Source organism: Shewanella sp. SM20 (genome assembly GCF_025654545.1).
Taxonomy (GTDB): Bacteria; Pseudomonadota; Gammaproteobacteria; order Enterobacterales; family Shewanellaceae; genus Shewanella; species Shewanella oncorhynchi.
Genome location: NZ_JAKKRK010000002.1, coordinates 115,343 through 173,013 on the forward strand (window position 1 = coordinate 115,343; position 57,671 = coordinate 173,013).

42 protein-coding genes and 8 tRNA genes (2 of these 50 running past the window's edge) are annotated in these 57,671 nt (G+C 46.3%); 15 read left to right on the forward strand and 35 right to left on the reverse strand.

Annotated features, from left to right (window positions below):
- Positions 1-1,871, reverse strand: partial view of a TonB-dependent receptor gene (locus tag L5M18_RS01515; protein ID WP_028760039.1) — the 5' portion only. The gene continues 952 nt to the left of window position 1, outside the view; 1,871 of the gene's 2,823 nt are visible here — the first part of the coding sequence; its start codon is at positions 1,869-1,871; its stop codon lies beyond the left edge, outside the window.
- 495 nt (positions 1,872-2,366) lie between these two features.
- Between L5M18_RS01515 and L5M18_RS01520 the strand changes: the two genes are divergently transcribed.
- The 4 genes from L5M18_RS01520 to L5M18_RS01535 all read left to right on the forward strand — a co-directional run bounded on the left by L5M18_RS01520 (position 2,367) and on the right by L5M18_RS01535 (position 9,159).
- Positions 2,367-3,989 (forward strand): alpha-glucosidase family protein, encoded by a 1,623-nt coding sequence (locus L5M18_RS01520; protein ID WP_263195791.1) that lies wholly within the window; start codon positions 2,367-2,369, stop codon positions 3,987-3,989.
- 141 nt (positions 3,990-4,130) lie between these two features.
- On the forward strand, positions 4,131-5,402 hold the full coding sequence (locus tag L5M18_RS01525) for a sugar MFS transporter (RefSeq protein ID WP_173496672.1): 1,272 nt from the start codon (positions 4,131-4,133) through the stop codon (positions 5,400-5,402).
- A 144-nt stretch (positions 5,403-5,546) separates the two neighbouring features.
- Positions 5,547-6,761, forward strand: coding sequence for an RsmB/NOP family class I SAM-dependent RNA methyltransferase (locus tag L5M18_RS01530; protein WP_263195792.1), 1,215 nt, complete (start codon positions 5,547-5,549; stop codon positions 6,759-6,761).
- Between the two features lie 148 nt (positions 6,762-6,909).
- On the forward strand, positions 6,910-9,159 hold the full coding sequence (locus L5M18_RS01535) for an EAL domain-containing protein (protein WP_263195793.1): 2,250 nt from the start codon (positions 6,910-6,912) through the stop codon (positions 9,157-9,159).
- A gap of 204 nt (positions 9,160-9,363) precedes the next feature.
- Here L5M18_RS01535 and L5M18_RS01540 read toward each other — a convergent pair whose 3' ends face one another.
- Positions 9,364-10,377, reverse strand: coding sequence for a D-alanine--D-alanine ligase (locus L5M18_RS01540; protein WP_168825124.1), 1,014 nt, complete (start codon positions 10,375-10,377; stop codon positions 9,364-9,366).
- 321 nt (positions 10,378-10,698) lie between these two features.
- Between L5M18_RS01540 and L5M18_RS01545 the strand changes: the two genes are divergently transcribed.
- The gene (locus L5M18_RS01545) at positions 10,699-11,169 is read left to right on the forward strand and encodes a GNAT family N-acetyltransferase (protein WP_263195794.1); all 471 of its coding nucleotides are present in this window, start codon (positions 10,699-10,701) and stop codon (positions 11,167-11,169) included.
- 168 nt (positions 11,170-11,337) lie between these two features.
- On the opposite strand, the gene L5M18_RS01550 is transcribed toward L5M18_RS01545, so the two are convergent.
- From L5M18_RS01550 to rmuC, 10 genes are all read right to left on the reverse strand, one after another.
- Positions 11,338-11,733: a hypothetical protein gene (locus L5M18_RS01550; protein ID WP_263195795.1), complete on the reverse strand. Its 396-nt coding sequence runs from the start codon at positions 11,731-11,733 to the stop codon at positions 11,338-11,340.
- A gap of 95 nt (positions 11,734-11,828) precedes the next feature.
- Positions 11,829-14,027 (reverse strand): exodeoxyribonuclease V subunit alpha, encoded by a 2,199-nt coding sequence (gene recD / locus L5M18_RS01555; protein ID WP_263195796.1) that lies wholly within the window; start codon positions 14,025-14,027, stop codon positions 11,829-11,831.
- Positions 14,024-17,830, reverse strand: coding sequence for an exodeoxyribonuclease V subunit beta (gene recB, locus L5M18_RS01560; protein ID WP_263195797.1), 3,807 nt, complete (start codon positions 17,828-17,830; stop codon positions 14,024-14,026). Before recB ends, recD begins: the two co-directional genes overlap by 4 nt.
- On the reverse strand, positions 17,827-21,636 hold the full coding sequence (gene recC / locus L5M18_RS01565) for an exodeoxyribonuclease V subunit gamma (RefSeq protein WP_263195798.1): 3,810 nt from the start codon (positions 21,634-21,636) through the stop codon (positions 17,827-17,829). Before recC ends, recB begins: the two co-directional genes overlap by 4 nt.
- Before the next feature lie 155 nt (positions 21,637-21,791).
- Positions 21,792-23,951: a DUF3488 and DUF4129 domain-containing transglutaminase family protein gene (locus tag L5M18_RS01570; RefSeq protein ID WP_263195799.1), complete on the reverse strand. Its 2,160-nt coding sequence runs from the start codon at positions 23,949-23,951 to the stop codon at positions 21,792-21,794.
- Entirely contained in the window at positions 23,948-25,054 is a 1,107-nt protein-coding gene (locus tag L5M18_RS01575; RefSeq protein WP_263195800.1) for a DUF58 domain-containing protein, read from the reverse strand. The genes L5M18_RS01570 and L5M18_RS01575 overlap by 4 nt, the downstream gene beginning before the upstream one ends.
- A 71-nt stretch (positions 25,055-25,125) precedes the next feature.
- Positions 25,126-26,037, reverse strand: coding sequence for an AAA family ATPase (locus L5M18_RS01580; RefSeq protein WP_263166271.1), 912 nt, complete (start codon positions 26,035-26,037; stop codon positions 25,126-25,128).
- 185 nt (positions 26,038-26,222) lie between these two features.
- Positions 26,223-26,927, reverse strand: coding sequence for an EAL domain-containing protein (locus tag L5M18_RS01585; protein ID WP_113939636.1), 705 nt, complete (start codon positions 26,925-26,927; stop codon positions 26,223-26,225).
- A gap of 239 nt (positions 26,928-27,166) precedes the next feature.
- A complete protein-coding gene (locus L5M18_RS01590; protein ID WP_263195801.1) occupies positions 27,167-29,092 on the reverse strand; it encodes a transglycosylase SLT domain-containing protein in 1,926 nt (641 codons plus the stop codon).
- A gap of 81 nt (positions 29,093-29,173) precedes the next feature.
- Positions 29,174-30,748 (reverse strand): DNA recombination protein RmuC, encoded by a 1,575-nt coding sequence (gene rmuC / locus L5M18_RS01595; protein WP_173245045.1) that lies wholly within the window; start codon positions 30,746-30,748, stop codon positions 29,174-29,176.
- 253 nt (positions 30,749-31,001) lie between these two features.
- On the opposite strand from rmuC, the gene msrP reads away from it, so the two are divergent.
- Together msrP and msrQ are read left to right on the forward strand one after the other, a co-directional pair.
- The gene (gene msrP, locus L5M18_RS01600; RefSeq protein ID WP_263195802.1) at positions 31,002-32,036 is read left to right on the forward strand and encodes a protein-methionine-sulfoxide reductase catalytic subunit MsrP; all 1,035 of its coding nucleotides are present in this window, start codon (positions 31,002-31,004) and stop codon (positions 32,034-32,036) included.
- Between the two features lie 46 nt (positions 32,037-32,082).
- Positions 32,083-32,745: a protein-methionine-sulfoxide reductase heme-binding subunit MsrQ gene (gene msrQ, locus L5M18_RS01605; protein WP_263195803.1), complete on the forward strand. Its 663-nt coding sequence runs from the start codon at positions 32,083-32,085 to the stop codon at positions 32,743-32,745.
- A gap of 158 nt (positions 32,746-32,903) precedes the next feature.
- Here the strand turns inward: msrQ and gloA are convergent, their stop codons facing one another.
- Positions 32,904-33,314, reverse strand: coding sequence for a lactoylglutathione lyase (gloA, locus tag L5M18_RS01610; RefSeq protein ID WP_006087315.1), 411 nt, complete (start codon positions 33,312-33,314; stop codon positions 32,904-32,906).
- A gap of 460 nt (positions 33,315-33,774) precedes the next feature.
- Here gloA and L5M18_RS01615 point away from each other — a divergent pair, with 460 nt between their 5' ends.
- The gene (locus L5M18_RS01615) at positions 33,775-34,032 is read left to right on the forward strand and encodes a hypothetical protein (RefSeq protein ID WP_226058513.1); all 258 of its coding nucleotides are present in this window, start codon (positions 33,775-33,777) and stop codon (positions 34,030-34,032) included.
- An 11-nt stretch (positions 34,033-34,043) separates the two neighbouring features.
- On the opposite strand, the gene nth is transcribed toward L5M18_RS01615, so the two are convergent.
- The 13 genes from nth to L5M18_RS01680 form a co-directional block, all read right to left on the reverse strand.
- On the reverse strand, positions 34,044-34,685 hold the full coding sequence (gene nth, locus L5M18_RS01620) for an endonuclease III (protein ID WP_168825144.1): 642 nt from the start codon (positions 34,683-34,685) through the stop codon (positions 34,044-34,046).
- A 204-nt stretch (positions 34,686-34,889) separates the two neighbouring features.
- The gene (locus L5M18_RS01625; protein WP_028760019.1) at positions 34,890-35,588 is read right to left on the reverse strand and encodes an electron transport complex subunit E; all 699 of its coding nucleotides are present in this window, start codon (positions 35,586-35,588) and stop codon (positions 34,890-34,892) included.
- Complete coding sequence (gene rsxG, locus L5M18_RS01630) at positions 35,581-36,219, reverse strand: electron transport complex subunit RsxG (protein ID WP_105252444.1); 639 nt, start codon at positions 36,217-36,219, stop codon at positions 35,581-35,583. The genes L5M18_RS01625 and rsxG overlap by 8 nt, the downstream gene beginning before the upstream one ends.
- Positions 36,220-36,291: 72 nt before the next feature.
- Positions 36,292-37,341: an electron transport complex subunit RsxD gene (gene rsxD, locus L5M18_RS01635; RefSeq protein ID WP_263195804.1), complete on the reverse strand. Its 1,050-nt coding sequence runs from the start codon at positions 37,339-37,341 to the stop codon at positions 36,292-36,294.
- 26 nt (positions 37,342-37,367) lie between these two features.
- Positions 37,368-39,956: an electron transport complex subunit RsxC gene (gene rsxC, locus L5M18_RS01640; protein ID WP_263195805.1), complete on the reverse strand. Its 2,589-nt coding sequence runs from the start codon at positions 39,954-39,956 to the stop codon at positions 37,368-37,370.
- The gene (gene rsxB, locus L5M18_RS01645) at positions 39,950-40,549 is read right to left on the reverse strand and encodes an electron transport complex subunit RsxB (RefSeq protein WP_263195806.1); all 600 of its coding nucleotides are present in this window, start codon (positions 40,547-40,549) and stop codon (positions 39,950-39,952) included. Before rsxB ends, rsxC begins: the two co-directional genes overlap by 7 nt.
- Before the next feature lies 1 nt (position 40,550).
- On the reverse strand, positions 40,551-41,129 hold the full coding sequence (gene rsxA / locus L5M18_RS01650; RefSeq protein WP_006081543.1) for an electron transport complex subunit RsxA: 579 nt from the start codon (positions 41,127-41,129) through the stop codon (positions 40,551-40,553).
- A 125-nt stretch (positions 41,130-41,254) separates the two neighbouring features.
- Positions 41,255-43,159 (reverse strand): GGDEF domain-containing protein, encoded by a 1,905-nt coding sequence (locus tag L5M18_RS01655; protein WP_219233606.1) that lies wholly within the window; start codon positions 43,157-43,159, stop codon positions 41,255-41,257.
- 210 nt (positions 43,160-43,369) lie between these two features.
- A tRNA-Asn gene (locus tag L5M18_RS01660) sits at positions 43,370-43,445 on the reverse strand.
- Between the two features lie 50 nt (positions 43,446-43,495).
- A tRNA-Asn gene (locus tag L5M18_RS01665) sits at positions 43,496-43,571 on the reverse strand.
- A gap of 43 nt (positions 43,572-43,614) precedes the next feature.
- Positions 43,615-43,690: transfer RNA gene (locus tag L5M18_RS01670), tRNA-Asn, on the reverse strand.
- 32 nt (positions 43,691-43,722) lie between these two features.
- Positions 43,723-43,798 (reverse strand) — tRNA-Asn (locus L5M18_RS01675).
- 57 nt (positions 43,799-43,855) lie between these two features.
- Positions 43,856-43,931: transfer RNA gene (locus tag L5M18_RS01680), tRNA-Asn, on the reverse strand.
- A gap of 610 nt (positions 43,932-44,541) precedes the next feature.
- Here L5M18_RS01680 and L5M18_RS01685 point away from each other — a divergent pair.
- A complete protein-coding gene (locus tag L5M18_RS01685) occupies positions 44,542-44,694 on the forward strand; it encodes a hypothetical protein (protein ID WP_158497640.1) in 153 nt (50 codons plus the stop codon).
- Between the two features lie 305 nt (positions 44,695-44,999).
- Positions 45,000-47,006 (forward strand): excinuclease ABC subunit UvrB, encoded by a 2,007-nt coding sequence (gene uvrB, locus L5M18_RS01690; RefSeq protein ID WP_028760013.1) that lies wholly within the window; start codon positions 45,000-45,002, stop codon positions 47,004-47,006.
- A 76-nt stretch (positions 47,007-47,082) separates the two neighbouring features.
- Here uvrB and rrtA read toward each other — a convergent pair whose 3' ends face one another.
- Together rrtA and queC are read right to left on the reverse strand one after the other, a co-directional pair.
- Positions 47,083-47,679, reverse strand: coding sequence for a rhombosortase (gene rrtA / locus L5M18_RS01695; RefSeq protein WP_105252448.1), 597 nt, complete (start codon positions 47,677-47,679; stop codon positions 47,083-47,085).
- Positions 47,676-48,398 (reverse strand): 7-cyano-7-deazaguanine synthase QueC, encoded by a 723-nt coding sequence (queC, locus tag L5M18_RS01700; RefSeq protein ID WP_263195807.1) that lies wholly within the window; start codon positions 48,396-48,398, stop codon positions 47,676-47,678. Before queC ends, rrtA begins: the two co-directional genes overlap by 4 nt.
- A 171-nt stretch (positions 48,399-48,569) precedes the next feature.
- On the opposite strand from queC, the gene queE reads away from it, so the two are divergent.
- Entirely contained in the window at positions 48,570-49,238 is a 669-nt protein-coding gene (gene queE / locus L5M18_RS01705; RefSeq protein WP_113939680.1) for a 7-carboxy-7-deazaguanine synthase QueE, read from the forward strand.
- Positions 49,239-49,336: 98 nt separating this feature from the next.
- On the opposite strand, the gene L5M18_RS01710 is transcribed toward queE, so the two are convergent.
- The 4 genes from L5M18_RS01710 to L5M18_RS01725 all read right to left on the reverse strand — a co-directional run bounded on the left by L5M18_RS01710 (position 49,337) and on the right by L5M18_RS01725 (position 51,181).
- Complete coding sequence (locus L5M18_RS01710; protein WP_263195808.1) at positions 49,337-50,482, reverse strand: PLP-dependent cysteine synthase family protein; 1,146 nt, start codon at positions 50,480-50,482, stop codon at positions 49,337-49,339.
- A 231-nt stretch (positions 50,483-50,713) separates the two neighbouring features.
- Positions 50,714-50,798: transfer RNA gene (locus L5M18_RS01715), tRNA-Tyr, on the reverse strand.
- 142 nt (positions 50,799-50,940) lie between these two features.
- Positions 50,941-51,025, reverse strand: a tRNA-Tyr gene (locus tag L5M18_RS01720).
- 71 nt (positions 51,026-51,096) lie between these two features.
- Positions 51,097-51,181: transfer RNA gene (locus L5M18_RS01725), tRNA-Tyr, on the reverse strand.
- Positions 51,182-51,306: 125 nt separating this feature from the next.
- Here L5M18_RS01725 and L5M18_RS01730 point away from each other — a divergent pair.
- The 3 genes from L5M18_RS01730 to L5M18_RS01740 all read left to right on the forward strand — a co-directional run bounded on the left by L5M18_RS01730 (position 51,307) and on the right by L5M18_RS01740 (position 54,720).
- The gene (locus L5M18_RS01730) at positions 51,307-51,795 is read left to right on the forward strand and encodes a VC2046/SO_2500 family protein (protein ID WP_263141936.1); all 489 of its coding nucleotides are present in this window, start codon (positions 51,307-51,309) and stop codon (positions 51,793-51,795) included.
- Between the two features lie 208 nt (positions 51,796-52,003).
- Positions 52,004-52,291, forward strand: coding sequence for a DUF406 family protein (locus L5M18_RS01735; RefSeq protein ID WP_113939682.1), 288 nt, complete (start codon positions 52,004-52,006; stop codon positions 52,289-52,291).
- Between the two features lie 245 nt (positions 52,292-52,536).
- Positions 52,537-54,720: a putative bifunctional diguanylate cyclase/phosphodiesterase gene (locus tag L5M18_RS01740; RefSeq protein WP_263195809.1), complete on the forward strand. Its 2,184-nt coding sequence runs from the start codon at positions 52,537-52,539 to the stop codon at positions 54,718-54,720.
- A gap of 154 nt (positions 54,721-54,874) precedes the next feature.
- Here L5M18_RS01740 and L5M18_RS01745 read toward each other — a convergent pair whose 3' ends face one another.
- Together L5M18_RS01745 and L5M18_RS01750 are read right to left on the reverse strand one after the other, a co-directional pair.
- On the reverse strand, positions 54,875-55,390 hold the full coding sequence (locus L5M18_RS01745) for a YchJ family protein (RefSeq protein ID WP_212600548.1): 516 nt from the start codon (positions 55,388-55,390) through the stop codon (positions 54,875-54,877).
- 104 nt (positions 55,391-55,494) lie between these two features.
- Positions 55,495-56,070, reverse strand: a complete 576-nt coding sequence (locus L5M18_RS01750) for a DUF4440 domain-containing protein (protein WP_028760004.1) — start codon at positions 56,068-56,070, stop codon at positions 55,495-55,497.
- Between the two features lie 118 nt (positions 56,071-56,188).
- Here L5M18_RS01750 and smrA point away from each other — a divergent pair, with 118 nt between their 5' ends.
- Positions 56,189-56,779, forward strand: coding sequence for a DNA endonuclease SmrA (smrA, locus tag L5M18_RS01755; RefSeq protein ID WP_198573474.1), 591 nt, complete (start codon positions 56,189-56,191; stop codon positions 56,777-56,779).
- A gap of 84 nt (positions 56,780-56,863) precedes the next feature.
- Here the strand turns inward: smrA and L5M18_RS01760 are convergent, their stop codons facing one another.
- Positions 56,864-57,671 carry the 3' end of a M2 family metallopeptidase gene (locus tag L5M18_RS01760; protein ID WP_263195810.1) on the reverse strand. It continues 1,058 nt past the right edge of the window, so 808 of the gene's 1,866 nt are visible here — the last part of the coding sequence; the start codon falls outside the window, past its right edge; its stop codon occupies positions 56,864-56,866.

Below are 57,671 nucleotides of genomic sequence, written 5' to 3' on the forward strand. Positions count from 1 at the left end.
ATCACGCCAAGTTCATCAGTAATCGCTTCACCTAGACCATAGCCAACTTGTTGTAGACCTTTACTGCTTTGATCTGTTTGAACAACACGCACGCCCACGTTACCCGTGACTTTCATATCGCCTAAGTCAAACTCGAGATTACCTTGGACATAGCCAGCTAATACATCTTCATTGACCGAACCGCTTTGGATCATGGTCCAGTTATTAGACCAATTGGCAGTCGGGGTGAAAGGGGATTGTCCTGTTGCCGCTAACTGCGCGTTAACCAGCTCAATGGCTTTGTTAAAATCAACGGAAAGGAAGTTAGGGTAGCCTGATAATTCACCGCCAAAGTTGACGACATTTGTCATGTCAGTGTTCATTTGAAGCACCGGCTGGTTAGTTGGGTTTTTACCAAATTCAAAACCATAACCGGCTTGTGAACGTTGCGCATTAAACTCACGTTCTGAGTAGCGCAGACCAAAATCAACTGAAGTTAAGAAACCAGAATCTAATGCATAGTTAAAGTCTAACTTGTAGGCGACAAGATCATTTTGTTGATCGTATGGCCACATACCCACTTCTTTTAAACCCAAGGTCGCGGTATTGGTATAGTCGTTTGAAAAACTGACATCGGCTGGGCTTAAACCATGTAGTTGATAATTAATTGATTCGGCTGAGCGTACTTCATTACCTATATCATCATATAAAACGGCACGAGTGCCGCCGTTGACGAACTCACCATCGGCTTTTGAATAGCTCACATCACCTGCGACAGTTAATGCGCCGCCATTGTTCCACTCAATATTGACTGAGCCTGATGTCAGTTCTGAATATTTTGAGTCGTTATCATTGATAACAAAAACGGCAAAGTTATCAGTACCATCAGTTGATACCGTTCCGCCTGTCATAGAACCATTTTCGACAACCGCATCACTAATAGTACCGTTTTTTAATGACTTAACGCGAAAGCCTCGGGCAAAGTTTTCGGAAGTGAATTTTGAATGGAATAAATCACTTTTTACACTGAGATTGTCTGTTGGTTGCCAATGGATAGCCGCCATATAACCATCACGTGTATCATCACCGCCTTTTTGCTGTAACTCAAAACCTTCACTGATTGATTCGGCAGCACCGTCGCCATTGACATCTTTTTTATCGTCGTTGAAACGTAAACCAATGAATTGACTGGCAACATAAGGTTGGTACAAATGGGCATAGCCTAGCGCCACACCGAGTGTATCTTCAAGGAATTTGCCTTGATAGGCAAAGCTAAGACGGTTGCCATATTGATCGGCATCGGAAATCTCATCCGCTCTGTCATTAAAACTGCCGCGAGCATTGATATTAAATGATTGGTCTTTGTCGCTTTTTAAGGGATCTGCGGTTTTTAATTCTACCGTACCGGCGACGCCACCTTCAATCAGCGAGGCTTTTGGTGTTTTATAGACGGCGGCTTGACTAATTAATTCGGATGGATATTGGTCAAACTCAATCGCGCGTTTACCGCCCGTTGTCACTTGTTCGTGTCCATTAAGTGTTGCAAAGACGAAATCACCATCAAGACCTCGAATATTGAGGCCGCTTGCTTGTCCACCAGTGCGCACTGCGGTCACGCCTGGTAAGCGAGTCAGTGCATCAGCGATTGACTGATCGGGAAGGGCGCCAAGATCATCTGCTGAAATCGATTCAGAGACGGTATCTCCAAAGCGTTTATCATTTAGTGATTTGATGACACTGGTTCTAAAGCCTTTAACTTCAATAACCTCAATAGCAGCTTCTTTTGCTTTTGCTTCCTTATCTGTGGTCACTTCATCTGCCGCATAGGAGTGCATACTGGCACCTGCGGCGATGAGCGCTAAAGTTAGCAAACTGGGTTTAAATCGCATCATATCTCTCTTCCCCTTGGAGTCGCTTTATCGCTTTGTAGAGCGTTTTATCGTTATCACCGCGTTATTTTGGCGGCCTTTTTTTGGTATATGGGCGCTTAATTGACTGCATAAGTGCTGCGTTTATGACCAAATTGTTATGCAACGGTGAAGATACTACTCCCGAGTTTCTTAGCTGAACAACAGAGTGCATACGTATTCAATACCTAGCAGAGTTAAGAATAGACTGTGATAGAGGGTGAACTCAGGGAATAAAATGATTTTATTTTGTAATCAAGTGACTGTTACTAAAAAGTAAATTTCATTGTGATGCCATGTGACTATTGGCAGCATCTTCTGCATACGTATGCAGGTGTATTGAACCTTATTTCCCTCTTCACGTATGCTCGTTAACACAAAAGAAGCCGCGATGACTTTACTCTGCAGTAACAAAACGATAACTGTTTGCTTGAGTGTGTTAGGGAAAGTTCGCTGTAGAATAATGATAAAGGGGCAACAATGAGTGAGTTAACGTGGTGGCGTGGTGCTGTGATTTACCAAATTTATCCGCGTAGCCTTTTAGATACCAATGGCGACGGCGTCGGGGATTTACGCGGCATTATCATAAAGCTGGATTACATTGCGAGTCTCAATGTCGATGCCATCTGGATTTCACCTTTCTTTAAATCTCCTATGGCAGATTTTGGCTATGACATTAGTGATTACCGCGAAGTTGACCCTCTTTTTGGCACTATGCATGATTTCGATGAATTGATTGAAAAAGCCCACGGCTTAGGTATTAAGGTCATTATTGATCAAGTATTAAGTCATACTTCGGACCAACATGCGTGGTTTATCGAGAGCCGCGAAAACCGTACGAATCCCAAGGCGGATTGGTATGTGTGGGCCGATCCTAAGGAAGACGGTACAGCGCCTAACAACTGGCTCGCGATTTTTGGCGGTTGTGCTTGGGAGTGGGAACCGCGCAGACAGCAATACTATTTACATAACTTCCTGCGTAGTCAGCCCGATATTAATTTCCATCATCCCGAAGTGCGCCAAGCTGTGCTGGATAACGTTGAATTTTGGCTTAAAAAGGGGGTAGATGGCTTCCGCTTAGATGCCATTACCTTTTGTTATCACGATGAACTGCTCAGGGACAATCCGGCAAAACCTAAGGATAAACGTCAGGGCCGTGGTTTCAGTGAAGATAACCCTTACGCCTATCAATACCATTACTACAATAATGACCGTCCGCAAACCATCGCTTTTATTGAAGATTTACGAAAACTCATCAATCGCTATCCAGGAGCGGTGACCTTAGGCGAAGTCTCTGCCGAAGATTCTTTGGCTGTAATGGCTGCCTACACTAAGGGCGAAGATCGCCTGCATATGGCCTACAGTTTTGAGCTGCTGACTGATGATTACAGCGCAAGTTATATTCGCCAAACCGTAGAGGCTTTGGAAGCGAGCATAGGTGATGGCTGGCCATGTTGGGCTATCGGCAATCATGATGTGCAGCGCGTAGCGAGTCGTTGGGGGCAAGGTAAGCAGAATTCAGACATGGTCAAAATGCTTAATGCCATGCTAAGTTCGCTGCGCGGCAGTATATGTAGTTATCAAGGTGAAGAACTCGGTCTAACTGAGGCGCCAATTGAATATCATGAGCTGCAAGATCCCTTTGGCAAAACATTTTGGCCTATGTTTAAGGGGCGTGATGGTTGCCGTACGCCAATGCCGTGGCAGCAAGGCGCTGACTTTAGTGGTTTTAGTGATGTTTCTCCTTGGCTGCCAATTGCACCTGCGCACCAAGCGTTAGCTGTGGATCTACAAGAATCTGATGCTGATTCTATGCTCAATGGTTATCGACGTTTTCTGGCTTGGCGTAAGTTACACCCAGTGTTAGTTGAAGGTGATATTAAATTTGTTGATACAAAGGAGCCCATTTTGGCCTTTGTTCGCACCTTAGGCGATATAAAAGTGCTCGTGGGATTCAATTTAGGTGATACCGAGGTCGAGTTTGATTTCTCTGCATTTGAAATCAGTGAGTCGCTGACGGGACACGGCCTTAAAACCGCACAAATAGAACACAATCAGCTGAAGTTTTCGGCATTTACCAGCTTTTATGCAGTGTTAAAGTGAAAATGATTCATTTTTATTCGGTTGAAGTGTTATAGATACGGGATCCCAAGCCCACAGTTTGATATAAACCCGCCCACGGGCACCATGGGGAATGTAACCTTAATTAGTTCCTGATAATAAAAACATACAGAGAGAATAACTATGGCGTCATCAATTAATACCGGTAGCTACACGAGCAGCACTGGCGAAAATGGGTCGGGCAGTTATCGTTTTGCCTTGATCTCATTGACTTCACTGTTTTTTATGTGGGGTTTTATCACCTGCTTGAACGATATTCTGATCCCGCATCTTAAAGCGGTGTTTTCACTGAATTATACTCAAGCCATGTTGATCCAGTTTTGTTTCTTCGGTGCTTATTTTCTAGTCTCAATCCCAGCGGGTAACTTAGTGAAAAAGCTGGGTTATCAAAAGGGAATTGTTACAGGTCTCGTGATTGCAAGTATTGGTTGTGCGCTGTTTTATCCTGCGGCGGCCCTCGCTACTTACAACTTGTTCCTCGGTGCATTATTTGTTTTGGCATCAGGCATCACAATCCTGCAAGTGGCAGCCAATCCTTATGTCAATGCCTTAGGCAGTCGCGAAACTGCGTCGAGTCGTTTGAATTTAACGCAAGCGTTCAACGCCTTAGGCACAACGGTCGCGCCGTTTTTTGGTGCTATGTTAATTCTTTCTGTCGCCAGTTCAGTATCAGGCGATTTAGCCCAAGCGAGCGCTGAAGCAGAAGTGGTTAAACTGCCATACCTGTTACTTTCTGGCGCCTTGGCAATTTTAGCGCTGATTTTTGCGAAGTTAGATTTACCTGTGATCCGTGAGCATGATGAAAGTGTTCAAGGTGAAGTTCAGACCCATCTAGGCAAAACCAGTGCCTTACAAAGTAAGCACTTAGTGCTCGGCGCTGTGGGTATTTTCGTGTATGTCGGCGCAGAAGTGTCTATCGGTAGCTTTTTAGTTAGCTTCTTAGGTGAAAGCCATATAGCGGGTATGCCAGAAGCTGAAGCCGCCCATTACATCGCCTATTATTGGGGCGGCGCTATGGTGGGACGTTTCATTGGCTCTGTGGTGATGCAAAAAGTACCAGCAGGCTCAGTGCTTGCATTTAATGCTTTTATGGCGGCGCTACTTGTGGTTGCAGCGATGACAACCAGTGGCAGCATTGCCATGTGGGCAATCCTTGGGGTGGGATTATTTAACTCGATTATGTTCCCAACGATCTTCAGCTTAGCGCTTCGTGATTTAGGTCCACACACTTCACAGGGCAGTGGCATTCTGTGTTTGGCGATTGTGGGCGGCGCGATTTTGCCTTTATTCCAAGGCATGTTAGCGGATAATCTTGGCGTTCAGCTCGCCTTTATTCTGCCCGTGATTTGTTATGGTTTTATCCTGTTCTACGGGGCTAAAGGCTCAAAAATGTAATGGGTTAAACTGACTGTGGCAAAAAAGCGATCTTAGGATCGCTTTTTTTTATGGCTTTAACCTTAACTCGGCGCCAGTGCGCTTGCGTATTAGGGCCTGACCTCCTATGATCCTCCGGTTTTATCATTCATGGTGACCTTTTAAATGTTGAATTCTCCGCTTTCTGCCAGCTCGAACGAATTAGTGATCAGTATCTTAACTATGGTGCTGAGCCAAGGAAAACCCTTAGATCGGGCCTATTCTCAGCATTTTTCTGGGTTGCAATTAGTACCCGCCGAACAGGCGCGTATCGCATTAACGACGGGTGATATCCTACGTCGCTTAAATTTATATTGTTATCTGGCGGAAATTAGTCCAGATGAGATGGAGCGTTTTGGCTCTAAATTGCTGAATGCGTGGCATTTATTCCACGGGCTTGAACTGCCTAAAATGCAATATTCGCTGCAGGTCGATGAGGCGCGTTTAGCCGAGCGCACTGAGCAAGCGAAAACTAAGCCAGTACTGTGGGACGGTTGTCCTGAGTGGCTCGATGCTATGGGTCGTGAGCAATTAGGTGAGTCTTGGGAAAAAGAGCGCGCCGCGTTAAGTACCGCGCCGAAGCGTTTTTTACGCGCTAACGGCCTTAAGGTGACTCGTGATGAACTGGCCGCTAAGCTTGCCGCTGAGTTTGTGAGCACGCTCTGTGTTGATGGGGTTGATTCCGCCCTTGAAGTGACCTCCGATTCTGCCTTGTTCCGTACACAAAGCTTTAAAGATGGCTTATTCGAGCAGCAAGATGCGGGCTCTCAGCGCGTAGCTGCGGCGCTTGATGCCAAGCCAGGCATGAAAGTGATTGATGCTTGCGCGGGTGCGGGCGGTAAAACCTTACACATAGCTGCGCAAATGCAGGGTAAAGGACGCTTGTTGGCCATGGATGTGGAGCAATGGAAACTCGACAAACTCAAAGAGCGTGCCCGTCGTAATGGGGCACACAATGTCGAAACCCGTGTTATCGCCAGCAGTAAAACCATTAAACGCTTAAAGCTCAGTGCCGATAGGGTATTGCTTGATGTGCCTTGCTCTGGTTTGGGTGTATTAAAGCGTAATCCCGATGCAAAATGGCGTGATACCGTAGAGCGTTTACCCGTGTTAATGGAACTGCAAAAACACATTTTGAACAGTTACAGCCGCATGGTCAAAGTCGGTGGCATAGTCGTTTATGCGACTTGTTCTATCTTCCCTTGCGAGAACCGCGGTCAAGTGGATGCGTTTTTAGCCGAGAACCCCAACTTTCGCCTGATTGAGGATGAAAGTATCAGCCCAGCCGATAGCGGCTTTGATGGCTTTTACCTTGCCAAACTTGAACGTATTCAAGAATAAAGCATTGCTTTTTAGACTAAAGTAAACCTTTTACCTCGCAGGTAAAGGGTTTACTTAATTAACATTAGTGCCTAGAATTTCTTATAAGTTATAAATATTTAACATTGTTAATCAGTATTTATATTGCAACTTTGCTCTTAAGGAAATTATGGCGTACGGCGTTAACCTTCCAGATCTGCTCGATCATGCAGACGTTAAACTCGCCCACAATGTCAGCATAGCTTGTTATAGCAGTATTCTTTCTATGCTGCTCAATGGCGCACCGCTACATGAAATCTTGCACGCCTTAGTCTTAAAAATCGAAGCTCAAAAAGTAGGAACCAGAGGGTCTGTGTTACTGCTCAGTGCTGACGGTAAACGTCTGTTATTAGGTGCCGCCCCCAATTTACCCGACAGTTACAATCAAGCCATTAATGGTGTTGAAATTGGTCCCAATGTGGGTTCTTGTGGCACGGCTGCCTATTATGCGCAGCGTGTTATCGTTGAAGATATCGCTCAACATCCTTACTGGGTTAATTATAAAGAACTGCCATTACGTGCAGGTCTTAAATCTTGCTGGTCAGAACCTATCAAAGATACTCATGGTAAAGTGCTAGGCACATTTGCCATGTATTATGATACGATAAAGTCCCCAACAGAGCAGGATTTAGAACTCATTTCAGAGGCGGCAAGACTGGCGAGTTTAGCCATTGAACGCAGTCGTGCAATGGAATTTCAGCATTTAGCTGTGAAAATTTTTGACCGGTTACCCCTTGCTCTGGTTATTTCCAATTCTGACGATGCAGTTCTCTATGCTAATCCCGCTTTCAGACATATAGTTATTCCTCAAGATACTGATATCGCTAACTTTCACCCTAAGATTTTTTTAGCATCATCCCAATCTAATGAATTAGTGGGGTTATTTGAGCATTTAGCTCAGGACAGAATGTGGCAGGGTGAATTGGTGGGTCTTAGGGGAAATGGCGAGGAGTTTTATCTTGATCTTATCGTCACGACCTTCCGAGAGTCCAATGGTCAGCAACCCTGTTTTGCATGGCTATTTTCAGATATTAGTGAACGTAAGAAAGCGGCGCAGCTGATTAAGTATCAGGCCAATAATGACTCTCTTACCGGACTTGCTAACCGCAATGCGTTATTCAAGCAGATCCAAGCGTTAATTACTTCCGACAGTTTGACCCCCGGCTTTAGTTTTATGTTGATGGATTTAGATAACTTTAAGCAAGTCAACGACACCCATGGCCATGACAAAGGTGATGCACTGTTAGTGCAAGTGGTTAAACAGATTAGCGAGTGTGTCGATGACACTATGGTGTTTGCACGCTTAGGAGGGGATGAGTTTGCCTTGCTATTACCTGGGGTTGTTAACCAGAAAGAATTGGCACAAATTGCAGATACAATTAACAAAAATGTGGCAAAACATTATGTGCTAGCCGATGGAAAAGGCGTTTATAGCTCGGTAAGTATAGGGATTGCACGTTTTCCTGAAGATGCCCTCGATCTTGAACAGTTGTTAAATTGTGCCGATCAGGCCATGTATATTTCTAAGGCAAATGGTCGCAATCGATATCATTTTTTTACTGAACAAATGCAGCTAAATGCCGAGCGTGTTGCTAGCCTTCATAATCAGCTTAAGCAGGCATTAGATCAGCATACCTTCGAGCTTTATTACCAACCCATAGTCAATGCGACCACAGGCCTGATTGTCCGTGCTGAAGTGCTGCTGCGCTGGCAGCATGAGGGAACGTTTATTCCACCCGATGAATTTATTCCCATCGCTGAGAACAGTGGTTTAATCGTTGATATTGGTCGAGATGTTCGCCTTGGTGCTATGCAGACTATTTTAGAAATGCAGGAACGAAATTGGCCCATTAATTTATCGGTGAATGTCTCGACTTTTGAGTTTTGGTCCCATGAACTACAAGATGCCTTTGTGGAATCCTTTGCTGCGATTATCGAGCAACTTGAGGTAACAGATTTCCCTTATGATAGATTAACCCTTGAGATCACTGAATCTTTGCTGATGAAGCAGCATACGTATCTTATTGATGTGCTTAATGGTTTGCGGGTTAAGGGGATTAAAATTTCTTTGGATGACTTTGGCACTGGCTATTCGTCCTTATCCTATTTGGCTAATTTCCCGATCGATCAAATTAAAATCGATAAGAGCTTTATCGACAGATTAGATGAAGGCAAACGTCACGAAGCGTTGGTGGAGGCCATAGTGCGTTTAAGCCATGCGTTAGATTTAACTGTGACGGCAGAAGGGGTAGAAACTGAGTCCCAGCTTAAATTTGTAATGGCGAATCATATTCAAGAAATTCAAGGCTATTTATTTTATAAGCCTATGCCCAAAGCTGCATTCTTTGCGCTGTTGGCAAAGCAAGCTGAGCTGCATTAGGTTCTTGGTATTGGAGCTTTGATGTTTGACCTAAATATGAGGGCGGCTTAACCTGCGACAGCCTGATTGATATATTGGGTTTAGATGTAAGTTAATAATCCAATATTTAGGAATATAGTGTTGAAAGATAACAAATAAAAAGAGCGCCTCGGCGCTCTTTTTATGACTGAAAACGGATGCAGTACTGAGTCAGCTTGATGAATGTTAAGATTTAGCGGTTATCTGGCTGTTAATCACTAGACTCAAGTATTCAGTAAAATCGTGACCGTGATTTTGCAGCATTTTGGGGAACATAGAAATCGGCGTAGAACCTGGGAAGGTATTGATTTCATTTAGTAAAATTTCATTATCCGCGGTTAAGAAAAAGTCGATGCGCGACAGGTGACGCAATTTCATACCTTTAAATGCTTTGATTGCATAGGCGCGGATTTGTTCACTGATCTCAGCTGACACATGCTGTGCCACCACATCGGTGCGTGCTTTACTGTTTTTGGCGTATTTCTCATCGAAGGTGTAGAAGGTGTTGGTATCACAGATGATTTCACCTGGTACTGTCGCCACCACTTCACCGTTGTATTCGTATACTGCGACTTCTAACTCACGGGCTTTAATGGTTTTTTCAACGATAACATAGGGCGCATAGCCGAAAGCATCTTTAAGCACGCCAGCGACTTTATCGCTGTCATCGACTTTATAACAACCAACAGAGGAACCCTGGGAGGCCGCTTTGACGAAGATGGATCCCCATAATGCTAATGCGGCTTGGGTTTGCTCTATTGCTGCATCATCGAATTGGTTTAGAAAAATATACGGGGTATTCGGAATACCTAAGGCAGAGAACCACATTTTAGCGGTGATCTTATTAAAGCAGTTACTGCTAGCCTCGGATTCACAGCCAAAATAGGGCAGTTGGATCAAATTAAAATAGGATTGAATGTCACCTGTTTCGCCGGGATAGCCATGGATGCAGGGAATGACGTAATCGACCGGCCATGGGGCTTTGCTCTCATCGCGGAAGCGAATTTCGCGGCTATTGGTCAGTTCACAATCATCACCCGCAGCGGTGCGGTATTGACCAAATTTATCCAGTTCGACACGCAATACACAAAACTGTTCGGATTTTGCCAGTGAGGTTTCAAAATAATTGGCCGACATGAGTGAAATATCGTGTTCGGCACTTCCGCCGCCGCACAGCAAAAGCAGGTTGATCTTAGACATTGTGAGTGATTCCTCAAAGTGAGCAAAATCGGATGACATCGGCCTGTGGCAATACGAATATCATCCTATAGTACAGCCGCTGTCATCTTAGTTTTCTTGACCCTATGAGTGCAAGGTTTTGCTGACTGACGGCTATTAAGTGGTGAATTTTAACGCATTACATCGCATTGCAAATATGGGCTTGTTCCTTTGTCGGGTTTATTTTGATTTTTGTGGCGTGAGATGGCAATGTCGTTGGACTATTACTTCGTCACCGTCATCTAAACTGTGCAACCCAGTACGAGTGACATTGACTTTAGGCAGATTACAGCATGGTATCTCATGGTGAATAAAAACATTCGGTTAGCCCGCTTAAAGGATACAGATAGTGTGCAGGTATTACTTGAGCAACTCGGTTATTCTTTGCCCCATGCCGCTTTAGCCCAGACGTTAAGCCAATATCAGCATGACTCTTTGCGCCGCAGTGATGAATTACTGGTGTATGAGCAACATAATGCGCAGGGTGACCTGCAAGTTGTCGCTGTGATGGCCTTAATGTTCTTTGATTATTTCCCCGCCTTGAGTCGTATCTGTCGTATAACCGCAATTGTGGTGGATGCCGACATGCGGGGTCAGGGCGTTGGCTCTCAGTTGATTGCCTTTGCGAAAGAAAGGGGAAAGCAAGAGAATTGCCAGTTACTCGAACTCACTACATCGATGCAGCGCATTGCCACACAGCAATACTATGAAAGTATAGGGTTTACCAAAACATCCTTTCGCTACAGCTTAGTTTTGAGTGAACCAAACGGCTAATTCTTGGCTCGAGCGAGCATAATCAGATCCGTTGTCCTTGTGCCTTCGGGTACCGGAAAAACGTTGCGGGTGACATTGATAATTTCAAATTGATTGATTTTAGCAATTGATATTGCTTGGCCCACCACCGATATTCAGTCATCCGAATTTGTACATTAATACAAAAGATCAGAGTAAATAGTTCAGATCAAAACAGATGTTTAGCCCTAAGTTATAGGCATGATTTTTATGTAAATTCACCATTAACTCGACATCCATCAGTTGCGCTAAGGTCACTGGTCTCGCTTCCCAGCGCGGTGCGTGGCCAGCATCATTACAGTGTGCTAGGTATAAACGTCGCGTACTTTGATGTATGCCAAAATACGTCATATTACAACGCTGGCTAATCGTTAAATAGGGCTCAAAGTCGAGTGCATATACCTGCATGTCTTGAAATACTGACCACTGGATATAGCGGGTTTTTTCATAATAACGTTTAGGTAAAGCGGCATCTGGTGCTATGGCGTCAAACAAGGAAATAACGGCTTGTAGATCCTTAAGTGTAATAATGTCCTTTTTAATCAATGTTTAAATCCTTAGTTTCATGGTTAGAGTAAATCTAAAAGTCATATCTTAAAATGTAGTTCCTAAAGTGTTCCCCATTGACCACAAAGCTTCATTCACCCCCAAAGGCGGTCGGCAAGACCCGATGCGCGTTGGGTTGCTTGGCTACTGGCCCGCTCGAATACGTGCTGGGTGCCTAAGCAGGTAAAGTGGACTTTAGCGCGGGTGATGGCGGTGTAGACCAACTCTTTGGTCAGCAGTTGCCACTGGGCTAGGCTGGGGCTCGGCGGCAATACTAAGGCCACACGGCTAAATTCGCTGCCTTGGCTCTTGTGTACTGTCATGGCGTAACAGGTTTCATGGCTTGGCAAACGGGCTGGCAAGACTTTTAACAGGCTGCCATCGGCCTTGATAAAGTGCGCCATTAAACGTTCGGGTTTATCTTCATCCTGCAAAATCAATCCGATATCACCGTTAAACAGGCCTAAGTTATAGTCATTGCTTTGGATGATAATGGGCCGACCCAGATAAAACTCCTGTAGCGGTTTAATCAGCTTGGCATTGGCCAGTGCTTGAGTCACAAATTGATTAATACCTTCAACCCCATAATCGCCCGAGCGCATAGCACATAGAATACGGTACTGGTTAAAGCGTTCAATGATGTCAGCTGTGCTTGGACGCTTGCTTAAATCACTATTACTCGTATCGCTATTCAAGGCGCTGAGATAAGTGCCATATTGCTGGCAGGCTTGCTCTAGAAGTGAATTGAGTCCCATATTATTAGCAGGCTCGCTCACTTTGGCTTGGGTTTGGCTTACGACCATACTGTGTTCTAACCAGCTCAATTCTGCAGGTCCCTGTTGCCATACCTGCAAAAGACCTTGAAGATCTGCGCGATTGACGGCACTGGCGAGCAGTCCAATCCCTGCATCGCCTTTAAATCTGTGGCTGTGCATTAGCATACATAAGCTATCGCCAAGTTTAGGGGCGTCGCTGATATAGGGCGTTAACTCAAAACCCGTTAAAGCACTCAGACGCTCGGCTTGTTCCTTGGAATAGCGCATTTGCCACAGAGCAGGGCTGCTTGAAGCTATGTTGTTCTGAGCAAGGTTATTGGGATCTACTGGTATTTTAAGGCCCGCACAAATATCGGCGAGCACAGCGCCAGCCTCAACTGAGGCGAGTTGGTCTTGATCGCCGAGTAAAATCAAACTGGCGTGCTCGGGCAGTGCGCTGAGCAATTTATACATCATGGGCAAATCGACCATAGAGGCTTCGTCGACGATTAATAAGTCGAGCCTAAGCGGATTACCTTGATGGTGGCGAAAGTGCGGCGAATTGGGGATCACCCCAAGCAGCCTGTGTAAGGTTGATGCCTCCTCTGGAATACGTCCCAGAGCCGTTAAAAAGTCTTGGCTATTTCTATTGCGAGCTTCATCAATAACATTAGCATGGGCGCTGAGTTCCTTCGCCAGACGCGCTTTTGAGGCTTTGATTGATTCGCTTAAGCGAGCCGCCGCTTTTCCCGTTGGCGCGACTAAACGGATTTCCTGCTGTGATTCCATTTGTAGCAATAACAAAAGCTTAGTCACAGTAGTGGTTTTGCCCGTACCTGGGCCGCCAGTGATCACCGACAGTTTTTTACCCAGCGCTGTGGCCGTGGCGACCTTTTGCCAATCAATGGGTGCTGTGTCTTCACTGTTAGTGAGTACATTGGTAGTGAGTGAATGGGGATCGCTCACAGTGGTAGGGAACAGTTGATCTAGCAGTGACCTCAACTTAGCGATTTGCGGTTGCTTTTGGTGGTTTGCTTCTTCAGATAATTGCCTAGATACGCTTCCGGACAAGCGGATTAATGAGGCGGCGACTGAGGTTTCAAATTGATGATAACGTTGTAAATAGAGTATGCCATTATCAAAAATAAGCGGTTTGTTACTGCCCGCTTGGCCGACGGCATCAAAGGTTTGTAAGGTCTCAGTGAGCGCTTCGAGGCTTAAGGTGATTTTACAATGGCTATTTTGTTCGGCCATGGGATTAAGTGGCACAATATGGGCGAGCACTAGACAACTGTGCTGTGAAGATAATTGCTGGCTTAATAGCGCACACAGCAAAATAAATAAGGGATGTTGGCTGTCGCCTGGATGTAAGAGACTCATTTCGAGTGCGAAATGCCGATCGAGTGGCGTGAGCAGTCGTTCTTGCTCCCACTGTTTCAACAGCTCTGGTAGCGGCGCGGTAAGCTGGATTGCGCCATGATCTATCCATTTCGCGGCTGTGAGTGAATGTGCATTTAGCCCTTGGGTTGAGCGCATCATGCCGTGACTCCTGTATCGATTGCACCAGCTAATCTGCTGTGAAATAAATTGTCATTAAAAAGTGAATCCAGCGCGAGAATAAGTGCCTTCGGCGGCTTGTCGTAGTAAATACCGTAGCCGGGATACTGAGCCGACATACCCCGTAAGAACAAGTAATAACAACCGCCGATATGGCTTTCGTAGTCATAACTTGGCAGGCGTAAACTCAAATATCTGTGCAGCGCCAATGAGTAGAGGATGTACTGCAAATCGTACCTGTGATCAGTTATGGCATTTTGCAGCGCGCTTTGATGATAGGCATTGATGTTGTCGCCTAAATGATTCGACTTATAGTCGGCGATATAATATTGACCTTGGTATTCAAAGGTTAAATCGATAAAGCCTTTGAGCATGCCCTTGAGATCATCAAACTTAAGTGTCGACTCATAGCCAAATTGCTGCAGTAGCGCATTGAGTTCAGTATCTTTAAGTTCGCTTAAGGGTAAATAAAACTCCATTTCGACTAAGGTATTCTGTGGCGATAACTTGGCTAAGCACAGATCTGGATGAGCAGGTTTGACGGCGCTTACGGCGCTTACGGCTCTTACATGGCTAGTGACCTGCGACGCTAAGGCATGCGGTATCGCGCAAAGCGGTGCATGCAGCACATCCAAATACCAAGTATGTAATATTGTTTGCCATTCGGGCGCGATACCGTATTGCAGCATGGCTTTAGGCAATTGCAGCGGTAAGTCGATTTCTGCCTGCGTAAAATCAATCTCTTCTAGCACTAAATGCATAAAGCTACCGGCATTGGCGCCGCGTTCAAAGTTAAAGCGATTGAGCATGTCATCCTGCAGATCATGACTTGCCTCATCAGGAATAGAGAGTGTTTGCGCAGCCGTATATTCAAGCGTACCTAATATTTCATCGTCGGCACCCGGAGCGGCTTTACCATGGCTGGTATTTTTAACTAGGCCTGAATAACTGCCGACTCGCCACGGCGTGCTGTATTGGCGGGTTAAGGTTTTCGCGCTAAGTATTTGCGCTATGTCTTGGCTTGAGGGCAATGGGCGCTCGTCTATGTCATCGGGCACCTTATCAATACTTATGGCTTCCACATCTTGAGCGAGCTGCTGCGCAGCATTGCAGATACGGGCAAAGTCACATTCTGAGTCGCCTATGCCGAGCAGATAGCCGATAGCGGTTTCATGCAGCTGACTTTTAAGGCCATTTTTAAGCTGACGACTGTGGTTGGCGATATACAAGTAACACAAATACACAGGGCGAGTGAGCGCCACATACAAAAGGCGCAAGTCTTCGGCTAAGGTTTCTTGCTTGGCGCGCTCCCAACCTTCATCCGTGCCTTCGATATCCCATACTAGCTCTTGCTCACCTGCATCGTTAGTTCTGTGGTACAGCATAGGCGTCGGGCGGCGGCGATTGTCACGGGCTAGGCTGACAAAGGGCACAAAACACACGGGATACTCAAGGCCCTTACTCTTATGGATAGTCACAATTTGCACCAGATTCTGCTCGCTTTCAAGACGCAGCTGCTGTTCATCTGTGCCTGTGTTATCAATCAGTTGCTGTTCATACCAATTGAGCAGGGCGCTAATACCATCAAGTTCGGTGGCCTTTTGCTGTAATAGCTCGGCAAGGTGGCGAAAATCCGTCAGGCGGCGCTCACCGTTTGTGGCATCTTGCTCTTGAGCATCTACCTCAGCACTGGCGGTGTGCAGTAAACGGTCAATCAGCTTAGTGCTATTGGCAAGGCTTAATAGCGCGGGCATGATGCCGCGTTTTTGCCACACTTGGTGCAAGTTAAAAAACTGCTCTAATAACAGCTGTCTGTGCTCTTCATCTTGGTTAAAGGCATGAATTTGCTCGGCGCTGTAGCCTAATAATGCCGTGGCTAGGGCGCTGCGCAGTGCCCGCTCATCCTTAGGATTCGCCAGAGATCGTAAAATTAACGCCATTTCCCGCGCTTCAAGGGTATCGAATACACTGTCGCGACTTAAAAACACTGCGCCTATGTGGCGTTTACTCAATGCGGTTTTCATCACCGCCGCCTCGTTGCGATCCCGCACTAAGATAGCGATGTCTTTAGCGATTAAAGGCCCTTTCGGGCTGTGGCATTCGCCATTGGCCGCATCTGTCAGTAAACGGGTGATCTCCGCTGCTGCATCTTCGGCGAGCAAGTGTCTTGCGGTGGTTTTGTTGAGGCCGTTTTCTGCGCTTTCGCTTAAGAGTCTTAATCTTAAGGCGGCAGGATTGGCGGTTTTTTCAGTGAGGGTTTTCCCCTTGGCACTGCTGGGCGTTTTCACGCTATCAAAGGGGATCGACTGACTGATAAACGGATCGTGATGCTGGCTAAACAGATGGTTAACCCCAGCGACCATGTTTGCGCTTGAGCGGTAGTTGGTATCCAGATGATAGTGGGCCTGCGTATGATGACGGGCCTCAATATAGGTATGGATATCGGCGCCGCGAAAGGCATAAATGGCCTGTTTAGGATCGCCAATCATCAACAGAATGAGCTTATTTTCAGTAGCGTCTACACCTTGCTTTTCAAACGAGTAGCGGCCTTGGTAGATGCCAGAGAAGATCGCAAATTGCAGCGGATCGGTATCTTGGAATTCATCAATAAGCGCGACGGGGAAACGTGTTGCCACGGCTTTGGGCAAGGTTTCATTATTGGCATGTAGCGCGCTTGCTAATGTCGTGAGTAAATCATCTGGGGTCAGCACGTTTTTTTGCTGCTTTTGCTGGGAAAATCGCTCGCTTATGCCAAGTTTCGCACTATGTAAAAACGCTGGTTTAATGGCGGCAATCAATGTAGCGAGCTGCTCCATATGATCCATCAGCGGCGCTTCGCTCACGCTTGGGATCACGCCGCCCTTGTTGAGTTTTAACTCAGACAGCGATAAGGCTTCTAATTCTTTCAGTGGCGGCAACCCATGCCCGAAGGCGAGCCAGTTATCTAGTGCATCGAACATGGCGGCGAGCTTGGGGTACTTATCCGTTGCTTTGCCAAAGCGGGTACCATTCAGCGGCAAACTGTGTAGCAATGCCAATAAGCCATCGCGTCCCCTTGGCCAAGCTAATTTAAAGCGCTCTAAACTTTGGCGTAGTGACAGGGCTAAGGCATCAAACTTAAGCGCGGGTTTCAAAAGCTTTGCTTGACTGGCGCCAAGGAGCGGTCGCAACTGTTTGACTAAACCATCGGGCTCGCCAAATTCCTTGGCAATGATTTGCGCTAAGTAATCGGGCAGCGGATAACAGGCCTCACGCCAAAAATCCCGCACCGCATGGTGCAAAAATTCGCTGTCGTCCAAGGTAAAGTCCGATTCGAACAGCAAGGAAGACTCAAAGGCGAGATCCGATAAAATTCGCTGACAGAAACCGTGAATGGTAAAAATCGCCGCTTCGTCGAGTGATTTAAGGGCGAGATCGAACCGCCGCAGGGCAATGGCGCGATCACTCTCTGGGGTGTTGTCATACAATGCCTGCACAAAGGGGTCGGCAATCGTTAGTCCTAAGAAGCACTTAAAGGCGACTTGAATACGCCGGCGAATACGATCCCTTAGCTCTTCGGTGGCCGCATTGGTAAAAGTTACTACGAGAATTTGTTCGCAGGTGAGCGGTGCAGGAATGCCATCACCAAGTAATAAGCGTAAGTAAAGACCTGAAATCGTGTAGGTTTTACCTGTGCCTGCGCTGGCCTCAATAAGACGACTACCGCCAAAGGGCAGAGTGAGAGGATCAAGCGCTTGTGGTGCTGAATGTAACGCTGCTGCGTTTAACTGCATCTGTTCACTCATGCTTGCTCTCCATGTGCGCTATTGCGGTTCAAATGTGGTGCGAGAGCTTGTGTGTCAGTCGCGTGTTCATTAGCAGGGCCTTGGCTCATGCCATCGTTTAGCGCAAATTCCTCAAGCTGAGCCAGCGTGTCTTTGAGATATAAACTCACCATAGGGCGATAGATACGCTCGGCTAATGCACTAAAGCTATCCTCAGAGAAATCCCGCGGGAAACTGAATAATCGCTGGTAATGGGGTTCGTTCCCTTCACCCAATTGACTCTGCTCATCTAACCATTCGGGTAATGCTTGCTGCAAACGCTCATCGTGCTCACCCTCGCAGCTGACGTAGGCCAGTGACGTGCGCGGCATAAAACACAGTGGGTGTTGTTGGCCTTGGTAAAACAACACTAACAAATCGGCCAGTAACGCATGGGCGCGCTCAGCAGTGATTGGCGCCAAGGCGTGGAAGTGCCCCATGTCGAGTAGATAGCTTGCATGTGTGTGGCCCATTGCCATTAAACACAGGTGGCGAAGGTACAACCTCAGCACATCGCGACCGTGGGCGCTACCAGGACGGTAATTCACTAATCCCTTAGGGCTGATGTCATCAATACGGCCTTGCAGTACCACTTGCTGGGATTTACCCGCCGTGATGGGCAAGTCAAACAGGAGTTTAATATCCGCATGACTACTGGCTTGTTCTCCCTTGAGGAACAAGGTTCTGCCAATCAAAGGCTTAATATCGTGCTGATATTGGCGTAGCAGCAAATCATCGAAGGGCTGCATGGGCAAAGTGCCACTGGCTTTGAGGCGTTTAATCAGCTCGATATCGGGCTCAGTTAGGCCTTGGCCTATGGCATCGTCGAGTAACTGGGCCTGTAACATATAACGCTCTAGGGCATTCAAGCTAAAGGGCTCGTCATTATCATCGGCCTGAATATTAAGGCTGAGATCGACTTTTAACGTACGGTTGAAGAAGTACTGCGCCGGATTTCGAAAGAAACGGATCAGGGCTGACACATCCACTTGCTTGCTTTGCTTACTTTGCTGCTGTTCGTGCTCAGAAGCTGGCTGTGCCTCTGTATCTGGCACTGAGTCTTGTTCATCCGCTTCGAGCATGATGCGAGTTTGCACGCCGATAAAGCGGCCCGCATGTGTGCCCGCAGCGTCCGCATTGGGCGGACACCATTGCAGGCTGTAACTTTGGCCTATGCCCGAGTTATTTTGGGTTCTGCCTGATCCATCTATGTTTGAGCCATCTTTGTCATCATTTTTTACTGTGGCTTGATACAACTTGGGATCAAAGGGTTGCAGTGGCTGGTGGCTGACAATCGCGTTATAGAGGGCTTTTTCGGCATCCTCTGGGTCTATGGGGCTTGCAGCGTTTTGCGATTGAGCCAATAGCGTTTCAGGCAAATAGCACAGCTGACAATATTCAATCAGCTCAGAGACGAGCATAGAGGCGATACGCTCAGAGTTATCCCGTTCGCTGCGGCCAATATAGCTGATATACAGTTGTTCCCGCGCCGACAATAAGGCTTCTAAAAACAAATATCTGTCATCGAGGCGGCGGGAGCGATCGCCTTTACGGGCGCCGAAATGCGCCATTAAATCAAAGCCGACGGGATGTTGAACCCTAGGATAAACCCCATCGTTCATGCCGAGTAAACACACGACCTTAAAAGGAATCGAGCGCATCGGCATCAAGGTACAAAAGTTCACGCTCCCCGCAAGATAACGCTGGCCGACCCGAGATTCGGTTAAGCGTTGATTAAACCACTGCTGCAGTACTTCGATACTGAGGCTCAGTCCGCTTATGTTCTTTTGGGCTAGCGTCTCGAACATACTTGTATCTAACGAGTTTGAATCCAAGGGCTTGCCCGCCGATAGTAACTCTTGCTCTAGGGCGGCAATGGCATCGCGGATTTCCTGCAATTGTTCGCGCTCGTCTTCATCTGTGTCGTAGAAGGCATCCAGCAACTCAGTTAATTCCGCTAAACGCAGTGCGCCCACTTGTGGCTGGGCGAGTATTTGCGCCGTTTCATCGAGCACTTCAATAAAATTGAGTAGCTTACCTAACGCCTGCGCCGATTGGCCTTCAATGCCAGTGACGACAAGATGGTCTTGGTAGAGCGGCGCATCGTCACTCAAGGCGTAACCTAAAATCAGCCTTTTAATACCAAAGGCCCAGGAGTTTTGCTCAAACGCTGGCACACCTTGTTTAAGGCGGCTTTGTTCATTGCGGCCCCAGCGCACGCCAGCTTCATCTAACCAGCGGCGGATCAGTTGCAACTCATCGTCATCGAGTTGGAAACGGCGCAAAATGGCGGGCACTTCGAGTATGCTCAAAATGTCGGTCAGACCGAAGCGACTCTGATTAATCCCGAGTAAATTTAAAAAGCTATTGATGAGCGGTGATTCCTGCGCTGCACCGCGGTCGGCAATGGCGTAGGGAATGTAATGCAGACCTTGCTTCGCCGAGAAGACAGCATCGATGTAGGGGGCGTAGGCGGCGACATCGGGCATCATCACCACTATGTCTTTGGGTGTCAGGTCGGCATGGTTGCTGAGTAACTCAAGTAAGTGATCGTGCAGGGTTTCGACTTCCCGCAGTGGACTGTGACAACTTTTGACTCGAATGGATTCATCGTCGCGCTTAAGCAGGCGTCTGTTCTCGACATTCTGATACAGCTCGGCATCAGGCCCTAGCACTCTGTCTAAGGTTTGCATCTCTAAAATATCGTATTGCACCCCGTGGAGCATGCTGGCGTGATTGTGCGGCGAGTTGGGATCGTCGCAGGGTTCACAATACACATCGTCGCCAAAGTCGCAGTGTTCGGCGGGAAGTTCAAGCAGCATATCGAGTAATTCACGGCCCATCTTGCCGTTATTGGCAAGCAGCGGATTACCCACTTCGAGTTTATCTTCCCACAGTTCGGCTAATTGGCGTTTACCCGCATATTGCACCGCCATGCGGGCTCGATTACGGGGATCAACAATGTCACCCCAATAGTGCTGACACGGACTTAAGCCCAGCACGATCACATCGATACGGCCTGCCAGATGGTACAGCACCTCTAGGGTTTGCGGCGCCATCGAAGAAATGCCAAACACAAATAGGCGTTGCGGTAATTTGGCGAGTGACGTGTCGGGATGATTCAGCGCGGCAATTAAGTCACTGTGCAGGTTGGCCCTGTGGTAATGGCTTTGATTAAGCTCATCACGGTTAAAGGCAATCAGTGCGCGCCATAAAATGGGTTGCCAGCGTTGGTCTTCATTCAGCGGCTTGGTGAGTGATTCGGGATGCTCGTTTTGCTCCCAGGCTAAAATCCAATCGGGGCGATACACTAAGTATTGGTCGAAGATATCGGCAATCCGACCACAGAGTTGGTACAACTTAATGTCGTCAGCCGTCATATCACTCGTGTTGTGCTGTTCACTCGTGTCGGTGGCATTTGTGCTGGATTGCTGATGACTTAGATAGTGTCTCAACGGCCCAAAGGCGTCATTTTGTAGCATGCGCGGTAAGAGTTGCATCAGCTTCCACGTCATTGCCGCCTTAGTGAAGGCGTTATCCTTAGGCACATTGGGCAATAAGTCATGGCACAACTGCCAGGTAAAGCTCGATGGCAGCGGGAATTCCAGTGCGGCGGCAATTCCATTTTGTTTGGCGATTTCGAGGCGTAGCCAAGTCGACATGCCGGGACTCTGTACCAGAATATGCTCGTTACTCAGTAGACGTGCAAAAGCAAGCGGTTGGGTCAGGTAAGCGGCTAAATGGGCGCAGAGCACTTCCATCTGATTGGACTGGATTAACTTTAGCATGTGCAACTCGGCATGGTGACAATAAAACAATTCTATGTGTTTGATTTATAAGATTCAACACTATTGCTGCTTCTGTGGAATTAACCCGCAATTTTAGGTGTTTATTGGTGCTTGCTCCGATGATGTATCGTCAGTTATAGCTCAGTTGACGAATCCTAGGCTAGATTGAACTTATCTTTCACTTTGGCTCTGAGCAGTAACCAGTTGAGTTGCTTCGCCGCCGCTTTAAATGCGGTTAAATGCGCTTGATAGTCTTTAGCCGGTAAATCTTGGTACTTCAGTGCTACATAACTTTGGGTCAAGGTTTGGAACAGCGTGCAAAGCTTTGGTGCACTGTGTTGGTATTGCTCAATAATCTGCTGCGCAAATTGATTTGGTCCATCACTGTCTTTGCGCTTAATGCCATAGTGTGCGAGACGATTACAGAGCTGTTGATAACGAGTACTAATGGGATCGTCTTGAACTCTAAAATGTAATAAGCCCGCACTGTAGGCGATATAGAGCACGATAAGGCTGATACAGAGCCCCATAAATACCGCGATTTTAGTGTGAGTCACATCGCCTAAAATGCCACTGAGCACTTGATTCTGTTTCTCTTGGTTAAAACCCAGTACCCACACGCTCCAGTAATAATCTATGCTGGCAAAACGTTGTCTTAACTCGTTGAGCCAAGGCATGGATTTAAATCGTAAGCTACTAAAAGGGCTTTCCTGCAGGTAACTTTGCTCGGGATCAAACTGGGCGTCGAATCCTTGCTCGATACGATTGGGCGCCACCATAGCGGTTGGGTCGAAACGCACCCAACCTTCATCTTCAAGCCAGACTTCTGCCCATGCGTGGGCCATATATTGATACACACTGTAGTAACCCGCTTGCGGATTAAATTCACCGCCCTGATAGCCTGTGACCATACGCGCGGGTAAGCCTGTGGCCCGCGCCATAAAAATGAAGGCTGCGGCATAGTGCACGCAAAAACCGGCTTTGTTTTCAAATAAGAAATCATCCACTTGCTGCGGCCCAAGGGGGGGAGGCGTGAGTGTGTAGAAGAAAGGCTCACTATTAAAGTGGCCCATCATGGCCCATAGTCGTGGCTTAGGCGCGGGATACTGAGTCTTAAACTGCTCTGCTAACGTTAAAGTGCGTGGATTACTTTGGCTCGGTAGTTCGAGGTTAATCTGCCTTTGCCGCGCAGATAGCCTGAGATCCATCTTAGCCTTAGGCCAAGACTCTACTTGATAACTCATTCGCTGATCGATATTGCGCAGCGCCAACAGCCGATAGTCGGGCATATTGACCACGTTATCATCTTGGCTATAGGCCACATCGAGACCAAATAACCACGGCTGGTGGCTCGGCTCAGCAATCACTTGATAACGAATACCATGCTTATCTTGCTTACTTAATGCGATCTCTTGATCTTCGCTGCTTATCGAAGCAGGGCTATTGCTCATGGGATCAGGATTATTGACCATCAATGCTGGGCTGGGCCGAGAGGGCGGAAACAGCAGGGCATCTTTTTGCAACTGTTTAATCCCCGCGTCTTGGCGCCAAGTGACACCATCATAGTTCTCCATCACGAGGGCGCGCCAATATAACTCGGCATTAATGGGCGTTGCATTGGTAAAACTCGCCCTAAAGGCAAGTTCAGTCGAACGGGTGAGCTTACCTATATCACCAATCGCCAGACTATCCGACAAGCCCGTTTGGGCTTCTTTCATGTTGGGCACTAACCAGAGCGGTGCAAGACGCGGTAACACTAAAAATAACAGCAGCGCGAGGGGAAGGCTCTGGAGTAAAAATTTGCCACCGATCCAAGCCGTGTGTTTTAAGGATTGCTTATCTTGATACAAAGTCACGAGCACGCAGGTGTTGATCAGTGCCACCACGAGCAAGTGCGCGGTATTAAGCAGGGATTGATGGTCGATAAAGGTCAGCGCGATAATAAAATAGCCCGCGAGGACGACAACGCGTACATCCCTTTGATTACGCATTTCAATGTATTTTAAGGCATAACCTAACAGCAGCAGATTCACTAGCGCATTGAGTAAGCCGATTTCCTTTGAGACGAGTGCCAGTGTGGTTGCGGCGCCGATCGCAAGACTGGTCACCAAAAAACGCGGTGGTTTTGCCACTTTGCCGACATAAATCCCCACACGCCACAGCAAACAGATAGCGCAAATGCCCAAAGTCCAAGGCGTGGTTTTATCAAATAGTGGGCTTAATACCGCAATATTGGTGATCAATAACCAAAAAAGTGTCTGGCGGCTAATATTGTCGCCGATTTGCGGTGTCGTGCTATTGGCCGCTAACTTCATACTTGCTCCCTCGAAGTAGGGATATGATGCTGCTTGCGGGGAGCTTGATTCGTTTTTTGTGGGTGATTAGCGACTGATGACTGATATGGGGGCTTCGCCACTGAAGGCGCTAATTGTGGATATAAGGCAATGGCTTTTTGACAGGCGATCCTGTGGTGATTGCCTATAGCGGGCGCGATCAAGACATCGTCTCCCATGGGGTTTTGCAGATGTAAGCCAAAATACTGCTCAAGTTGCGTGAGTTTATTGACTTGCCAGCTTAGCTGACTCAATTGGGTTTCGAGGCGTTTGGCATCGGGTCTGAGCCTTAACCAGACGGGATCACCTTGGGGCTGCTGGAATTCTTTAGTCAGCATGCCTCGACCTTGTGCCCATTGTTTCCATGCCACTTGCTTGAGGGATTCGCCGAGCACATGGGGTTTAAGGCCTTTAAACTCATCAATCCCCGATACATGTTTACCCGCGAGTAACAGGGGATCTTGCTCCGACTGGGTATGATCAGCCTCAAGCTGTAGCGGCGCTTCAATCGGCAGGGCAAAGACTAAGTGACTAATGGCTAAATCCACATGGGACCACGCGCGGCAAAGCCCTAAGGGATAGAAGGATTCAATTTTGAGCCGACCCGGTGACACTTGGCCCCGCTGATGATATTCGAAGGGCACGAGCGCTTGTTGTTCATCTGTACCAAGGTTCTGCACCGTATAAGTGCGATTATTCGGATAGTTAAGTTGTATGTTATGGCCACTATGGTGCGTGCTGATGAGGACGGGAAAGGTTAAAGTTTCGCCCGCATAGACTTCGGGCGGCGTCGTGGCCCGTAAATGTAAGCCAGCCAGATTTTTGTAACTGTAGAGAATGCAGGTATTAAAGAGGCTTAGGAGTAAGATGCTGAGGCCAATGACTAAGTTGTTTTGATAGTTAGTGCCGAATAGATATAAAAGTAAAACCAGACCAAGCCAAACTAAACCAAAACCGCTCGGCAGAATAAAAATGCTGCGATGGCTTAAGGTTATTTCGGGACTCGGTGGCAAGCGTCTTGCTAACCAACGTTGCCAAATCGGGACTAACGTCGGAATGAAAGTCGGGAGTATCAGTCGTTTCACTTCTGAGTTATTTCCTTAGTTTAATGGGTTAACTGCATACTTTAGCGATATCTCCTCATTACAGTATCTTGCTACATAATAGGGTTAACGCTCGCCAGAATTCGCTCGGATAAGGCTTCACCCTGTAATTGGCTACTGGTTCTGAGTCTATGCTCAGCCACGCAGCAAAATACCGCTTGTACATCTTCAGGGACTAAATAATGTCGACCTTCTAAAAAGGCCCATGCCTTAGCTGCTTGTAATAGCGCTTTGGTGGCACGGGGTGATAACCCCACGCTGTCACTTTGGCTACGGGAAAAACTCACTAAGGCCAGAATATAATTGAGTAAGGCATCGGAAGCGCTGACTTTGTCGCACTGCTCTTGCAGTTGCATTAAGGCCATCGGTGTCAGGCATTGGGGCAATTGAGCTAAGGTTAAGTGGTTATGATTGCTCTTAAGCATAGCGAGTTCAGCATCGTGGCTTGGATAACCAATAGACAGACGCATCATAAACCTGTCGAGCTGCGATTCTGGTAGCGAAAATGTACCGGATTGATCGGTGGGATTTTGAGTCGCGATCACAAAGAAAGGATTGGGCAATCTGTGGGTGATGCCATCGACGGAAATTTGTTGTTCGGCCATCGCTTCGAGTAAAGCACTTTGTGTCTTAGGGCTGGCGCGATTAATTTCATCTGCCAAAATCATCTGTTTGAAAATCGGTCCAGGATGAAAGATAAATTGTGCTTGATGTTTATCAAAAATCGATACGCCGAGAATGTCGGCAGGCAGCATGTCACTGGTGAATTGGATCCGCTGATAGCTCAAACCTAAGCTTTGGGCTATACCATGGGAAATACTGGTTTTACCCATGCCGGGTAAGTCTTCAATCAACAGGTGCCCACGGGCGAGAATACAGGCTAGAGCGAGACGAATTTGCCTAGGTTTGCCCAGCAATATTTGTTCGAGTTGTTGTAGTAATTCGCTGATCCCAGATTGTGCCACGGGCGACTCCTAATACATTTGGAAGTGTGCTTAAGGTGCATTTGCAAGCTGATGTGCGTTATCACTATGGCGGATCATCGCCCGTATATCCAGTGGCATTTCTAGTGCTAAATCAATTACTCGACAGCATTAGGTCTGGTCTTGAGTGGGCTGGTGGCGCGAATGTAAACCGTTTTAGCCTGATCTTACGTAAGGCACAGTGCTTGGCTGCTGGTGGGGCGAATAAACCAGGATTTAAACAAAAAGCCTTGGACGAAGTCGACACCGATATCGCGCGCAAAGGCTAAGTGAGCTTCAGTTTCTATGCCTTCTAAAATGCATTGTTTGTGAGTCTTTTTGGCAAAGTTGACCAATGCAATTAATAATTGGGCTCCCTCTGGGTGTGTTATGTGCGTTAACCAATGACGGTCAAATTTAAGATAATCCACGTTCATCATCAGATCGACACTGAGCATGGAGTGGGGCGCACCAATATCATCCAGCGCCACATGTATCTTAGCTTGTTTAAATTGAGTGAATAATTGACTGGCCAGCTGGGCATCGTTAATGCAGGTGTTTTCGATGATCTCGACCGTGACTCGTTCATAGTGGGACAGTAAACGAATGAGCTTGGCGGTATGTGGTCCATCGACGGCGTGGGGATCAACATTGATAAAAATTCGCTGCTGACTCGGCGCATGGATGAGTTGAAATGCCTTGGCTTGATATTCAACTGCAGCGAGTATTTCTGTGGATTCATGCAATTGCTCGAACACAATATTAGGTGCAACCGCATCACCATTAGGCAAGTAAAAGCGTGCTAAGGCTTCATAGCCGTCGATGGCTAAAGTATGAGGATTGACAAAGGGTTGGTATTCGCAGCTAAGCGTTAACGAACTAAGGTTAATCATGGGTGTAATGGGATTCTTAATGCTTTAATACTAATTATTCGCATTTAATACCTTTCAGTGCAAACAAGTTTTCGATAAAACGGCGTGATTGCTGAATAATTATTCGCTTTGCTAATTATTTGAATTTAGAGAATATCATTTAGAATTTTTGGTGGTTAAAGCATGAGCGTTACCCTAGGGTATGCTGAAAAGTAGGAACTCGATGCAGCTGAGTATCGAGTTCCTTTTCATGTCACGAGTTAGTAAGCAAACTTAAGCTCAGCTTCGCTGAATAATGGCTGTGCTTTTTGCTTTTGCGCCTCATAAATTAATCGGTAGCTGAGGACGGCTTGAACATATTCACGGGTTTCAGTAAAGGGAATCGCCTCGATAAAGCCCATGGCATCGAGTTTGCCATCAGAGTTTGATAACCAGCGACGCACGCGAGAGGGACCCGCGTTATAGGCCGCCGTGGCGAGGATGCGGTTTTGGTTAAACTCTTTCAACAGCTGGGCATAGTAAGCGCTACCAAGATTGAGGTTAAGCTCTGCGCTATAGAGATCCTTTGGATCGCTATATCTGGCCCCGTGTTTTTTGGCAGTAGCTTTGGCCGTGGCCGGCATAATTTGCATTAGGCCACGGGCACCTACGCCCGAGGTCGCATAAAGATAGAATGCACTTTCGCGGCGGCTAATCGCACGGATCTCATCGATGTTAACCCTATGCTTTTTGCTGGCGTGCTCAAAACCGGCTTGGTGTGCCATAGGGAAGCGTAGAGGAATATCATCCCACAACTTACCTTGAATACTGGCTTCAACACCAAAATCGTACCAGCCCTGTTCATGGGCATAGCGTCCATAGCGTGCTCGCATCGTATTTTCACTGCGTTTTAGTAGTGACATCCATTCATAGCGAGCATCGAAATAACGGTCGAGCGCCATTAACTCTTGCACTCTGACAAAGCCGAGATCATCTGTTAACTTTTGGCTATTGGCATCAACAACAGGCTCAGGGCTTTGATTGAGTGATACCGGTTTATTTAAGAACTGCGCAGCAGCAAAACCGTAAAAATTACGTTCATTACTGATTGTCGCGAGCGCTTTTATGGCGCTTTCAGGCGCTTCTTTGGCATTGGTGCGATAAAGCCAGTATTGCCAACGTTCCTTTGCCAAGGTTTCTGGTTGGAGTAGGTTCAAGTAACGGGCAATACTGCGCATGTCGTGATCGCGGATAGCCCATCTTAAACGGCGCTCAAATAAGTCGTCATTTTTCAGCTCAGTGAGCACATTGTCGACATAGTTTTTATAGTTATCATCTTGTTCAATTAAAATGCGGCGAACAAGGTATTTATCGAGTTGCTGCGCTTGTTCTGGGGTAAAACGATGGGCCTTTTGATACCGTTCATACAAATTAATGGCTTGGTCGAGATCCTTACGGGCAAGGCGTTTTAATCCTGCTGCAACAATGTCACCGACAATGGGATTTTTATCTTTAAACTTTTCGGTATGGCGCAGGCTATTGGGATCTTTATAGACGGCGACTAAACGCTTAGCTTCGTTACTATGGGTGGTGATTTTTTGGGATAAAAAACTCAGTAAACTCGTTTCGCCAGCCTCGAAACTCAGCATCATTCGCGCCCATACGACATCTTGTGTGCGTTTGCCCGCTTTGGTCCATGTGTTGAAAAGAGGATCACATTCCTTTGGTCGCGAACCCCCAAATACCCAAAGTGATTGTGCGGCCGCATAAGCCGTTTTTAGATCGCCCTTGGCGAGTTTCGCCTCATAGTAATAACACTGCAGGCGGATGTCGGTAGGCGCTTCTGGGGTGATCGCAAGATAATCATTCCAGCGTTTTTGGCTACCAGCATTGTTTAAATATTTAGACCGTAACCTATTGTACATGGGTGTGGTTTCATATTTTTCAATCAAGGCTTTAGCTGCATAACCCTGTAAGGCATTAAGAGCACCTATGTCGATATCATGATCTAAATAAATCGCGAGCGGATAATTACCTAGTTTTGCCCGTAGGGGTTTATAGGTTGCATAATCTTGCTTCTTCAGGGCTTTTTCAGCCTCAAGAAAGGTTTTCTGCGTTGACGTTAACGCAAGTGCAGCAGGGGCATTCAATGCGCCTGCGAGCAATATTGCACTGGATATAACCACATTTATAACTGCTTTGCACATGGAGCGTTTGCCTCCGGGCATCAAGGTATCAATCGACATGTCCGTATCGATTTGAGGTAATTAATGGGTGTTCAATTCTTGTTATCTATCATTGCATTCGACAGGCTCGAGTTCTGTGTCCTTAGGATCGCGGGTATGCGACAGATTAAGTTCAGCGTCGTCATCCTGAGTGTCGTTATCGTCCTGGGCTTCATTGAGCGCTTTTTCTAGCAGCATTTTATCCAGTTGTTTGCTGGTATCGACCCCGAGCTGCTGCATTAAATGGGCTTGACGCACAAGGTTGCCTTTGCCCGATGACAGCTTGTTCATTGCACTGTGATAGGTTTTTTCTGCATTATCTAAGGCGCGGCCGAGTTTTTCCATATCTTCAATATAACCACATAACTTGTCGTAAATTCGACCCGCTTGTTTTGCAATGGTTTGTGCGTGTTGATTTTGATATTCGTAGCGCCAAATATTGTTAATTGTGCGCAGGGCCACCAACAAATTCGTTGGACTAACGAGCATGATATTTTGCTCAAGAGCAAAATTGACTAGGCTAGGATCATGCTCTAATGCCAGTAAAAATGCCGGTTCGATAGGAATAAACATCAATACATAATCGAGACTCTTAAGGCCATGCAGATGTTGATAATCTTTTTGACTTAAGCCTTTAATGTGACTGCGAATTGAAATGACATGCTCGTTAATGGCCTGTTGGCGCAGTGCCGGATCTTCACTGTTGAAGTAGCGCTCATAACTGACCAACGACATCTTAGCATCGATGACCACATCTTTATTTTCTGGCAGATGCACAATCACATCCGGCTTAAAGCGTTTACCACTATCATCCTTGAGATCTTGCTGAGTATGGTACTCATGGCCTTCACGTAGGCCGCTTTCTTGCAGTACGCGATCGAGGATCACTTCACCCCAATTACCTTGTTGCTTGTTATCGCCCTTGAGCGCTTTGGTCAGGTTGATAGCATCTTGGCTCATCTTCAGATTGAGCTCCCTTAAGTGCTCAAGCTGATGTTTGAGGGCGCTGCGCTCGGATTGTTCGTGGGTGTAGGATTCACGAATTTGTTGTCTGAATCCTTCTAGCTGTTGTTTTAATGGCCCAAGTACGCCTTCGAGTTGGCTGGCATTTTGGTGCTTAAAGTTTTCGCTACGTTCTTCAAAAATACGGTTTGCGAGGTTTTCAAATTGGGTTTGTAAACGCACTTCGGCCGATTCTAAGCTGGCAATTTTATCCTGCAGCGATTCTTGCTGGGCATCGGCCTTGGCTTGAATGGTTTGCTGCATGGCATTGGATTTCGACAGGGCTAATTGGATCTCTAACTGACGGCGCTGGCTATCATTTAATTGCTGCTCTAAGGTGGGAACGCGTTCGGCTAAAGCCTCGGCTTTACCCAGTTGTTCAATTTTGAGCTCAAGGCGTTGCTGGTATTGACGTAATTGCGCTTCTTTGTCATCGACCAAAATTTGCTGTTGTGCTAAGGATAATTCTGCATCTTCATTTACTTGACGCATTTCTTGCTCAAGTTGGTCTTTGTGTAGTTGCCAGCGTTGGCGGGTGAGTCTTTGATTGAGCAGAGCACCGATCAACAGGCCTAAGAAGGCAATGGCGAGAAGGCCGATGATTTCGGCGACAGAAAAAGATTGAGAAAATGGCATGATCAATAGCACTCCTTTAGCTTTGGCGCTTAGGTTCGCATGCCCCCCAACAGGCTTCAAGCCCTTTAATCAACTATATCTGCGCTTAATGCTTGAATGAGCAAGTCTTATACGTTTAAGGTGAATTTATTCACGGGTGGAAAGTTTTTCTGGCTTTTACCTGTCTATATAAGAGTGAGCGATACAGACTAGCGCCAGAGAAGATTTTTATCGCGACTCGGTGGCTTTAATCATTGGATGGTAGAGGTGTCAATTGGCTAAACATTCCCGTTTTACCCCAGGTATTCTTAAAAAAGCGCAGTGGCACATGCAAGACAACCAAGTGACGCCCGAAGCGGTATTTCGCTCGCGTCGGCAAATTGTAAAAGCCATGGGACTCGGTGCTATCGGTGCCAGCGTGCCCGGTTATGTGCAGGCTGGATTATTCGATCTATTTGGCGATCAACCTAAGTCCTCATTTATCACAACGCCACTGACGTTTCAATCCAATAAGCAGTACGGTGACGCCGATGTGTTAACCCCGTTTGATAAAGTGACGCAGCATAATAATTTCTACGAATTTGGTACGGACAAGCAAGATCCCTTCAATAATGCCCAAGGCTTTAAAGTCGACCCTTGGCAACTGCGTATCGAAGGTGAAGTTGAACGGCCCATGACCTTAGATTTTAATGATCTGACTAAAATGTTCCCGCTTGAGGAGCGTAACTATCGCCTGCGCTGCGTTGAAGCTTGGTCTATGGTGATCCCTTGGGTGGGGTTCCCGCTGGCGGCATTATTGAAAAAAGTTGGCGTCACCAGTAAGGGCAAGTATGTCGCCTTTGAAACCGCTTTTGATCCCGAGCAAATGCCGGGGCAGAAGAGCCGATTAATGGGGGGAGGTATTCATTATCCCTATGTTGAAGGCCTCACGATAGCAGAAGCTATGAACGATTTAACCTTAATGTCGGTGGGTTTGTACGGTAAAACCTTGCCACCGCAGAACGGTGCGCCCATTCGCTTAGTGGTGCCGTGGAAATATGGCTTTAAGAGCATTAAATCAATCGTGCGAATTCGCGTCATGGATAAACAACCGCCGACCAGCTGGAATCAGCTTGCCTCACACGAGTATGGATTTTATGCCAACGTTAATCCGGCGGTGGATCATCCGCGCTGGTCGCAGGCCACAGAGCGTCGTATCGGCGAGGGGGGATTGTTTTCAGCAACCCGCATCGATACCCAGCCGTTCAACGGTTACGGCGAGTTTGTGGCTTCACTGTATGACGGCATAGATCTGAGGAAATACTATTGATGATTGGTTTGTTGTTTGGATATTCGCTATTAAGCGGGGACAAGGTATGTTGAGATTAACCGCTAAGCACTTGTTTTGGCTAAAGGCGTTATTTCATTTGTTGGGTTTAGTGCCCATCGTCTACCTTGTGCTCACAGTGGTGCTTGGCCGTGCGGGTGGCGATCCCGTGCAGCACATTATTCACTACACAGGCATAGGCGCATTAAATGCGCTAGCGGCGACCTTGCTGATCTCACCGATTGCAAAGTTGACCAAGCAAGGGTTGTTGATGCAGACCCGCCGTTTAGTGGGGTTATATGTGTTTGCCTATGCCACCTTGCATATCTTGGTGTTTTTTAGTTTAGATCTGTTATTTGCTTGGGAATTACTGTTTAGTGAAGTGGTAAAACGGCCGTATATTTTAGTCGGCGCAGTGGCTTATCTTATCGTCACCGCTTTGGCGATAACTTCGTTTAAAGCCTTGATGCGCAAGATGGGACGTCGTTGGCAAACCTTGCATAATGGGGTGTATTTAGTCGCGATATTAGCGCCAATCCATTTTTACTGGTCGGTAAAATCGGAAATCATCGAACCGAGTCTGTATATCGTAGGTTTTAGTGTGTTGCTGCTGTGGCGCACGCCTTGGTTTAAACGTTATTTCAGCCGTAAAGTGGCGAACAAAACCGAGCGAAAGCTGACACAAGATAAAGCTTCGATAAAGTCGGTTTAAACGCATGGCGCGAGCAGTAAATCACTGGCTTGATTTATGTTTCTTTGTGCCTAACGTGAGATCTAAAGTATAAAAACAAAAATGCCGAATGAAGATCCGGCATTTTTCGCTGAATAAATAGTCTTGCTCAGTTATTTTTCGGGTTCAGTTGACAGGACTTAACCTAAACCTTGGGTCGCTGATTTCATTTGAATGAACTCAATTTTATAACCGTCTGGATCTTCAACAAACGCAATCTCAGTGGTACCACCTGCGACAGGACCTGGGGCGCGAGTCACTTTGCCACCGGCTGCGGCAATCGCAGCGCAACGGGCGTAGATATCTTCATCACCAATCGCTAAGTGGCCAAAGCCAGTGCCTAAATCATATTTGTCAGTGCCCCAATTATAGGTCAGTTCAACCACGGCTTGGCCTGTGGATTCTTCACCGTAACCCACGAAAGCTAAAGAATATTTGTACTCTGGATTTTCAGAGGTGCGAAGTAGTTTCATGCCGAGCACTTCAGTATAAAAAGCAATACTGCGTTCTAAGTTACCGACGCGGATCATAGTGTGTAATAGTTGCGACATAGGTCCTCTCTCTAAATAGATTACGGGGTGGAGTATACCAAAAATCCGTAGATGGACCTCGATAAATGTCAGCCATTGTTTTTACAGCGCTTGACCCAGATTAAAGCTTAGGATAGGGAAATGATTGTCTGTAAGAGGAATTTTCAGGATTGAGAAGAGAAAATTGCCGATAAATTGGCTATCGCTCACAAAACACAGATACAAACATGGGTTTTTATCACTGGGTTGATAATAATGTAGCCATACCAACTAGGAGAGTGAATGATGAACACCGAACTTAAAATGGCTTTAGGCACCACAGTTGTTATTGCTTTATTTTTCAGTGCGTTCTTTGTTTCAATGTTTTAACGACTAATACAAGTTTGAGTTAACCCAGTTCCAAGTTAAGCAAAAAAGCCGCTATTGCGGCTTTTTGTTTGTCTGTGATTTAATGCATGTAAAACTTAACAAGGATTTGAAGATGTTGTTTAGCGAAACTGAAATAGCATTAATTGCGTCGGCCAAGCGAAAAGTACAGATGGCGCAGAAAGTGCGATTAGCTGTGATTGCATTAGTCGTGCTGGGTACTGGGCTGACGATATCTGGCTTGTGGGTCAATGAATTCGCCATTTATATGGCCTTTGGAATCGTGGTTTTTGCAGTGGCCTTGCCGCAATTTGGGCAAGGGCCAAAATATGAAGAGCTAGTCAGTTTGCTCGAGAAGAAAAGCCAAGGCTAACTGGCTTGGGTTTACTCTTCAGGATAAATTTTTTCTTTAAATTCACACAAGTCTTCAATGATACAACTACCACAGCGGGGTTTGCGCGCAAGACAAGTGTAGCGGCCATGCAGGATAAACCAGTGGTGCACATCGACTTTAAATTCCGCCGGCACGACTTTTAGCATTTTCTCTTCCACTTCGACTACGTTCTTGCCGGGCGCGAATTTAGTGCGATTAGCGAGGCGGAAAATATGGGTGTCGACGGCGATGGTTGGCCAACCAAAGGCAGTGTTTAGTACCACGTTAGCCGTCTTGCGGCCAACGCCGGGCAGAGACTCTAAGGCTTCGCGGTTTTCTGGTACTTCGCCATTGTACTTTTCAATCAAGATCTCACAGGCTTTGATCACATTGATGGCTTTGTTGTTATATAAGCCTATGGTTTTTATGTATTGCTTTAAACCCTCTACGCCAAGGGCATAAATGCTGTGGGCTGTGTTTGCCACAGGAAAGAGCTTGTCTGTTGCCTTGTTGACGCTCACATCTGTTGCTTGGGCCGATAACGTCACTGCCACTAGCAGCTCGAAGGGACTTGAAAAATTGAGTTCGGTTTCAGGTTTGGGATTGTTATCGCGAAGACGAGTGAGGATCTGGATACGTTTTTCTTGATTCATGTACGATTCCTGCGCTGTGGTGGGGTTCAACTCTCAACCGCTCATTATTAATATCCTATTAATGATGATTGATGAGTTTACAACCCACGTTCGCTGATTTTCTGATGCTTTGAGTTTTGCCGCTCATCATGTGCTAGGCACACATTAAACGTGTTAACACTAGGGCATATCTGATCGCCATAATGCCTGTCGTTACTTGAAAGCCTAACCTACCTTAGTGATCCGTGCGCGGGTAACACTCGGCTCTGCGGCGACTTGAGGTTGGCGTTCTTTGACTTTTTTATCAATCACATTTTTCAATGCAATCAATAATCCCATCACGATGAATGCGCCGGGTGGCAGCATAGCAAGGAGAAATGGGGTATCGACTTGCCATAGATGCATGGTTAACGATTTAGCCCATGGGCCGAGCAGTTGATCCGCTCCATCAAACAGTGTGCCTTGACCTAAGATTTCCCGCGTTGCGCCCAGCACTGTAAGCACTAAAGTAAAACCAAGGCCCATCATTAGACCATCGAAGGCGGCACTAAACGCATTATTACGCGAGGCAAAGGCTTCGGCGCGGCCGATGATGATGCAGTTCGTCACAATTAATGGCAGGAAGATCCCAAGGGATAAATACAGGCCGTAGGCATAGGCATTGATGAGCAGTTGCACTGTGGTGACTAGCGCGGCGATGATCATCACAAACACAGGAATACGAATTTCTTTGGGTACATAGTCGCGCACCAGTGACACCAAAATGTTAGAGCCAATCAGCACTAGCATAGTGGCTAAACCAAGGCCAAGGGCGTTAGTGATCGTTGCAGTAACCGCGAGTAGCGGACATAAACCTAACAGTTGCACTAGGCCTGGGTTGTTTTTCCACAGTCCTTGCCACGCAATTTCGCGATAATTAGTCATGGTTGGCCTCACAATTTAGCGGCTGGCTGAAAATTTGTGCTTGGTTAGTGCTGAAATACCATACCGCGTTTTTGACTGCTTTAACATAAGCGCGCGGGGTGATGGTTGCACCGGTAAATTGGTCAAAATCACCGCCATCTTTTTTAACTAACCATTGCTTATCATCTGCAGAGCCCAGCACTTTACCAACAAACTGAGTGACCCAATTCGATTTACGTAGTTCAATTTTGTCACCCAGCCCGGGGGTTTCTTGGTGGGACAAGGTACGTACGCCTAAGACTTCACCTTGGATATTAATTCCAACAATTAATTTGATATTACCGCTATAGCCATCGGGCGCGATTGCTTCCATGGCGATAGCGACAGGCTTGCCTGCATGGGTAGCAATATAGGCCGGCATTGGACTATCCGTGCCTAATGCTTCTTTGTTTAATAGCAAGGTACACTGAGCGGTAAGCTCGTTATCATGTATTTCATCAGGGATTAATTGTTGTAATACTCGCATCAATTCCTGTTGTTCTTGCTGCTTAATCTTGTCAAAGGTTTGTTGATTGACCGCGGCGACGAGACCTGTGCAAATCAAGGCAAACAGTGCCAATAAAAAACCATTTTTAATCATCGGATTTTTCAACTCTTTTTCCTTAAGCTCTCGTTGCCAGCAGAATGACATTATCTTGTAGCATGACTAGTCCGCCCAATGGCCTTAGCTAGCTGAATGACCATAGGTGCGTGGCCGCACATAGTAGTCAATAAAGGGGGCGCAGAGGTTAGCCAATAACACGGCAAAGGCAAAGGCGTCAGGGTAACCGCCTTTAATGCGGATGATATACACCAACACACCAATTAACGCGCCGAAGATAATGCGACCACGGGGGCTGGTTGCTGCTGTGACGGGATCGGTTGCGATAAAAAATGCCGCTAACATGGTCGCGCCAGAAAACAAATGTAATAGGGGACTGCCTTGGGTATCGGGCGACAGTAAGAAACCGATACTCGATGCGACAAAAAGCCCCAATAACACGCCAGTACTGATGTGCCAACGAATGGCTTTCAGTTTAAGTAACACTAAACCGCCAGCCAGATAAGCTAAATTCACCCAGAACCAACCTACGCCTGTGCTGCCATCAAAAATGGCTTTAGTCAGGCTTTCTGTGGTGGTTAATCCTAGGGATAAATCGGTTTTAAGGGTATCGAGTGGCGTCGCCATTGCGATGCCATCTATCCCTAAACGAAACTGTTCCAAGTTAACGTGGGCGCCAATGTTGAAGATAAGTTGCAAGCTCTCAGCTAGGCTAGGCGAATGCAGCGCAATGGTACTCGGTGCTATCCAAGTGGTCATTTGCACTGGGAATGAGATTAACAGCAATACATACGCCGCCATTGCAGGGTTAAACAGGTTATGGCCTAAACCGCCGTAAAGGTGCTTAACGATAACGATCGCAAAGGCGGTGCCCATCACTATCATCCACCAAGGTGCTAGGGGAGGAATGGCGACACCAATCAAGATTGCGGTCAGCATGGCGCTGTTATCGCTAAGGCTGGCTTTGATATTACGATTGCGAAGTTTCATCACCGCGGCCTCACAGCTTAAGGCAACTATAATCGCAAGCAACACTTGAACAAGCGTGCCCCAGCCAAAAAAGGCGCATTGCACCACAAGGCCCGGCAGTAAACATAAAATCACCCTTTGCATCACAGTTGAGGTATGCAAATTACGTGTGACATGGGGTGATGAGGCTATTTTAAACGCCATTGTGTTCCCTTTTTATCATTCTGTTCTTAATCATTAGCAACATTTGAATCGCTCGAAGCTTCGGTTTGTTGAGCGAGTGCCGCTTTTTTGGCTTTCGCCTTGGCGATGGTCGCAGCAATCCGTGCTTTTTTAAGCTCATCGCCTGATAAGGCTGCCGTTTCAATGGGTTCTGCGGATGGTAAAACGGCTTCGGGTTTAGCTGCGACGGCGTCAAGTGCTGCTATCGACGGCGATGCCACGTTAGCTTTAGTTTGAATGTCGTCAACGGACTCTATTTCAGACTCAGTTTTAGACTCAGCTGCTGATGCCGCAGCTATTTTCTTCGCTTTAGCACGAGCAACAGCGGCGGCCACTTTGGCTTTTTTAATCGCTTCAGCGTCGTTAACGTCAGTAGCGGCTGCTTCTGTATCATCATTCACATCTGCTTGAACGCTAGCTGCGGAATCAACTGCTGGAGTCGCGGTCTGAGTTAAATCATTGTCAGCATTTGTCTCAACTTGCTGCGCGGCTTTTTTCGCTTTAGCACGGGCAACCGCGGCGGCTACTTTGGCTTTCTTAATCGCTTCTGAATCATTAACGTCACTAACGATAATTTCAGTATTGCTAACTTCAATATCACTAGCGGCGGTTTCTGCTTGCTGCGCCGCTTTCTTGGCTTTTGCCCGCGCGACTGCGGCAGCCACTTTGGCCTTTTTATCATCGGCAGCGCTGAGCTCTGATGTGCTGTCAGTGGTTTCAGTAGGCCCAAGCGGCGCGGTATCGGCTTGCTGAGCGGCCTTTTTAGCTTTGGCGCGAGCAATGGCCGCGGCGACTTTGTCCTTCTGAGATAACGGCGCTTCTTGCGCGATTGCATCTGTTGCTAAGAAGGATTCATCACTGGCATCAATATTCACCACATTGCTTGTATCTGCACCATTTGTATCAGCACCATTGGCATTCACTTGGGCGGCTTTCTTCGCCTTAGCGCGGGCGATGGCTGCTGCAACGGCAGCTTTACCCTTGGGCGCGTCTGTCGTATCAGTGCTTGTTACGTTTGATGATTCTTCATTCGACAACTCTTCAGTTGCTGATTGTGCCGCTGCGGCTTTTTTCGCGGCGATCCGTGCCATGGCTTCGGCGACGGCATTTTTATCCGTGCCAGTCATAGTCGCTTGTCGGCGCTCTGCGGCTTCTTTAGCCTTAACTTCACGGGCAAGCTTTTCTTCTTCAAGACGCGCTAAACGGGCATCGAAACGCTGTTTAGCGCGCTCCGCTTGCTGCTTCTCATCGGCGGCTTGTTTGAGTGCGGATTTGGCAATGCGGTAATACTCGACTAAGGGAATATCACTCGGGCAGACGTAACTACAACAACCGCATTCAATACAATCCTTTAGATTGTAGCTGGCAGCTTTGTCATATTCTTCGGCCTTGGCGTGCCAAAAGAGTTGCTGTGGCAATAAGAGTGCAGGGCAGGCATTGGCGCATTCGCCGCAGCGGATACAGGCTTTTTCTTCTGGCGTAGTTCCTATTTCTTGGCTGCTTGGCACCAGAATACAGTTAGTACCTTTTAAAATAGGCACTTGGATATTCGCCAATGCATGGCCCATCATAGGCCCGCCAATAATCACCTTTTGTTCAGGCTCTGGCGTGAACTCAGTCGCAGCAAGCACATGCTCAACAGGTGTGCCTATCGGTAACCAGTAGTTCCCCGGTTTACCGACATTTTTGCCTGTCACAGTCACAACACGCTCAATCAGCGGTTTACCTTGGGTAACCGCTTGATGAATCGCAAAGGCAGTGCCGACGTTATGCACGACGATACCGAGTTTGGCGGGAATAGCGCCCGAGGGCACTTCGCGGCCAGTAATGATTTGAATTAACTGCTTTTCACCACCAGAAGGATATTTTGTCGGAATGACCGTTACCCGAATGCTGTCCGCTGGGAGCCCACATTGCACGACTGCAGCTTGCATGGCTTTTGCCGCTTCTGGCTTATTATCTTCAATGGCGATAACAATGCGTTTTGGCGTTAATAGCCGATGAATAATGCCAATACCGGCGAGGATATCTTGGCTGTATTCGCGCATTAATCTGTCATCGGCGCTGATATAAGGTTCGCACTCGACGCCGTTGATGATGACTAAATCAATTTCACTGACCGGATTAAGCTTAATATGAGTTGGAAACGCCGCGCCGCCCATGCCTGCAATGCCTGCAGCACGGATCTTATCGATCATCTGCTGATGGGTTAAATCCTCAAGCTCATTTTGCACCAGCTCACACCAAGTGTCTTTGCCATCGGCTTGGATAACGCAAGTGTTAACTGGCAATGCTGAAGCATGGTTACTGGCCCTTGGCTCAATGGCAACGATAGTGCCTGATGTCGGCGCATGCACAGGTAAATGCCAAATGGAGGTGCCTTGTGTTAACGGTGTGCCTTTTAATACGCTATCGCCGATGTTTACCGCAAGTGTGCAGTTTTCACCGACTTGAGGGATGGGCACTAAATACGTAGCGGCTAAGGGCAGTTGGCTAATCGGCGTCGCGTTCGAGAGGAATTTGACTTCGGGTGGATGTATACCACCGGGTGAGCGCCAAAGGGTTCCTTTATCTAATTGATCTAATAAAGTTAACACCGCTTTTCCTCTTCTAACTGTGGGTCTTGGATCTGAATCTCTTGAATGAGAGTCACTGGGATGGCATTTAAACGCCAGTTCCAATTTTTAAGATTCTGGGTGACTGGGATCATATCAATACAATCGACGGGACAAGGCTCAACACAGAGATCGCAACCCGTGCAATCGGTTGTCAGCACAGTATGCATAAGCTTACCTGCACCGATAATCGCATCCACGGGGCAGGCTTGAATACACTTAGTGCAGCCAATACATTCGTCTTCACGTATGTAGGCGACCTTTTTCACTTGAGATTGTGCTTCGGCATTCAGTGGCTCTGGCTCGACGCCCATCAGGGTCGCCAGTTTTTCCATGGTGGCTGTGCCGCCGGGAGGGCATTTGTTGACTTTATCACCGTTGGCAATCGCTTCAGCGTAAGGGCGACAGCCAGGGTAACCACATTGACCACATTGGGTTTGTGGCAGAATCGCTTCGAGTTCATCGACAATCGGATTGCCTTCAACCTTAAATTTAACGGCGGCAAAACCGAGTAATAGTCCAAAGACTAATGCCAATAGGGTCAACAATATGACTGCAATTAAAATTCCGGACATCTTACTTAACCAATCCTGTGAATCCCATAAAGGCGAGGGACATAAGACCTGCGGTGATCATCGCTATGGCGCCGCCTTTGAAAGGTAAGGGGACATCTGCGGCTGCTAAACGTTCGCGCATCGCCGAGAAGAGAATTAACACTAATGAGAAGCCTAACGCAGCACCAAAGCCATAGATAGCCGATTGGATAAAATCGTGCTTCTCGTTAACGTTCAATAGGGCAACACCCAACACAGCACAGTTAGTTGTGATCAGCGGCAGGTAAATCCCTAAAGCGCGATGCAGTGCAGCACTGGTTTTTTGCACCACCATTTCAGTAAATTGCACCACAACCGCAATCACTAAAATGAAGCTCATGGTTCGCAGGTAGCTCAGATCAAAGGGTAATAATAGATACTGGTTGACGAGGTAACTGAGAATCGAGGCTAACGTCAGCACAAAAGTGGTCGCCATAGACATGCCAATAGCGGACTCCAGTTTACTGGAGACCCCCATGAAAGGACACAAGCCTAAGAATTTCACTAAAACGAAATTGTTGACCAGTACTGTACTGATCAACAAGAGGAGATATTCAGTCATCTCAATACTTTTCTAAACGGATCTTGGCCGTATTATCGACTTTTCCGTTTGCATAAACAACATATAGAATGCAGGGTTAACCATCTTTACTGTAAATTTTGGCGACGAATTAACCCGTTAAAGTATTAAATTTGATCTGTAATCGCCATGGCTTGGGGCTGTGCTATGTAATAGCCTTGCAATCCATCAACTAAGAGTTTTTCGAGGGTGAGTTTTTCTTCTTGGCGTTCGACGCTGGTCGCAATAACCCGAATGCCTATCCGTCTTGCAACATCCACCATCATACGGACGAAGAACTTATTATTGCTGTCTTCATCAATGTTCGATGTGTAGCTGCCATCAAGCTTTATGTAGTCTGGGCGCACTTCACTGAAGAATTTGAAGGACGTAAAGCTCATGCCAAAACGCTCAATCGACACCCGTGATCCAACGCTATGTATTTCGCGAACGAACTTATAGCTTGCCCCTAAGTTAGACTGCATACCTGACTCATTGATCTCAAATACTAAGCGCGAGGCGATGTATTTTTGCTTGCCTAAAATGTCCTTTAGCCAAGCGACAAACATATCTTGATGCGCAGAAAATGCGCTGATATTGATGCCAAAGTTACCCGAAATGGTCGGGTTTTCCTTAAGCATTCTTAATGCACTGATCACCACCAGTTTATCTAATTCAGAACTCATACCGTGACGTTCGGCCATAGCGATCACTGTGGTGGTCGGTAAAAACTTACCTTCGCTATTGTAAAAGCGCGCCAACAACTCACGGTAAACCTCTACATCGGTACGACACGGCTGAATTGGCTGTTGGTAGAATTTTAATGCTTGGCGAGTGACTAAATCATTGATCGCCATTTTCCAGCGATCATCACCAAACTGCTCGTCACCATTGAGTTTTTCTTGGATATGATAGCTATTAGGCCCAAGGGTCTGCGCTATGCTGACTGCGGTATCCGCAATCGTCAGTAAATTAACCGCATCGGTACCTTGATGATAGGGAACTAAACCGATATGGGCAACAGATTCCGCTTTTGTCATCTGCAAATATTCATCGAGATAAATTTTTAATTGATCTAAAAATTTTGGCGCATCCTTCAGCATGACATCAGGAATAAAGATGGCAAAATCAGCGCTCGATACCCTGAAACATTCTGCGTCTGAATACTTACTACAGGCTTTGCGGATACAATTTGCCACCCTTGAAAGATAATCATCCCCCGCAGTTCGCCCTTGTTTTTGATTGATTTGCGCAAGCTCTGTCGCCTTAACCATTGCCATCAGTCCCAATTGAGGAATATCGGGATTACTTATGGTTTCTAATTTTTGGGTAAAGCGCTGGCGACTACCAAAACCCGTCACAGTGTCTTGATAGGCCGCTTTATGCAGCTTTTCATTCTCTTGATTGAGTTTATCGATTTGGGCTTTAAGTTGAAGACGACACTCTTCAAGGGATATTCCAATGGGGTTGAGCTCACCTGTGAGTTTTGATGATGCGACAGCAGAAAACCCTAACTCAGGTATTTTTGAAATATAATCAGCAGCATAACGTATCGCCGCCCTATGTTTTGACATTAACAGAATAAACACTAACAGCAAGATAAGGTAAGCCACCAGTAACATGACACCGAGCTTTTGAGTATGACTAATCGAAGTTTCAATCGCTTGGTTTGCACTGAGTTTGACTTGTAAACGACCGGTTGCCAATTTTTGTGTATGACTGAGCTCGATAGAAAATAAACGGGCTAAAGGATGAGGATGTTGGGTGTCTAAACGACCTTCTGTATGACTCCGTTGGCCATCGGTATCATCAATATATTGAAAAAATTGGAATGGGTAATTTTCAGAAAGCTTTTTGAAGAGTTCGGCGCCATCACCTTGCCATTGTTGGTAGCGGGTTAAACTGGTTTTAAAGCTATCCAGTTCTTGCTGTTGTTGGATTTGTAATTGGCTATTTTCGCTTTGATATACCCAAGCAAAAAGACCTAAGAAAATAAGCAGTAAAAAAATTGGATATGATTTTGACATGGCCATAAAAATCCGCTCTATTTTTTTGGGTGAGCTCAAACAGGATAAGTTTAAGTCAAGAATACTTAACTGCAGCTATCTGTGTGATGACACTCATAAATTTTTATTAATAAGCTGATAACAGTGTAACTGCATTTGCTTAAAAACAAAACGGAAAAGAATAGGGTAACTAGAAGCCAGAAGAGGCAAAGACACGGGAACAAAACTAAGAATAATTGGCTCCCCTGACTGGACTTGAACCAGTGACATACGGATTAACAGTCCGCCGTTCTACCGACTGAACTACAGGGGAGTAGAGGGTGCGATATTGCTATCGACTTTACAGAAATAACATTTTTTAAATGGCTCCCCTGACTGGACTTGAACCAGTGACATACGGATTAACAGTCCGCCGTTCTACCGACTGAACTACAGGGGAATCGAGGTGCGATATTACTATCGACTTTTTAGCTTGCTTAAATTGGCTCCCCTGACTGGACTTGAACCAGTGACATACGGATTAACAGTCCGCCGTTCTACCGACTGAACTACAGGGGAATCATTTTAATGCTTCAGCTTGATAATGTAATTGGCTCCCCTGACTGGACTTGAACCAGTGACATACGGATTAACAGTCCGCCGTTCTACCGACTGAACTACAGGGGAATTGTTTACAACTTATCTTACTGCTTGTTCTAACTCATTTTTATCATGTGCTTAAAGTGGCTCCCCTGACTGGACTTGAACCAGTGACATACGGATTAACAGTCCGCCGTTCTACCGACTGAACTACAGGGGAATCGTTTCACACAATCGTAGCGACTCGTTGAGAACGGAGCGCATAGTAAAACGCTCTGTTGGATGAGTCAACTCGAGTTACTAAAAAAAGTGTAATTATGCTGTTAAGTGCTCATCTAATGTGCATCGTGGTGCAGAATTCGACATTTTTCGTGAAAAACCACTTAACAATTCGCAATATAGCCATAATTGAGTCCATCGTTTTTAAGCGGTGATTCTATGAAATTGAAATCATTCGCTAAATAATCGACACCGTTTTCGGTACTTGGTCGAGTACTTAAGACTCAAACCGCTCAAAAAAGGATCTCAGGTGGGGTAATGTGAATTTACTCAGTTCTTTATGCTGATAGAAAACGTGGGTTATCTTTTCGCCGTTAAAGTCTGTTTTTCTGTTTTAACAAGTTTGCTGTTGTTGATGGAGGTGTTAATTGAGGCTTTATCGAATTAGCGTGAGCTGTTTTTCAAATGAAGTGATGCACTTCACTATCAGTTGTGGCACCAGATGCGCTACCACAGCGCGTGTTAATTACAGTTAGTGAAATTGATACAAGTAGCAACATTTATCAAATGTAATTAAATTACTAAATGCCGAGAGACGGTTGTTAAGACACATGACAGCCTCCAATCCCGCGTGGTTTCTAGGTTATTTCGACTTATCAACAAAATCTGTGGATAACCCTGTGAGTTGTCCTGAAAAATGGCCGCCAAAGCCTTGGGGTATGGGCGGCGGACTTAAAATGCACTATTTTGGGGTTCAAAAATAAATTTAAGTATTATCAAATGCATACTAAAAGCAAGTGGTTTTTGTTGAGGGTGAAAACAAGGTTGCAATTTTGTAATCGAACGAAATTGATTTCTTGTGTATTAAATTGGCATTTTTGCTTAGTTTGCGGGTGTTTTGTGAGCAAAAAACGCTGAAAACGCCTTAGTTTAAAAGTTTCATGTTTCTTCCTTTAAATTGTCATCTTGCGGTTTTAGATCGTATTGATATGACGACAGGAAGGATAACTGTGGAGCTTAGTCGGTGACTTGATTAGAATGGGGCGACTCACTAAAAGGATATGTGCGCGTGTCAGAATCTGTTTTTCAGCTTGAATCGCAATTCGCCCCCGCAGGCGACCAACCTACAGCGATTGCCAAATTAGTCGATGGACTCGAAGCGGGTCTGGCTTGCCAAACTTTACTCGGGGTGACGGGCTCAGGTAAAACCTTCACGATTGCCAATGTGATCCAAAAGTTAGGTCGGCCCACGATTATCATGGCGCCTAATAAAACCTTGGCGGCGCAGCTTTATGGCGAGATGAAAGAGTTCTTTCCCCATAATGCGGTCGAGTATTTCGTTTCTTACTACGATTACTACCAGCCCGAAGCCTATGTACCCGCGTCAAATACCTTTATCGAAAAGGACGCTTCGGTTAATGCTCACATTGAGCAGATGCGCTTATCCGCCACTAAGGCGCTGTTAGAGCGTAAAGATGTGGTGCTGATTGCTTCGGTGTCGGCTATTTATGGTTTGGGCGATCCCGATTCCTATTTAAAAATGTTGCTGCATCTACGCCAAGGCGATGTGATGGGGCAGCGTGACATCTTAATTCGTCTCAGTGAATTGCAGTACAAGCGCAATGATATCGAGCTACAACGTGGTACTTATCGTGTGCGCGGTGAAGTGATTGATATTTTCCCCGCCGATTCTGAGCGTAATGCCATTCGAGTCGAGTTGTTCGACGATGAGATTGAACGCTTAAGTGAGTTTGACCCGTTAACGGGCCATATTATTAAACGTATCGCCCGTACGACGGTTTACCCTAAAACACACTATGTCACGCCGCGGGAAAAAATTATCGCTGCCACTGAGTTTATTAAAGAAGAACTGCGTGAGCGTAAGCAATATCTACTCGATAACAACAAGTTAATTGAAGCCCAGCGTATCCATGAGCGAGTGCAATACGATGTGGAAATGATGGTGGAGTTGGGTTACTGCTCTGGCATCGAAAACTACTCGCGCTATTTGTCTGGCCGCGCACCAGGGGAAGGACCACCAACCTTACTCGACTACTTGCCTGCCGACGGCTTATTAATTATCGATGAATCCCATGTGACTGTGCCGCAAATCGGCGCTATGTACAAAGGTGACCGTTCCCGTAAAACCACACTTGTCGAATACGGTTTCCGCTTACCGTCCGCCTTGGATAACCGTCCGCTCAAGTTTGAAGAGTTTGAGCAATTGATGCCGCAAACTATCTATGTGTCGGCAACACCGAGTGCCTACGAGCTGGAAAAGAGCGAAGGCGAGATAGCTGAGCAGGTTGTGCGGCCAACGGGATTGCTCGATCCTGAATTAGAAGTGCGCCCTGTTGGAACCCAAGTGGACGATTTATTGTCTGAAATCGCCAAGCGAGTGGCCGTCAATGAGCGGGTGTTAGTGACGACGCTGACTAAGCGTATGTCGGAGGATTTGACCGAATACCTCGACGAACATGGCGTAAAAGTGCGTTATCTGCATTCGGACATAGACACTGTCGAACGGGTTGAGATCATCCGCGATCTGCGTTTAGGTAAGTTTGATGTATTGGTTGGGATCAACTTATTGCGCGAAGGCTTAGATATGCCTGAAGTGTCATTGGTGTGTATTTTAGATGCCGATAAAGAGGGCTTCTTGCGCTCTGAACGCTCGCTCATTCAAACGATTGGCCGCGCGGCGCGTAACGTCAATGGTAAAGTGATCCTCTATGCCGATCGCATCACCAATTCGATGGAGAAAGCGATAGGTGAAACTGACCGACGTCGTGAACGTCAGCGGGCGCACAACTTAAAACACGGTATCACGCCTAAGGGCGTCGTTAAACGGATCACCGATGTGATGGATGTGGATGATGGCCGCGACAGTAAAGCTGTGTATGGCAAAGTGGCTGAGCCTAAGTCCCATTACCATAAAGCCGATGCGGCAGAGTTGAGCCATCAAATCGATCAGCTTGAGAAGAAGATGCATGAACATGCGCGCAACTTAGAGTTTGAACAAGCGGCGGCAATGCGTGATGAAGTCAAGCACCTGCGGGACCTGTTGATCAAAGCCTAGATTTATTCTTGCGCTTAGCATTAAAAAAGCCGTCCAGCAATTATGCTGCGACGGCTTTTTAATATCTTGATTTGGATTAAGCAGGGACTTTTGATGGGCTCATTTTTAGCTTGATAAACACCGCTAAAGCGCAAATCAGCCCGCAGATTAAGCCGACCAAATGCGCCTCGGTTGCTACGCGCGCACCTATCATGGCGGTGACATCACTGCTGGCACCATAAAGCTGTTCGTAACCGACCTTGATGATAACGCCAACGAGCAGCAGATAGCCTGAGCGCAGCTTACGGACAATATCCTGCACTGCGCCGTAGGCGAACAAGCCATGCAACATACCGCTTAAGCCGACATAACCGAGCAATTGCGGATAGCCTAAATACAAGCCTATACCTTCAAGTAAACATAATACGAAAAATAGTGCACTTAAGCCTTTGAGATGATAATGAAAATGGTGCAAAAATAGCACCACCCAGAGCCCTGCAAGGTTCATCAATAGATGCCATTGATTCGTGTGCAGTAAATTTCCAGTGATTAATCGCCACCATTCACCCTCACTAATTGCACTGCGGCGATAGGCGAGTAAGTTATCGACAGTGGGGCTTGCTAAGCCTGCGGCATACAAACCCGCACAGATCAGGCTCACCATCAGCGCAACCCAATAGGGACTGCGTGTCATGCTTTTGGCTCGCTGGCGTCAAGCTCAGCCATGACCGCTACTTTATTCTGTAGATAGTCATCTAATCCACGTTTGCGAAGATGACAGGCAGGGCAATCACCACAGCCATCGCCAATCACGCCGTTATAGCAGGTGAGAGTATGGTGGCGAACCAGATCAAGTTGCTGATATTTATCCGCCAGAGCCCAGGTTTGTGCCTTATTGAGCCACATTAAAGGCGTGATGATTTTTAGTTGTTTATCCATGCCTTGAACTAAGGCGGATTCCATCGCTTTGACAAAATCGTTACGACAATCTGGGTAGCCTGAAAAATCGGTTTCACACACGCCTGTGATAATCGCCTGCGCCCCTAATTGATAGGCATAAATACCTGCAAGCGTTAAAAATAAAATATTACGGCCGGGCACGAAGGTATTGGGTAAGCCATTTTCCATCAACTCGTGTGAAACCGGTATCGCATCACGGGTGAGGGCTGAAATAGCTAACTCATTGAGTAAGGTGACATCCATGACTTTATGGCTGGTGATCTTCAAGCGTTTTGCTAAGGATTTGGCAACTTCTATTTCTTCGCGGTGACGTTGACCGTAGTCAAAAGTGATCCCATGTACTTCATCGTACTGGGTTAGGGCTTGAATAAGGCAAGTTGTTGAGTCTTGTCCGCCACTGAATACCACCACTGCTTTGGACACCACTGTTTTTGACACTAAGCTCGTTGACATAAAGGATTTCACTTCACCGTAGAACAGGTATAAATAGGGCGTTAGTGTAACTCAGGCCATTGGGCTTGCAAACTCTGACTATAGGGTCGAAATAGGCTTTCTCGGCGCAAAAACTTGCAGCTCAAGCTAAAATCCACTATAAATGCCGCCCCAGAAAAGTGGAACGTCAGTATGAATTACCCTGTCAACGAAGTATTTGAAACCATTCAAGGTGAAGGTGTCTTTACCGGAGTGCCCGCCATATTTGTCCGCCTACAAGGTTGTCCCGTGGGATGTGCTTGGTGCGATACGAAACAGACATGGGATGTGCTTGAAGCCAATAAGGTCTCGCCAGAGCAAGTGATTACCGTGGACGGCACCATTGGTCGCTGGGCTGATCATACGGCGCAAAGTCTTATCGCTGCCTTTCTCGCTAAAGGTTTTACTGCGCGGCATATCGTGATCACCGGCGGTGAGCCTTGTATGTATGATTTACGCGAATTAACCGAGACCTTGCACAGTCAAGGCTTTGCGACTCAAATCGAAACCAGTGGCACCTTCGAAATCAACTGTGCTGATGACACTTGGGTGACAGTATCACCCAAGGTGAACATGAAAGGGGGCTATCAGGTATTAGCACAGGCGCTGAACCGTGCCAATGAGATTAAGCATCCTATCGCTACTGAAAATCACATCGATGAACTTGATGAGTTACTGCAAGACATCGATATTTCAGCGAAAACGATTTGCCTGCAGCCGATTAGTCAAAAGCCTAGAGCGACAGAACTGGCGATGAAAGTGTGTATCGCCCGTAATTGGCGCTTATCGATCCAGACCCATAAGTATTTGAATATTGATTAATGCTAATCTGCAAAGCATAAAAAACGCCTCACAGTTGTGGGGCGTTTTTTATGGTGGATGTTTTGTGGATTCTAAACCTAACGACTTAATACAGTTGCTTAAACAAGCTCACTTAACTGGCCGAAATGATTAAATGCTGCAAGTTGGCGCTGATAGGGCGCAATATCGCCGATGTTAGCTGTAATCCAATCTGTATCGTAATAAGTATCAAGGTAACGCTCACCCGAGTCACAAATGAGGGTCACTATTGAGCCTTGCTCTCCACGCGCTTGCATTTGTACAGCCAGTTGTAATGCACCGTACAGGTTGGTTCCTGTGGATGCGCCGGTTTTACGGCCAATTAATTGTTCTAACCAATGAATTGTCGCCACTGATGCGGCGTCGGGAATTTGCAGCATAGTATCGACAACTCCAGGAATAAACGATGGCTCGACTCTCGGTCGACCTATGCCTTCAATCTTACTGCCATTGCAACAGGTTAAGCTGGCATCGCCGCTCTGATAGAAATCAAAAAAAACGGAGTTTTGCGGGTCGACCACGCAAAGTTGTGTTGCCAACCTCTGATAGCGAATGTAGCGGCCTATGGTCGCCGATGTGCCGCCAGTGCCGGGGCTCATCACTATCCAGCGCGGGATTGTGTGTGGCTCGCGCTCCATCTGATTGAAAATCGAGTTAGCGATATTGTTGTTGCCACGCCAGTCGGTTGCACGCTCGGCGTAGGTGAATTGATCCATATAATGGCCGCCAAGCTCTGCGGCAAGGCGCGCCGATTCTTCGTAAATCTCACTGGAATGATCGACAAAATGACATTGACCGCCATAGAAAGTGATCTGCTCAATCTTCTTTTTAGCCGTGCTTTTGGGCATCACGGCAATAAAAGGTAAACCGAGTAAACGGGCAAAATAGGCTTCAGAAATCGCTGTGCTGCCCGATGAGGATTCGATAATCGGCGTGCCTTGCTTAATCCAGCCGTTACACAGGGCATAGAGGAAGAGTGAGCGGGCGAGGCGATGCTTCAAACTCCCTGTCGGGTGGGTACTTTCATCTTTAAGATAAATATCTATGCCATCGAGCATAGGTAATTCAAGCTTAATCAAGTGGGTATCGGCGCTGCGCTGAAAATCCGCTTCAATCTTGCCTATCGCGTGGGCTTCCCATGTTGGGCAGAGTCTGTGAGCGCTGTGAGAATCCACTGGTGGTTGAATCGTGTTAGAAATCATAGTAGTCACATCGAAAGGGATCATTTTCAGAGCATATCACAGGGACGGGCAAAGCGGTTTTATTGGATGACCTTGAAGTCATTCGCTTAAAGTCGAGCACGACGTAATTGAAATCAAAAACCAATGTCGCTCACCAAGAGGTTTACTTAATATAGAAATGCCAAGAATTTAATTAGATTAAGCTGGAACAGTCAGATTAAGTTGGAAAAGACTATGCGGAAGTGGAACAAGAAGGATATGCGAGAGTGAAAGAAATGGTGGAGGGAGAAGGATTCGAACCTTCGAAGGCTGAGCCGTCAGATTTACAGTCTGATCCCTTTGGCCACTCGGGAACCCCTCCACAAACTTTCTTTTTAGCTTTACAACTGACTTTTAAAATTGTCTTTCAAAACATCATCAATAACGGACTTGTTTATCAAGACAAAACTAAACATTGGCCATGTTTAGTTTTTGAAAATGATTCTCTGCGTTAGAGATAAAGATGGTGGAGGGAGAAGGATTCGAACCTTCGAAGGCTGAGCCGTCAGATTTACAGTCTGATCCCTTTGGCCACTCGGGAACCCCTCCACGAATACCTTTAACGCTTTTGTAAAACTCTACATCATTTTCGAACAACACGATAAAACTTGCAGTGCAAATGGTGGAGGGAGAAGGATTCGAACCTTCGAAGGCTGAGCCGTCAGATTTACAGTCTGATCCCTTTGGCCACTCGGGAACCCCTCCTCAATTGCGGCCGCCATAGTAGTCAGAAACCTTTTCCATGTAAATACCCAATTTAAAAATATTCCTAAAGTTATGTATCAAATGGTCGATTAACTAACAACGAATTGTTTTGACGATGTTTTTTTATGCAAATTGATGTTCCTTTAGTCAACGAAGCCCAAATTGGCACCCGCTTAAACGCGGCGATAGAAAACGACAGACGGGGCGAATTCGCCCTGTTGCTGTCGTTACTGTCGGTTGACGCACGGGACATGGCACAATTCCAATGGCAAAATGAACTCGATATGGCGCAAAAATTACAGCGTCAGTTCGAATTACCACCGCAGCAAAGTTTAATGGCGGATTTATCGTCTGCTGAACCAGTGGTTGATAACAGCAGTATTTTTATGGCTCAAGGTCCACGTGCGTTTCAATTACAACAAGCATTGCGACCGGAAGCCTTAGTCATCCGTGGCGGCGAGTCAGTCGCAATGGCAGAAGCGTTAAGTAACTGTGACCATGTCACTCAGCTGAGGCAAAGGGGCCAACTAACCGCGCCCAAAGTCGAGATCATGCACTTTGCTGATCAATTGGCAATCCAACGTAATCTTGTGTCTTTGCTCGCCTCAGCCTAAGGCCGTCTTCCCGCAAGTGATCTTCAATACACATCGGGTCAATCTGATCCATTTCGATAAATAAGCGTGAGCTAAAGCCAGTTATCTTGAAGCTTAATTACCTATAATTCGTATTAACCTATCGAGTTAAAATTTACCACGTTAAAAATTTAACGAGCATATTTTAGTGATGCCGTTAATCAGTCGCTCTATACATTAAGGAATACAGATGAAAGGCATAATAGAAGCACAGAGCCCGACAGTGAACGACACTTGCACCGATTGCGGCAGCTTTGTCGATATCGGCGCCGTTATTGATGAGCACGATACGTTATTGACGTTAAATTTTGTTGGCGATAGCGCTCAAGCGGATGCCGAAAGCATGGCAACACGCGCTCAAACTCGATTTGCTGAAGTGCAAACTGAATTTGTGACTAAGACTGAAGGCGTCGACTTACTGCTGACCTTCAATGTCAGCGCGGAAAAAATGATTTTTCAATTGGAAAACGGCCTGTAATTTTTAGAGCAGCACTTTAGTTTTTAGTCGGTTATAGATGTCACGGAAATCGCGCTAATTGCCTAAAAATGCTGCTATTGTTAACCAAATTGTAATAAATTGTGCCACATGTTGCTGTGCTTACAACAGTTAGTGTAATCTGCCTCCAAATAAGAATAATTCAATCAGCTTAATTCTAAATTTCAAGGTAAGTTTGCTAACAGCAAAGACCTTTAGCCCAACACGAAGTTTTGTAGGGAACCAGCGTGAAGCGACGTCAGCATCAGCATTTATTGGAGTCTTTGGTACAGTCAACTGCAAAACAGCAGGGCGATTTCACAAAGACGGCAGAGTTAACCACAGAGTTGTTGTGCCAGAATTTAGCGGTTTCTTTGGTATCAGTGTGGACTTTTTCATCTGATCAACAAACCCAATCACTCGTCGCACAATTTGGTTCTATGATGTTGCAAGACATTCATCGACCTAAGTTATTACAAGATTGTCCCCGGTATGTACACGAGCTCAAAACTCTGCGCCATATCGATGCAGGCAATGCCCTGACCGATCCACGTTTAAGTGAATTGGCTGAGTGCTATTTTATCCCGCGGCAAATCAACTCGAGTCTCGACATCGCCATTCGCATCAATGGTCATCTCGAAGGTGTGCTCTGCATCGAGCGGGCACAATTGACTCCCCACTGGCATGACAGTGAAATTCACCTCGCGTGCCAGATGGCTGACCAATTAGCCCTGACCTTAGCGACAAAACACAGCTACGATAAAGAAGAAAGCTTGAGTTTATTTCGCTGTGCCACTGAACAATCGCGACAAATCAGTATGTTAATTAATCTGCATACTGAAAAAGTCGAGTATGTGAATCAGGCGCACAGTGAAATCACCGGCATACCCCGTGAGCAGATTATCGGCGCGAATATCCGTGAGTTGGCTTTTTTCAAGCAGCATGCCCAATTAGCCGAGCAAACCCTAGCGCAAATCTTTAGGGGGGAAATTGCCAAAGGCGAAGTGCAGTTTAGTCGTGCCGATGGCAGTCGTTATTGGCTGACATACGTGCTGAGTCAGTTCATTACCGATCGCGGTAATCATTATGCCTTGGTCTCGTGTGAAGAAAATACCGATGAGCATAACTATAAGTCAGAGCTTGAACGGCTTGCTTGGCGTTGTGGATTAACGGGACTACATAACCGTACTCATTTTAATCGAGTCCTTGAACGTACCACGAAGGGACTGTTGTTATTAGTTGATTTAGTGGGATTTAAGCGTTTTAACGATACCTATGGTCATGAAAATGGCGATAGCTTGTTGATAGAAATTGCCCGCCGCTTGAAACATTTTTCTGAGATTAATAAGGCCACCGAAATTGCCCGCGTCGGCAGCGATGAATTTGCCGTGCTGTTGACCGATGATAATGCGGTTTACGATCTCGATTATTTTAGTACGCGCCTGTATCAACATCTTGCCATGCCTATTTTAATCGGCCGCGAGCAAGTCGAACCAAAGCCTGCTTTAGCTGTGGTTGATATTGCCTCTGTGGCGAGTTTGTTTGCCCCATTAACCTGTGCCGATATTGCAGTGCAGTATGCTAAAAAGAAAAAAGGCACTGCAATCCAAGTATTTAACAGCACGTTATTGAGTGCATTTAAAGAGGATGCGCAGATAGAACGTGATTTACACAGTGCGATCCGTGGTCGTCAGTTTGAGCTTTATTATCAGCCTCTGAGGGATCTTGAGCAGAATACCTATATTGGCGCCGAAGCCTTAATCCGTTGGCACCATCCTAAAAGAGGCGTGTTATTTCCAGCTTCCTTTATTGATATTGCTGAGCAGTCGGGGATGATTAATTCCATTGGCAGTTGGGTTTTAGAGGCCGCATGTCGACAGTTGAACCTATGGCAGCATCATAATGCAGATATGACAATGCATGTAAATGTGTCGGCCCGCCAGTTCTTCAGTGGTAATTTATTCGAGCAAGTGTGGCAGTTGTTGACGCGTTATCGCTTGAAACCGAAGACGTTAATCTTAGAGATCACTGAGACTGAATTGATGGGTGATATTCGCCACGCGACCTTGTTATGTCAAGAATTAGCAGAATTAGGCGTAGGGCTCGCGATTGACGATTTTGGGACGGGTTACTGCTCTATGCGTTATTTGAAGCAGTTTCCGATCAGTAAACTTAAAATTGATCGTTCGTTTATTTCAGATCTTACCGTCAGCCGCGAAAGTCGCGAAATTGTGTCAGCCATTATTGCCATGGCGAATGCATTGAATATATCTCTGACGGCAGAAGGGGTTGAAACCCTTGAGCAAGAAGCATTTTTAGCGAAAAGTTTTTGTCATCAGGCACAGGGTTATCTCTATAGTCCTGCATTACGGGAGCCTGAGTTTGCACAATTTATCTTGTCGGCGAAAAGCGCTTCAGTCATAACCCACTAAAGTTACAATTATTTCAAATGTGCTGCTCACGATAAAATAAAGGCAACCTAGGTTTGTAATCTAGGTTGCCTTTATTATTCATCTCTGTGCTTGTTCAATCAGCACTATAAACCTTCATCGTAATTTTCCAGTGCAGTTCAGCACTGTATACCTATTAAGATTTTAAGCAGCATTGTTTGAATTTTTTGCCACTATGGCAAATACAGAGATCATTTCTACCGGGTAATTTAGCCGTCATTTGCTGGCCTTGGCTGTAATACCAGCGACTTGCTTGGTAGATAAATTCGGATCGCTCATAGATAGCATCAATTTCACCATCGAGCTTATACCAAGCTTTAAAGGTAACTGTGCCATGTCGTTGTTCAGCTATCGCCGCTTGAGCATTGTGGCTTGGTGTTTCAGTACTGCTCTGTACATCTAATCCTAACCAATGTGGGTGAGGACCAGCATTGAGGCTCGTGAGAGTAAGGCCATTTAGATAGTCTGGATGATGTGTTTTTAAAATGTAATCAAAATTTTTCAATACAAATGCGCAGTAGCGTGAGCGCATAAGCTGTTCAGGAGTACGGGCAATGACTTGCCCAGAGTCTACATGCGTATGCAGTGGACCACAGCAATCTTGGTAGCTTAGCCCACTACCACAGGGGCAGGTTTGCTTAGTTGTAGTCATGTTAGCTAAATCTTTAATTTAATTGTATTTGTTTAAATTTATTCTATTTCTATCTAAATGCGCTAGATGTGAGATAGTCCATTTAAACGTAATAGGCATTAACATTAGGGTAATTTTTTACCCGCAGGTAAAGGCGGAAATTGGCGACCATAATACAAGTTAGGTACCGGTTTCGCATTCAGATAATAGCTAGGTTCTGCGCGGTTATTGGTATCTAAGCTCACTTTCCATTGGGTGGATGAGACTTTTTCTGTACCAATAGCAAATTTGCCCGCAAATTCACTCACAGGTTCGCCAGTTTCTTGTGCCGGGTAAAATCGAACCAAATAATAGCCTGTATCTATGGCACCATTACCGATAATTTTGCGTTTAGTAATGCGAAAATCCACGTCGATAGTGGCTTTTTTGGCGCGGATTTTATCGAAAAACTTCTTGTAAATGGCGACAATATTGTCTCGTCCATAGTAAATTTCTTTACTTTGACTCTCAGATAAGTAGCTAGCGTCATCAGCGTAAATCTCACGGGTCACCTCAGGGGACAATTGATTAAAAGCGCTAATAAACAAAGGATAATTAGCGTTGATCAATTGATCATCAGTGGATTTTGTATGAGTTTTAGCTGGATTGGCTAAGCTTGGCAGTGACAATAAGCACATCAGGACTAGCGGCAAAAATTTCATTACTTTATTCTAATCTGGCAATCATGGCGTCACTATAATGGAGGCGCCCGCTGAACTAAAGCCATGAATGTTTACAAAGTGTGTTTCTATACAAGAGTGTGAAGTAAAGGAGCTTGCCATGCTGGATGATGAATCAGCACTGTTTTTTGAGGAAATGGCTGGAGTCGTACCACTAAAAGGCGATATGCCAGTGGTAAATTTAGCACCGAAAGCGTTGACGGCTGAGCAAATACACAGACGCGATGCTTTACAACGCGAAGCTTTCCTAGCGTGTATGCCACTGGATTTAAAAGCGTTTCCACAGCAAGCGCCAGATGACATTGTGAGCTTTAAGCGTGAGGGGGTACAAGGCGGCGTTTTTAAACGACTCCGAATGGGGCAATACAGCATCAAGATGGAGCTTGATGTGCATGCTTATCGGTTAAACCAAGCTCGTGATGCCGTCCTTAACTATTTACTGGCAGCGCAGGCACATGGTGAACGCTGTGTCATGTTGATCCACGGTAAAGGCTATCAGAGTCAACCCTTTGCAGGATTGCTCAAATCAGCTGTGTGCTATTGGTTATCACAACTCGACATGGTGCTTGCCTATCATTCGGCGAAAACCGAGCAGGGCGGTGCTGGGGCACTTTATGTGATGTTAACTAAGTCAGAACAGCTTAAGCTTGAAAACCGTGAAGCCAATCGTAAAGGAATGGGATGGCGTTAGATTAAACAGATAAGTATTGAATAAAAATGCCCAATTTTATTGGGCATTTTGTTTTATGTTATTGGGTGATAATTTAATGACCCCTTACCAACCACACTGGCGGTTTGCGGTGGTATTTTGCTCATCTAACCATGTTTTAAGTGGTGCGAAGTAATCGAGCACCGCTTTTGCATCCATGGCTTCTTTGCCGGTGACTTCTTTCAATGCTTCTGGCCAAGGTTTACTTAAGCCTAACTTGAGCATCTTATTGAGTTTCTCTCCCGCGGCTTGATTGCCATAAATACTGCATCTGTGTACCGGACCTTTATCGCCTGCAGTTTCACACAGTGCTTGATGGAATTGGAATTGCAAAATATGCGCTAGGAAGTAACGGGTGTAGGGTACATTGCCTGGTACATGGTATTTAGCACCCGGATCAAAATCTGCTTCACTACGTTCAGTCGGTGCTTTTACGCCTTGGTATTTTTCCCTCAGATCCCACCAAGCTTGGTTATATTGGGCAGGCGTGATTTCGCCGCTAAACACTTTCCAGCGCCACTGATCTATCATCAGGCCAAAGGGCAAGAAAGCAATTTTGTCTAAGGCTTGTTTTAGTAAGAGGCCGATATCCTTAGATGCATCAGGCACTTCTTCTAATAAGCCGATTTGCTTTAAGTAGCTTGGGGTGATCGACAGTGCAATTGTGTCACCAATTGCTTCATGGAAACCGTCGTTAGCGCTGTTTTTAAACAGGAATGGTTGTTGCTTATAAGCGCGTTGATAGAAGTTATGCCCAAGTTCGTGGTGGATAACGCTAAAATCTTCGGCAGTTTTTTGGATACACATTTTAATGCGGATATCGTCGAGATTATCGAGATCCCACGCCGAAGCGTGACAAACCACATCACGGTCC

Coding starts and splice junctions, on each gene's coding strand:
- L5M18_RS01520 (WP_263195791.1), top strand. CDS start 2,367: ATGAGTGAGTTAACGTGGTGGCGTGGTGCTGTGATTTACCAAATTTAT.
- L5M18_RS01525 (WP_173496672.1), top strand. CDS start 4,131: ATGGCGTCATCAATTAATACCGGTAGCTACACGAGCAGCACTGGCGAA.
- L5M18_RS01530 (WP_263195792.1), top strand. CDS start 5,547: ATGTTGAATTCTCCGCTTTCTGCCAGCTCGAACGAATTAGTGATCAGT.
- L5M18_RS01535 (WP_263195793.1), top strand. CDS start 6,910: ATGGCGTACGGCGTTAACCTTCCAGATCTGCTCGATCATGCAGACGTT.
- L5M18_RS01540 (WP_168825124.1), bottom strand. CDS start 10,377: ATGTCTAAGATCAACCTGCTTTTGCTGTGCGGCGGCGGAAGTGCCGAA.
- L5M18_RS01545 (WP_263195794.1), top strand. CDS start 10,699: ATGGTGAATAAAAACATTCGGTTAGCCCGCTTAAAGGATACAGATAGT.
- recD (WP_263195796.1), bottom strand. CDS start 14,027: ATGATGCGCTCAACCCAAGGGCTAAATGCACATTCACTCACAGCCGCG.
- recB (WP_263195797.1), bottom strand. CDS start 17,830: ATGAGTGAACAGATGCAGTTAAACGCAGCAGCGTTACATTCAGCACCA.
- recC (WP_263195798.1), bottom strand. CDS start 21,636: ATGCTAAAGTTAATCCAGTCCAATCAGATGGAAGTGCTCTGCGCCCAT.
- L5M18_RS01570 (WP_263195799.1), bottom strand. CDS start 23,951: ATGAAGTTAGCGGCCAATAGCACGACACCGCAAATCGGCGACAATATT.
- L5M18_RS01585 (WP_113939636.1), bottom strand. CDS start 26,927: ATGATTAACCTTAGTTCGTTAACGCTTAGCTGCGAATACCAACCCTTT.
- L5M18_RS01590 (WP_263195801.1), bottom strand. CDS start 29,092: ATGTGCAAAGCAGTTATAAATGTGGTTATATCCAGTGCAATATTGCTC.
- rmuC (WP_173245045.1), bottom strand. CDS start 30,748: ATGCCATTTTCTCAATCTTTTTCTGTCGCCGAAATCATCGGCCTTCTC.
- msrQ (WP_263195803.1), top strand. CDS start 32,083: ATGTTGAGATTAACCGCTAAGCACTTGTTTTGGCTAAAGGCGTTATTT.
- gloA (WP_006087315.1), bottom strand. CDS start 33,314: ATGTCGCAACTATTACACACTATGATCCGCGTCGGTAACTTAGAACGC.
- L5M18_RS01615 (WP_226058513.1), top strand. CDS start 33,775: ATGTTGTTTAGCGAAACTGAAATAGCATTAATTGCGTCGGCCAAGCGA.
- nth (WP_168825144.1), bottom strand. CDS start 34,685: ATGAATCAAGAAAAACGTATCCAGATCCTCACTCGTCTTCGCGATAAC.
- L5M18_RS01625 (WP_028760019.1), bottom strand. CDS start 35,588: ATGACTAATTATCGCGAAATTGCGTGGCAAGGACTGTGGAAAAACAAC.
- rsxD (WP_263195804.1), bottom strand. CDS start 37,341: ATGGCGTTTAAAATAGCCTCATCACCCCATGTCACACGTAATTTGCAT.
- rsxB (WP_263195806.1), bottom strand. CDS start 40,549: ATGTCCGGAATTTTAATTGCAGTCATATTGTTGACCCTATTGGCATTA.
- rsxA (WP_006081543.1), bottom strand. CDS start 41,129: ATGACTGAATATCTCCTCTTGTTGATCAGTACAGTACTGGTCAACAAT.
- L5M18_RS01655 (WP_219233606.1), bottom strand. CDS start 43,159: ATGGCCATGTCAAAATCATATCCAATTTTTTTACTGCTTATTTTCTTA.
- L5M18_RS01685 (WP_158497640.1), top strand. CDS start 44,542: ATGACAGCCTCCAATCCCGCGTGGTTTCTAGGTTATTTCGACTTATCA.
- rrtA (WP_105252448.1), bottom strand. CDS start 47,679: ATGACACGCAGTCCCTATTGGGTTGCGCTGATGGTGAGCCTGATCTGT.
- queC (WP_263195807.1), bottom strand. CDS start 48,398: ATGTCAACGAGCTTAGTGTCAAAAACAGTGGTGTCCAAAGCAGTGGTG.
- queE (WP_113939680.1), top strand. CDS start 48,570: ATGAATTACCCTGTCAACGAAGTATTTGAAACCATTCAAGGTGAAGGT.
- L5M18_RS01710 (WP_263195808.1), bottom strand. CDS start 50,482: ATGATCCCTTTCGATGTGACTACTATGATTTCTAACACGATTCAACCA.
- L5M18_RS01730 (WP_263141936.1), top strand. CDS start 51,307: ATGCAAATTGATGTTCCTTTAGTCAACGAAGCCCAAATTGGCACCCGC.
- L5M18_RS01735 (WP_113939682.1), top strand. CDS start 52,004: ATGAAAGGCATAATAGAAGCACAGAGCCCGACAGTGAACGACACTTGC.
- L5M18_RS01745 (WP_212600548.1), bottom strand. CDS start 55,390: ATGACTACAACTAAGCAAACCTGCCCCTGTGGTAGTGGGCTAAGCTAC.
- L5M18_RS01750 (WP_028760004.1), bottom strand. CDS start 56,070: ATGAAATTTTTGCCGCTAGTCCTGATGTGCTTATTGTCACTGCCAAGC.
- smrA (WP_198573474.1), top strand. CDS start 56,189: ATGCTGGATGATGAATCAGCACTGTTTTTTGAGGAAATGGCTGGAGTC.